Genomic DNA, 57671 nt, shown 5'->3' with positions numbered 1-57671 from the left:
TTCGGCGCGGAATTTGCATTCTCTCGCTGGAGCGCTATCATCCTCAGGTAGAGGATTATCGTTCTTTTTTCAGACGCTTACGAATTTTTCGAGCGTGCCGCCGGCGATGCCCGCGCCGCCCGCCGTCCCAGGAATAAGGCCAGAGTGCTGCCATGAGTGCTGAAGGTCCGACCTCGTCGACCGAGCTCCCGCCGCCCCGGCGTCCCAAGGTGATCAAGACCAATCAGCAGCAGGTCGTGCTGTATGTCGTGCTGACCCTGCTGCTGTCGCTTGCCACCGTCTGGGCCGGACGCGCCTGGTTGCACAATTCGGAGACGCTGACCTTTGCCGTCGGCGCTCCCAACAGCGACGAAGCACTGTTCGCGACCAAGCTCGCCACACTGCTGAAGAACAACGCCTCCCGTTTCCGGATCAAGATCGTCAACAACGCCGACAGCGCCAAGGCACTCGCGCAGTTCGATCGCAGGCAGGCCGACCTTGCCGTGCTGCGCACCGACGCTAAGGTGCCGCTGCGGGCGCGCACGCTCGCGATCCTCGAGCACGATCTCGTGCTGCTGCTCGGCCCCGGCAGCAAGAAGATCAAGTCGCTCGCCGAGCTCAAGAAGAAGAAGGTCGCCATTCTCGCCGAGAATGATTCGTCCCTCGCCTTCGTTCGCAGCATCCTCGACATTCCTGCCGACAGCCCCGACGCCGCGAAGATCCAGATGGCGCCGCAGGGTGCGACACTGGACAAGCTGTTCGCGCCGGCCAACGGCTTTAGCGCGGTGATTGCCGTCGTTCACGCCTCCAAGGCCGTGCGCGACAAGGCCTATGAGCAGGTCGCCAAGCATGGCGGCTTCACGCTCAATGCCATCGACGAAGCCAAGGCCCTGGCACGCAAATTCCCCGGCATATCAGACGAGACGCTGACGGCAGGCACGCTGTCCGCCTCGCCCGAGATTCCCGACGACGATCTCGACACGATCGGCCTCGAATGGCTGCTGGTCGCGCAGTCCAAGATGTCGGCGACCACCGCCGGCGACATCGCGCGCATCGTCTACGAGAACAAGTCCGCGCTCGGACTCGACAACGGCTTTGCAACCCATATCGAACCGGCTTCCGTCGAGAAAGATGCGTACGTGATGGCGCATCAGGGCGCCGCCGACTACATCAACGACGACACCAAGTCGTTCATGGATAAGTACAGCGACATGATGTATCTGGGCGCCGCCGCGCTCAGCGTCATCGGCTCGATCTTCGCGGCGATCTACGCCAAGATCACCCGCATCGCGCCAGAAAAGGCGAGCGAACTCTCCACCGCGATCCTCGATATCGGCGAGCGCATCGAGCACGCCCATTCGCTGGATCAGCTCGAATGCCTGCAGGACGAGCTCGAGGGCATCTTGCGCGGCGCGGTGATCGGCTTGCGCGACGGCACGATCAGTACCGACGGCCTCGATACCTTCAAGCTCGGCTATGAATTCGTCCGCGACGAGATCGGCATGCGCCGCGACTACCTGAAGCGCCACGCCAGCGAGCTCGAGAAGATCGGCGCCCCAGCAGCGCTGCCACCGCCCGAAGACAGCAATGTCGTCGTGGTGAAGACGGCTCAGAGTGCCTGACCTATCGAGGCCGTGCCTCGAGATCAGGCTCGCTCGCTTTTTGGGCGAATCGCGAGCCAAGACCCCGGAACCGTTTCCCTCGCAGAACCGTTGGCGTTCTCAGCACAACCGGAGAACGCTCCATGCGTCTGCTCCTTCTCATCATCTTGCTGGGAATGCTGGTTGCGGTTGGTTACTTCGGCTATTCGGCCATGGCGGTCGAAGGCGACCCGATCCCGACGGAAGGTTATGTGGCACTGGCGCTCGGAGCGGGGTTCTCCGTTGTCGTCGGCGTCGGCCTGATGATGCTGCTGTTCCTGAGCAGCCGCCGCGGCTATGACGAACCTCCACATTTCAAATAGCAACCAGACCCCGCCCCCCTGGCCATTGGACGAAGCAGCCGCGCCCTGATCCGGGCGGATGGTTCGGCTACCCGCCCCGTCGTTGACGGCCCCGGTTCGGGCGGGCACTTTGGCGCCCAAGTCCCCGGCCTGGGACCGCCAGCACCAAGATCGAGCCGCCATTCCGCATGTTCAAGCCGATGTTTCCCCCTCTGGCCCAGTTCGTGGCCGCGACCGCCGGCCGCAACATGACCAAGGCGGCCTATGTGGCCGTGACCGTCGGCGTGGTCAGCATGGTGCTGCTGACGCTCGATCCCGCCTATGAAGCAGCCCACCGCTGGGTCGATTTCCTGCTCTGGGCCTGTCTCGTCTATTTCGTGTTCGAATGGCTGGTCCGGCTGCGCCACATGGCGCGGCAGGGGCGGCTCGCCCTCTACATGTCCTCCTCGGCCGGGCTGGTCGACGCATTGGGGGCACTGGCGGTGCCGGTCGCCCTGATCCTCGGCGCCGAACCCAAGACCGCCTGGCTCCTGAGCGTGCTCTGGGTCTTGAAGGTGGTGCCGGGCATTCCCGGGCTGCGTCAGCTCCGCCGCGTGCTGGTGCTGGAATCCGGACCGCTGCTCAGTGTGCTCGTGATTTTCCTGATGGTGGTCTTCCTGGCCTCCGTCGCCGAATATTTCCTGGAGCGGGACGTGCAACCGCAGACGTTTGGCAGCGTCCCTGCCGCGCTGTGGTGGGCGGTCGTCACCCTGACCACGACAGGCTATGGCGACGTCGTACCGGTCACGCCGCTCGGCCGCATGGTCGCGGCGCTGGTGATGATCTCCGGCCTCGGCGTGTTCGGCCTCTGGACCGGTATTCTGGCGACCGGGTTCGCGGCGGAAACGCGGCGTGACAACTTCCTCAAGACCTGGGAATCCGTCAGCAAGGTGCCGTTCTTCGCGGCGCTGGGGCCGGCGGCGATCGCCGACGTCACCCACATGCTGCGCACCATGGAGCTGCCGGCGCGCACCATGATCATCCGCAAGGGCGCGCAGGGCGACTGCATGTATTTCATCGCGGCCGGCGCGGTCGAGGTCGACCTCCCCGGCAAGAAAGTCCAACTCGGCGAGGGCGCCTTCTTCGGTGAGATGGCGCTGCTCGGCAACAACATGCGCGGCGCCAATGTCTCGACCACGAAAGTGTCGCGGCTGCTGGTGCTCGACCTCGTCGACTTCCGCGTGCTGATGGCGCGGCACCCGGACCTCGCCGAGACCATCGACGCCGAGGCGAAGCGCCGGGCGCTCGAAAACAAGTAATGGAGACAAGAATGTCGGACACAGCCGACGCGGCCAGCAGCCCCGTGCTCGAAATCAATGGTTCGCGCGCCACCATCCGCTTGAACCGGCCCCAGCATCTCAACCGGCTGCAGGCGGAGGATCTCGGCGAACTGGTCAGGCTGTTCGACCGGGTCGAGGCCGATCCAGCCATCCGCGTGCTGGTGTTGACCGGCACCGGACGCGCGTTCTCCGCGGGATACGATCTCAATTCGGTCGCCGAACGAGCCGTGAGCGCCAACGAGCAACAGAGCGCGGGCTCGGCCTTCGAGGTCGTCGTCAATCGGCTGGAAGACCTCGGCGTGCCAACGATCTGCCGTCTCAATGGCGGCGTCTATGGCGGCTCGACCGACCTTGCGCTGGCCTGCGATTTCCGCATCGGCGTCGATACCGCCGAGATGTTCATGCCTGCGGCGCGGCTCGGGCTGCACTATTACAGGAGCGGCATCAAACGCTATGTGACGCGGCTCGGCGCCGACAACGCCAAGAAGCTGTTCTTGACGGCGCAGAAGATCACCGCGCCGGAGATGCTGCGCATCGGCTATCTCACCGCCATGGTGCCGGTCGAGACACTCGACGAGGAGGTCGACAGGCTCGCCAGCATCCTCGCCGGCAATGCCCCGAACGCGATGCGCGGCATGAAACGCGCAATCAACGAATTCGCCCGCGGCGAGCTGGATGAGCAAGCCGCCGACCAGCGCCACCGCGACAGCATGCGCGGCGACGAGATCAAGGAAGGCATCAAAGCCTTTGCGGAAAAGCGGCCGCCGCGGTTTTGAGGATCATCCCCGCTTCGACCGCATCGCGCGTGTCTGCGTGAGCTCTGAATCGCGCGACAGCGCCTGATAGCGTTTGCTGTCGACAGCGTAGATCGCAATTCGGCCCTCACTGTCGGCGTGCACACCCCAGCCGTAGCGCTTGCCGAGACCCGAGGCGCGCATGCAGGCCTGGCCCCGCGAGAAGAACGTCGCGCGGGCAACGTTCTTCTCGGACCTGGTCGCCTTGGCTCCAAGCTCACGCCCAGGCGCTGAGGTTGCGAAAATCACATCGTCCGACGTGTACTTGTAAGGTGCATTCGCGATCATCTCATATTGCAGGCCGGCCACTGTCGGTCGCCCGGCCCGCGGCGGCGGCTCCTCACCGAAGCGCGCCGGACAGTCCTCGGCAACCCGAATGAACGTGTCGAAACAGTTGGTCGTATGGAGCGGCTTGGCCATATGAGGTCCGGCCTCTTTAGCTTCCCGCGGCCGCAGCATGCTGCGCAGCCATCTCGTCATCCGCCGCACTGATGCGCTGGTACGCCGGCCTTGACGTGATGCGCTCACTGTAGCGGACAAATACGTCCTTCTTCGGCACGATGCCAAACATCATCGTCCAGCTGAACGCGACACCCCAAAGAATATCTGCTGCCGTCATCCGCTCGCCAAGCAGATAAGGCCCTTTCGACAACTGTGTTTCGAGCGCGCCCAGCATGGTGTCGTAGTCAGCGTAGGGCGACTGCGTGATCGGCATAGGATCGCGCTTCATGAACTTGTCGATCAGGGCAGGCTCGAAGGAGGCGCCGTAATAGGCGGTCCAGCGCAGATACGGACCGCGCAGCGGATCGCCAAGCGCAGGCGTGAGGCCGGCCTGCGGAAAGAGATCGGCGAGATAGATCAAGATGGCGACCTGCTCGGTCACGAGCGCGCCGCCATGCCGGATCGCCGGCACCTTGCCGAGCGGATTGATGGCGAGATAGGGAGGCCTCCGTTGCTCGCCGGCCTTCATGTTGAGGACATGGAGATCATAGGGCGCGCCGAGCTCCTCCAGCAGCACCCGTGTGCCCATCGCCCGGCTTTGCGGCGAATAATACAGCGTGATGCGGTTCGGATCGGTCATGGTGCGTCTCCTCGGGCTGGCTTGCGATGGCACACCTTGTAGCGGACCATACCTGACATCCTGTGTCAGGTATGGTTTAAGGGATCATGCGCGCGAGCCGGATGCTGTCGATCCTCACCACCCTCCAGGCCAAGGGACAGGTCACTGCGCCCGAGCTTGCGGAGGCCTGCGAGGTCTCGGTGCGCACGATCTATCGCGACATCGACGCGCTCGCAGCGTCCGGCGTCCCCGTCTATGCCGACCGCGGCGCGGAAGGTGGCTACCGCCTGCTCGACGGCTATCGCGTACGCCTGAACGGCCTGTCGCAGAGCGAGGCAGGCGCGCTGTTTCTCGCGGGACTGCCAGGCCCGGCGGCCGCGCTTGGGCTCGATGCAGCGATGATCGCCGCACAGAACAAGCTGATGGCGGCGCTGCCCGCAAACTTGCGCGAAGACGCCGGGCGGATGCAGGAGCGTTTTCATCTGGACGCGCCGGGCTGGTTCGGCGAGGCAGAAGAGCCAAAGCATCTGCGCGCGATTGCCGGCGCGGCTCTGCGCGGGACATTGATAAAGATCCGCTATCAAAGCTGGCGCGCCGAGAAGCTGCGCCGTGTCGCCCCGCTCGGCCTCGTGCTGAAGGGTGGCAGCTGGTATCTCGCAGGCCAGGTCGACGGCAGCGTGCGCACCTACCGCATCGCGCGCGTGCTCGACTGCACCGCGCTCGACGACCGCTTCGATCGTCCCCCCGATTTCGATCTCGCCGCCTACTGGCAGGATGCCACACTGCGGCTCGAGGCCGAGATGCACCCGAACGTCGCGGTCGTGCGGCTCTCACCATTGGGCGTGAAACTGCTCGATGCGCTGAGCCAGCCCTACGTCAGGGCGCGCACGCAGATCGACGAAGCCACTGATGCCGATGGCTGGCGCATCGCGAAAGTGCCAACCGGGAAAACCTCGTGGCATGCCGCCGCCGAATTGCTGCGGCTCGGCTCCGAGGCCGAGGTGCTGGAGCCCGCCGATCTCCGCGAGAAGATGGCCGAGATGACGCAGGCGATGGCCGCGCGCTATCGCGCGGCGCGGAAAACCTGACAGCGGCGCACCTCGCCGCGACCGACGAAACAATCCTGAAACACGATTCTCCCTCCTCCATGTGAACGCAATCACGCTTCGGCCCGACCGAGAAGCAGGGACACAACAACGGCCTCGCGCCACACTGGAGAATGAAGATGTTTCGTAAGCTTGCTCTTGGTCTGATCGCCGCCGGTTCGCTCGGCGCTGCCGCTCTCGCGCCCACCGCGGCGTCGGCTCACGGCTTCCACCACTGGGGTCCCGGCTGGGGCTTCGGTTATGGCGGCCTCTACGTCAACACCGGCGTCAGCAACTGCTACCAGGAGCGCGTCGTCCCGACCCGCCACGGCATGCGCGTCCGCGTCGTGAATGTCTGCGCCTACGGGATCTACTGATATCGTGCCTTCACGACAAAGCTCCGGTCGCGCTGCGGCCGGAGTTTTGCGTTGAGATCAAGCGCTCTTCCGATGCCGGCGAAACCAGGCCCATGTCTCGCGCGTCGTTCTGATATAGCCACGACCACGATAGACGATCTCGCCATCGACGATGCCGTTCAGCCTTGGCAGGGCATGAAACGGAATCGAAGGATAGGCGTGATGCTCGACATGGTAGGGCATGTTCCAAGCAATCCATTTGACGACCGCACCGGTGTAGGTGGTGCGGGTGTTCTCGAACGCGCTGCGGGTCCGCTCGCAGCCGGTGTGCTCGGCGTAGAGATAGGGCCGCAAGAATAATTGCCCGATGATCAGCGGCACGATCCAGACCCACAGCAGCAGCGCCGACGAGAACCACAGCGATAATGCGAGCAGCAACGCGTAGGACGCGACATAGGCACGCGCCTCGGTCACGATGGTGGCGCGCTTGTTCTCGGGGATCCAGGGCACGACGACCTTGCCGGTGATGGCATGGCCGAGCATCAGCCGGAGGCGGCCGGCGACCTGGAGCAATCCGCTATAGGCGATCGCAAGCTGCGTGTCGGATGCCGGCTTCACGCCGACGATCAGTTCGGGGTCCTTGTCCGGATCCTGGGTATAGCGATGATGGTCCCAATGGAACAGGCAGTAATATTCGTAGGGAAGTCCGATGATGAACGCGGAGAGATAGCCGACCGCGAGATTCAGACCACGACTCCTGAACGCGGTCTTGTGGGCAGTTTCGTGCACGGCCATGAACAGGAAGGCGACGAGATAGCCCTGCGCCACCACCAGCGGCAGCGCCCAGAGCACGCCATAGCGCGAAGACACCATCCAGATCAGCGCCCCGACCAGTACGATCGTTCCGTAGTGACCGAGGCTCTGCGCCGCGCCCCTGAGATTCGAGCGCACCGACAATTCGCGCAGCATGGCCGGGCTTAGCGGCTTCAGGCGATGGCCGGGCTCTGAAACTGTCGCATCGCTCATGATCGAGGACCTGTCTTACTTGCTGAGAAGCGCTGCGACCTCGGCCTTGAGGAAGGCCTGATCGCGCGGATTGCTGACGGGATTGCCGGCGCGATGGCCGTGCAGCGACGGGATCGGATGCAGCACCGCCGATTTCGCGTTGACGAGCTTGCCGAGCTCGTCCTCGTTGTCGCGAACGTCGAAATAACGATCGGTCGCGCCCGGCATCAGCAGCATATGCGCCCTGACCGCCGCCAGCGCGCGATCGAGATCGCCGCCGAAGGCATCGCAGCGGCTGATGTCGCCGCGCTGCCAGATGCCGACCTGCGCCAGCAGATCGTTGGCGTCGCGGCGCGCAAATATCGTGTCCCAGGCGCGGACGAGATAGTCTTCCAGCGAGGTGAAGCCTGCCTCGCGCCACAGCTCGTCGCGATAAAATCCGTGCGACATCGCCCAACCCGCATAGACGCGGCCCATGGCGCGATAGCCGATCGTAGGCCTTTCGACGAAGCGGCCTTCGCGAAAGGCAGGATCGCCGGTCAGTGCGGCCTTCACACTTTCAAGAAACACCTGATTGTAAGGCGCACAGCGCGCGCTACCGCAGACGACCGCGGCACGCGCCACCATATCAGGGTGCAGCGCGGCCCAGTGATAGGCCTGCATGCCGCCCATTGACCAGCCATAGACCAGCGCGAGCTTCGTGATGCCGAAGCGCTCGGTCAGCAGCCGGTGCTGGACCGCGATGGCGTCGTGGTAGGAAATTTGCGGGAATGGCCCGTTGCCAGAGTTCGATGGTGAGGACGACAGGCCGTTGCCGAACAGATTCGGGATGATGATGAAATAGCGGGTGGGATCGAGCACGCCGTCGGGCTGGATCAGCCATTCCGTGTCGAAATGCTGCGCATTGAACGAGGTCGGATAGAGGATGACGTTGTCTTTGGCCGGATTGAGCGTGCCATAGGTCTTGTAGGCAAGCTTCATCGAAGGGAAGACCGCACCGGATTGAAGCGTGACATCGCCAGCCTCGAAGATCTCGTAGTCGCTCTGCCCGGTCATGCGTCCAAATCCCGCTCGCGCGGCCGCGGAATGCGCCCGCCACGACCACGATGCATCGATCGTGCCGGACCGGCAAACGCATCGTTGCGTCGCACCTAATAACTGTACCAATAGTACAGTTATTAGGCCAATGCAATGAAATTCCGGCCGTCAGGCGATCGCCGCGATGTATCGCTCCACCGATGCCGCGAAGGCGTCCTTCGCACCCGAGGCAATGTTGCGCCCCCACCAGGCGCCATAGATGCGGTCGAAGGCGAGCGGCTCGACGGCCGCAGCGATCCGCCGTACCGCGGCCGCGTTGAGCGGCATGTAGTTCGGATAGGAGTACATGAAGCTGAGGAAGCGGCGGTCCATCGTCACCTGCGCGATGTCGCCTGTAAGCAATGCGCCCCTGCCCTCGGCGCCGCGCGAATAGTGCAGCATGGTCGCACCCGCGAAATGACCGCCGGTGCGCAGCAACAGCACGTCATCCGAGATGCGATGGTGATCGCCGGTCCAGTGCACGATCGACAGATGTGGACGCGTCACCCAGTCGCGATCATCGGCATGAAGATAGACCGGCACGCCACCAAATGCCTCGCTCCAGTCGGCGAGCGCGCCATAGAAATGCGGATGCGAGATCGCGATCGCTGTCAGGCCGCCGAGCGATTTAACATGCGCGATCGCCTCCGAAGTCGCGAGCGGGATGCAGTCCCACATCACGCACCCCTTGCCATCCGGGATCAGTAACGCACGCTGGCCGATCGCGAAGCTCGGATCTGAGCCGATGCCGATCAGGCCGAGATCATCGCGCCAGACGAGGCGATGGTATTCCGCCAACGTCTCGCGCGTCAGGAAGGTTTGCCCCTTCCAGTTCACGAACTGCCGTTCGTCCTCGCAGATCTGGCAGGAGGCAGGCGGCTTTTCGTTGTCCGGGAATTGTGCGCCGCAGGTTTCGCAGGTCCAGAGAGGCATGGTGGGAGCTCCATTGCGGGATGCAGCACCCTATTGCCTCAAGCCGATCATTGCGAGCGCAGCGACGCAATCCAGAGATGCGCCCGCGGAAAGACTCGGGATTGCTCGCTACGCTCTCATCGACGATGTCGAGGCCCGATCGTTTCAAACCGACCCCGGACTCGCAGAGAGTCAGACCCTCACGTCCCAAAGCTCTTCTGAACCGCCTTGTCGAGGGTGTCAGCCCCGACGAAACGCTGGCGCAGCTCGCGCTTGAGCAGCTTGCCGCTCGGGTTCTTCGGCAGGGCATCCACGAAGATCACGCGCTTCGGCACCTTGAAATGCGCCATCTGGCCGGCGCAGTGCTGGATGACGGCGTCTTCATCCAGCTTCTCGCCGGTCTTGACGACGACAATGGCCGTGACCGCTTCGATCCAGCGCGGATCGGGCAGGCCGACCACGGCGACTTCGGAGACCGCGGGGATGCGATAGACCATCTCCTCGACCTCGCGGCTGGCGACGTTCTCGCCGCCGGTCTTGATCATGTCCTTGACGCGGTCGACCACGGTGATGTGGCCTTCGTCATCGACCGTGGCAAGATCGCCGGAGTGAAACCAGCCGCCGGTAAACGCCGCCGCTGTCTTCACGGGATCATTGTAATAGCCGGAGAGAAGATGCGGCGAGCGGTGCACGATCTCGCCGACCTCGCCGACCTCGACGTCCTCCATCGACGTATTCACCACACGTGTCTCGACATTGAGCACCGGCTTGCCGGCCGAGCCGGCCTTGCGCAGCTGATCCTCCGGACGCAACACTGTCGCGAGCGGTGCGATCTCCGTCTGGCCGTAGAAGTTCCAGAATTTCACGGCTGGCAGCCGGCGCTGGAGCTCGAGCAGCACCTCCACCGGCATGATTGAGGCACCGTAATAACCCTTCTGAAGCGTCGAGAGATCGGTCTTGTCGAAATTCGGCGAACGCAGCATCGCGATCCAGATCGTCGGCGGCGCGAAGAACGAGGTGATCTTGTGCGCCTGGATCAGCGCCAGGATGTTGTCGGCGGTCGGCTTGCCCGTGATCACGCCGGAGGCGCCGAGATAGACCTGCGGCCCGAGAAAGACGTCGAGCTGTGCGCAATGATAGAGCGGCAGCGCGTGCAGGAACTTGTCATCCACGCTCATGCCGCCATCGATGATACAGCTGACATACTGCCACATCACGGCTTCGTGGGTCAGCATCGCGCCCTTTGGCAGCGACTCCGTGCCGCTGGTGTAGACGATCTGCGCGAGATCGCGGCTGTCGACGGACGCCTCGAGGAACGAGCCGTCGGGATCAAGCAGATCGTCGAAGGTGGTGAGGCCCGCGGGCGCCGTGGCGGGATCCTCGCCCGGCAGCCAGATCATCTTTTCAACAGCGCAATCCTTCGCGCTCGCGGCGCGCGCCGGCTCAACGAAATCCGGACCGGTCGCGAGCAACTTTGCGCCGGAGCTCTTGAGGATGAAATTGATCTCGTCCGGATTGAGCATGAAGTTGATCGGCACCAGCACCACGCCGATCCGCGCAACCGCGAAGCGTAGCGCGGCGAAAGCATGGGAATTGCGCGAGAGAACGGCAAGACGATCGCCCTTCTTCACGCCGAGACCGAGCAGGCCGCGGCCGAGCCGGTTGCAGATCGTATCCATCTCGGCAAAGGTCCAGCTCACGCTGCCGCAGCTCACGGCCAGCTTGGCCGGCTCGCGACCCGCGGAACGGCGCAGGAGATCGCCGATGGAATGCTCGCGCGCCTTCGAGATGGTGGCTGCGATGTCGCCGATCATGTGTCCCTCCATGTGATGGCTTTGTTTGTTCGATTTCTTGCTTGAAATCTTGCGTCTTGTGCTTCTTGCGGATGATCTTGCCGGAAACCGCTTCACACTTTTCCGGATCATGCGACGCTATCTGCGCCGGACCGCCTGCGCGTGCTCCATGTACATGTGCTCGACCGACCGATCGAGCGAGGCGATCTTCTCGAACCCGCGGCGCCAGTCCTGCAGGTGCCGGCGCGTCCAGAGTACGCCGGCTTCGCGGTCGCGTCGACGGATCGCATCGATGAGATGGCGGTGCGCGGCGACGAGGCGCGGGCCGCCTTCGGCGACACCTGTCACGATCATCTCGGTGGTCGGATAGAACAATTGCGCCGCCGGCTCGCGCGCGAGCTGGAGCACACGGTTCTGCGAGGCCTTTGCGACCAGCACATGGAATTCTGCGTCGCATTCCGCAAGCGCCGCGGGATCGCCGACCACCGCCTCGCTGCGCGCAAGGTTCTCGCCGAGTTCGGCCAGATTCTCCTCCGTCGCCCGCTCCACCGCACCTTCGATGCTGGCGACCTCCAGCGTCATCGAGGCCTCGAAGAGCTCGCGAAACGTGACCTCATGCAGCACCAGCGCGCGGCTGAGGCGGCTCGCGAGCTTGCTGTAGCGCGGCAGGCAGGCATGCAGGCGGCGTGAGGAATCACGGCGGATCAGGCCGCCCTCTTCCAGCACGCGGATGCCTTCGCGAATGGTCGAGCGGTTGACGCCGAACTGCCGCACGAGGTCGTGCTCGGTGCCGATGGGATCGCCTGGCTTGATACGGCCATTGACGATCTCGCGTTCGATCGCGTCGGCGACCTTCTGATAGGCCGGCGCGACATCGATCGGGCGGAAGAGCGGCGAGATTGGCAAAACAGCTCCTAATGGCGATTGTCCGACAAAGTATAGGAGCGACCGAAAAGCGCGTCAAACCCGGTCATCAATGCCGTATCTGCAGCAAATTGACTCCTGCGAAACCCCGCTCTAGCTTTGTCGGACAAAGGGACGGTACAGTCCCACAAGAGGAAACGTGTCCATGAGACCTATCGCAGCACTCATGTCTGCGGCCGGCTTGCTGTCGGCTGCCCTGATCGCTCCCGCTTCCGCCCAGCAGACCCCGCTCAAGATCGGCGTGCTCTCCGACTTCTCCTCGGTCTATTCCGACATCGGCGGCCAGGGGAATGTCGAGGCCACCAAGATGGCCATTGAGGACTTTGGCGGACAGATGTTCGGCAAGCCGATCGACATGGTCGCGGCCGACGTGCTCAACAAGCCGGACGTCGCCTCCACCATCGCGCGCAAATGGTGGGAGACCGAAGGCGTCGACATGATCATCGACTTGCCGACCTCGGCCACTGCGCTTGCGGTGATGGAGCTGTCGAAGCAGTACGAGAAGATCATGATCGTCACCGATGCGGCGAGCTCCGACATCACCGGCAAGTCCTGCTCGCCCTACACCGCGCACTGGACCTACGACACCTATTCCAATGCCCACACCGTCGGCAGCGCCATCGTCAAGAATGGCGGCGACAGCTGGTTCTTCCTCACCGCCGATTACGTGTTCGGCCATTCCATCGAGCGCGACACCGGCGATGTCGTGCGGGCGGCCGGCGGCAAAGTGCTCGGCAGCGTCAAGCACCCGCTCAACACCGCTGATTTCTCGTCCTTCCTGCTCCAGGCCCAGGCTTCCAAGGCAAAAATCATCGGGCTCGCGAACGGTGGCGGCGACACCATCAACGCGATCAAGCAGGCCGGCGAGTTCGGCATTGTCGCCGGCGGGCAGAACCTGGCGGCGATCGTGATGTTCATCTCCGACGTGCACAGCCTGGGGCTGAAGCTCGCGCAGGGGCTGATCATCACCGAGGCCTATTACTGGGATCTCAACGACAAGACCCGCGCCTTCGGCAAGCGCTTCATGGAGCGCGTCAAGCGCATGCCGACGATGAACCAGGCTGCGACCTACAGCGCGACGCTGCATTACCTCAAAGCCGTGCAGGCCGCCGCCACCAAGGACACCAAGACCGTGATGGCGAAGATGCGCGAGTTGCCGGTGAAGGACGCCTTCACCGACAACGGCATCCTTCGCGAAGACGGCCGCATGGTGCACAGCATGTTCCTGTTCCAGGTGAAGAAGCCCGAGGAATCCAAAGCCCCCTGGGACTATTACAAGCTGCTCGCCGAGGTGCCGGCCGACCAGGCCTTCCGTCCACTCAAGGACGGCGGCTGTCCGCTGGTGAAGTAACGCTCACGACGACGGACCTGCACCGCCTTGCGCGGCGCAGGTCCTCTAGCGGCGACGCAAGTCCGACGGGCTGTGTCCGAACTTCCTGCGAAACACCGTGCTGAAATATGACGAGGAGCTGAATCCCAGCTGATAGGCAACCTCGGTAATCGACAGGGACCGCAACTCCGACCGTGTCAAGACGTCGTAGCAACGCTGCAACCGCCGATCCAGGATCCATTCGGACACCGAGACATCCGTGAGCCGGAAGAGATAGTGCAGATGCCTGAGCGAGACGCCATTGCTCTTCGCGATCCTCTCCAGCGACAGATCCGCGTCGGTGAGGTGCGCTTCGATCCAGGCCTTGACCGAGCGCAGCCGGGCCTGCTGCGCGGCCGCGTCCTCGGAGAATTCCTCCCGGTCGCCCATGTCGAGCGCAAGTGCCAGCACGTCCATCAGTTCGCCGCCAAGCCGCGCCCTTGCGATCTCGTCCAGCTGCCCGCCTTCCTGAGCAAGTGTCGTGCAGAACTCGGCAGCGATCCGACCCAGACCGCGACTCGTCGTCATCGTGGTGATGACAGGCAGGCGTCCATCGCTGAAGCGCTCCGCGAACTCCGTGCGGGGTATCTCGAGGTAGAGCGATCGTACCTTGCCGATGCATTCGAGGTCATAGGCCTCGGAAGCCGAGAAGACCGTGCTCATTCCAGCGTTCGAACGCATGGTCTGGCCGGCCTGAAGGACGTTGATCCTGCCTTGTTGAACGAATTCAAGGTAGTAGCAATCCTTGTCGAGCTTTGCGATGTGCCGCTCGCGCCGGGAGATGCGCTGCTCCGACAGCAACACGTCGGTCATCGTGATCGCGCCGAATTTCGCCTCGCGTATGAAGCCCTGATAATCGGATCGCGCCTCCGCATTGACGTCGACATGAACGTAGACGTCGCAAATGGCACCTTGCCACGCGGCGAAACGTTTGGACGGCTCGAGGTCGTCCGTCGAGAATATCAGGTCCATCGTGCGCCCATCCGTTGCAAGGCCATGATGAACGTCGTTTGTGCGTCGCACAAGCCGGCCCGACTGCGAAATTCTAGATGGCCGCCGCCTACGCGCAAGACCGGTTTGCGCGGACAAGCAAAAGCTTTGCGCTCCGGAGCAAGCCGAGTCCGGGCATGTGGCCTATGAAGAACAAAAATCGCCCAACGGGATAGGCAGGAAACGTTCGCTTGCATCAGGACAGATCAGCTGCCGCACATTCCTCCGTGCCGCTTGATTGGCGGTGTCCGTGAGCGCGCCCTCGCTGATCACGACGCGGTTCACGCAGCCGATTCAAACCATCGCCGACATCGAGGCGCTGGAAGGTCGGCCTTACGATTCCCTCATCCCCTCCCGCAATCTGCATGATCTCTTCGAAGCCACGGCGCGCCTGCATCCCGACCGGCCCGCGCTGACGGTGCTGACCAAAGGCTCGCGCGAGCCCGGCGATGTCACGCTGACGCATCGGCAATTGCTCGCGGAGATCACGCGCGCGGCCAATCTCTTTCGATTGCACGGTATCAATGAAAGCGGCGGCACCGTCGCATTCCTCTGCCCAATCCTGCCACAGCTCTTCCCGGCACTGCTCGGCGCCCAGATCGCGGGCGTCGCCAGTTCGATCAACTATCTCCTGACCGAAGATGCGATTGCCGATCTGCTCGAAGCACAGGACGCAACTGTCCTGGTGGTCGCGTCCGAGGCCGCCGATCGCACGATCTGGACCAAGGCGGTCAATGTCGCGAGCCGCGTCCCATCGCTCAAGACGATCTTCGTGGTCGGTGCGAACGGCCGCCTCTCCGGCGGCGCCACGAGCTTCGATGAGGCGGTCGCGACCATGCGCGACAGCCTGGACTTCGTGCCATCGCAGGATCGCGACACCGTCTGCGCGCTGTTCCACACCGGCGGCACCACCGGGCGACCGAAACTTGTCCGCCTGACGCATGGAAACCAGATTCATGCCGCCTGGAGCTTTGCGCAGGTCCACGGCCTGGATGAGCTCGATGCCGCCATCAACGGCTTCCCGCTGTTTCATGTCGGCGGCACCATGACGCTCGGCCTGTCCATCCTGGCGGCCGGTGGCCACGTGATCATTCCCTCGCCCTACAGCCTCAGAAGTCCGGATGCGATCCGCGACTATTGGCACACCGTCGAGCGGTTTCGTGCGACCATCGTGAGCGGCGTGCCGACCTCGATTGCCGCGCTGGCCGAGGTGCCGATCGGGTCTTCCGATGTCAGTTCGGTTCGCATGGCCCTCACCGGCGGGGCGGTGGCGCCGAAAGCCGTCAGCGAGAGGTTTCAGGCGCGGACCGGGATCACGCTGTTCGAGACCTACGGCATGACGGAGACCGCGGCGGCGATCGCGTTCAATCCCGGCCGCGGCACGCCCGTGCAGGGCAGCGTCGGCTTCAGGGCGCCGTTTGCGCAGACGAAAATCGTCGCGCTCGATGATACCGACCTCGATACGGAATGCCCGCCGCTCACCAGCGGCCTCGTGCTTGCGAGGGGACCGCAAGTGTTTCCCGGATATCTCGATCCCCAGCACAACAGGGGCGTGCTCACCGCCGACCACTGGATCGTCACCGGCGATGTCGGCTACCTCACCCCGGACCAGCGACTGGTGTTGACCGGACGCGAGAAGGACCTGATCGTCCGCAGTGGTCACAACATCGACCCCGCCGCGATCGAGGACGTCGCCAATGCCTTCCCCGGCGTTCAGATGAGCTCAGCCGTCGGCATGCCCGACGCCTATGCCGGAGAGGTTCCCATTCTCTTCGTGGTGCCGTCGCCCGGACAAACCATCGACCTGCCGCGGCTGAGCGAGCATCTCGAACGCAACGTGAATGAGCCTCCCGCCCGGCCGAAGCGCGTCGTGCTGCTCGAGACTCTCCCCGTCACCGCGGTCGGCAAGATCTTCAAGCCCACGCTTCGTGACCTCGCAGTCCGGGAAAAAGTCCGGACCGAGATTGACCGAATCTTCGGGCCCGACACAGCGGCAGACATTCTCGTCGACAAAGACGCCAGACTGAATACGCTGGTCCACATCTCGATCGGCTCCAACGACCAGGACCTGGTGAAGGCCCTCACGGAAAGCCTGACACCGCTTCCGCAGACCTATCGCATACGGACCCGATCGTCATAACGGACCCACAGAGGCCGACGTCGAAGAAAGGCAATAAGAGGATGAAGCGTTTCCGGTTCAATCAGCAGGAGATCGTTTTCGCCGTCTTCGCGCTGCTGTTCCTCGTGTTCTCGATCTTCCTCAACGGTTTTCTGACGGCAGAGAACATGCTGACGCTGCTCCAGAACGTGGCGGTGCTCGGCATTCTCGGCCTCGCCATGGCGATCGTCGTGATCGGCCGCGGCATCGACATTTCGCTGATCGCGGCGCTCGCCGTGCCCCCGGGCCTCGTGCTCCAGATGGTGCAGAACGGCCATTCGCTACCCTTCTCGCTGCTGACCGCGGTGCTGCTCACGATCGCCTTCGGCCTCGTCAATGGCTGGCTGATCGCCTATGCCGAGGTGCCCTCGCTGTTTGCGACGCTGGCGACGGGGCTATTGCTCGCCGGACTCGGACAAGCCGCGCTGTTCCAGCTCGACGTCGTGCAATGGAGCCCGGGCATGAACGGCTTCGAGCGGCTCGGACAGGGCACCGTTCTCGGCATTCCGACGTCGATCTGGATGTTCGCGATCGCCTGCATCGTGGTCGCGTTCCTGCTGCGTCAGACCCGCTGGGGCGCCTATATTTATGCGATCGGCGACAATCCTTACGCCGCGCGCGTGACCGGCATTCCCTCCCGCCCGATCATCGTCCTGCAATATGTGATCACCGCCCTGATCGGCTGCTTTGCCGGCCTCGTGCTGGCGGCCTCGGTCAATTCGATGCCGACCCGCATCTTCAACTCGACGCTGATCTACGACGTGATCCTGGTTGTCGTGCTGGGCGGCATCGGACTGTCAGGCGGCCGTGGCGGCGTGCTGAACGTCATCATCGGCACGCTGCTGATCGGCACCATGCTCAATGGCATGACCATCATGGACATCTCCTACGCCGGGCAGAATTTGATCAAGGGCGTGGTTCTGCTGCTCGCCGTCATCACGGACTCTTTCCTGAATCCGCGCAACGAAGAAACGGCACAGCAGGGCGATATCTGAACGACCGACAAGAACGACAATGACAAATACAACCAAGGAGGAAGCAATGAAGACCTTTGGCAACCCGACAAGGGTGACCCTCGCCGCACTGGCTCTCGCGGCACTGACCGGACCGGCACTCGCTCAGCAAGGCCTGGACGAACCATTCCAGAAGCCGTTCAAGGAAGCGCTCGCCGGCAAGACCGTGGCCTATGTGCCGGTCGCCATGAACTTCGACCTCACCGAGGGCTGGTACGCCGGCCTGAAGAAGGAGCTCGAGCCGTTCGGCGTCAAGTTCGTGATCCGCGATGCCAACTGGAACACCAATGCCGGCGCGCAGGCCGTCACCTCGTTGATCTCCGAGAAGCCGGCGGTGATGGTCGTGCATAATCCGGACGTGCAGACCTATGCCAAATTGCTCCAGCGCGCCGAGAGCGAAGGCATCTACGTCATCCAGATCAACATGGGCTCGGCCTACCGCAGCTCCGCCTTCGTCGGCGCCAACTGGGTCGAGATCGGCGAACGCCAGACCGAAGGCGTGGTCAAGGCCTGCGAGGGCAAGTCGAACAAGATCGCGATCATCCAGGGCGCGCTGTCGGCGGCCGCGAGCGCCTACACGCTGAAGGGCGTCGAGAACGTGCTCGCCAAGCATCCGGAGATCAAGGTCGTGTCGAGCCAGGCCGCTGACTGGGATGCCGCCAAGGCCAAGGCAATCACGCAGACGGTGCTGAAGCAGAATCCCGATCTCTGCGGCATCGTCGGCTTCTGGGACGGCATGGATATCGGCACCGCAGCGGCCGTGAAGGAAGCAGGTCTCACCGGCAAGGTGTTTCTCGCGACATCGGGCGGCGGCGAGCGCAAGGGCGCCTGCGAGTTGGTGAAGTCCGGCGCGTTCGACCTCAACATGAGCTACGACGTGCCGACCCAGGCTGCGCAGATGGCCGGCACTATCAAGTGGCTGCTGTCGTCGGGCGCCAAGCCTGGCTCGATCAAGGGCTCGGAATACACCACGCTGATTCCGATCACCAAGGAGAACGCCGACAGCCAGACGGCCTGCTGGAATCTCAGCGACCTCAAGAAATAGTTCGACGCTGATGCACGCGATCCCCGGGCGCATCAACGCCCGGGGCCCCTCCGCCCGATAATTTCCATGCCCTGCTGGAATGCCGATGCGCGACACAATCACAAGCCTGCGTTACCGCTACTGGCCTGACCATCTCCTCGGTGAAATCCTGTCCAAGCGATGGACCGAGACTGCCATCCCGGTCATCCTGCTCCTGATCGTGGGCTTCGCGTTCAGCCGATCCATCGACAACTTCCTGTCACCGGCGAGCCTCGCCGACACCGCGCGCCAGGCCGGGGAGATCGGATTCATCGCACTTGGGCTCGCGCTCGTCGTCATCGTCGGCGGCATCGATCTGTCCGTCGGTTCGATCTTCGCGCTGACGGATTTCTGCGCGCTCTATCTGCTCGACGTTGCCGGCTGGCCGGTTCCGGCCGTGGTGATCGCCACGCTGCTCTGCGGCGCGATGCTCGGCGCCGTCAACGGCATCCTGGTCGGATATCTGCGGCTACGCGCTTTCATCACCACGCTGATCACGCTGATCATCTATCGTTCGGCCTACGATCTCCTGATCCAGCGATACTCCAACGCCATTGCATCAGCCTTCCCCGACATCCCGTCCTGGGATTTCATCGGCGCAGGCAGCGTCTTCGGCATTCCGACCGTGGCGCTGGCCTACATCGCGATCGCCATCTTCGGCCACGTCTTCATGACCCGGCTGCGGCCGGGCTGGCACATCACCGCGATCGGCGGCTCGCGTCGTTCGGCCTACAATTCGGGCATTCCCGTTCGCCGCACCATCGCGCTCTGTTATGTCGCGAGCGGCGCGCTGACCAGCGTCGGCGCGCTGTTCTTCGCCTCCCGGCTCGGCACTGTCGGCGGCGACATCGGCGTCGGCCTGGAAGTGATCGTGCTGACCGCGACCGTGCTCGGCGGCATCACGCTCGGCGGCGGCAAGGGCTCGGTCGCGAAATCCGCAGTTGGTGTGCTGATCGTGCTCCTGATCACCAACGGCCTCACAACCATGAACGCGCGCGGCGGCGTCAACCGCATGGCGCTCGCCGGCATCCTGCTCGTCGCAGCCATGGTCGACATCCGCTGGCAGAAGAACCGAACCCGCATCATCAGCAAGGTCTATGTCGCGCCGACCTACCACGAACTGCCCCCGCCGCCACCAACCGAAATCGGACAAGGCGGCCCGTTCGAGCAGAACGACAAGCTGCGTATCGTCGAGGCGATCGGCCTTGGCCGCATCGAGGCGCCGGAAGACGTCATCCTCGATCGCCACGACAACCTCTATGCCGGCTCACGCCATGGCGACATCATGCGCTTCCTCGCGCCCGACTACGAGAAAATGGAGGTATTCGCCCATATCGGCGGCCAGCCGCTCGGCATGGCCTTCGACCGCGAAGACAATCTCTATGTCTGCATCGGCGGCATGGGGCTCTATCGTATCAAGCCTGACGGCACGGTGGAAAAGGCAACGGACGAGACCAACCGCAGCATGCGCTCGGTCAACGACGACAGCCGACTGCGGCTCGCCGACGACCTCGACATCACCGACGACGGCCTGATCTTCTTCTCGGAAGCGACAGTGCGTTACGAGATGGACGAGTGGCCGATCGACGGACTGGAGGCCCGCGGCAACGGCCGCATCATCTCCTACGACACCAAGACCGGTACGACACGCACCGAGCTGCGCGGCCTGAAATTCCCGAACGGCATCTGCGTCGCCAGCGATGGCCAGTCGATCCTGTTCGCCGAGACCTTTGGCTGCTCGATCAAGCGCTACTGGTTTGCAGGCCCCAAAAAGGGCGCGGTCGAGGTGGTCATGGACAATCTGCCGGGCTACCCCGACAACATCAACCTCGCCTCCGACGGCAATTACTGGCTGGCACTGGTCGGCATGCGCAGCCCTTCGCTCGATCTCGCCTGGAAGATGCCGGGCTTCCGCCGCCGCATGGCCAAGCGCGTGCCGGTCGACGAATGGCTGTTCCCCAACATCAACACCGGCTGCGTAGTCAAGTTCAACGAGCAGGGCAAGATCGTCGAATCGTTCTGGGATCTGCATGGCGAGAACCATCCGATGATCACCTCGATGCGCGAGCATCGCGGCTATCTCTATCTGGGCGGCATCCTCAACAACCGGATCGGCCGCTACAAGCTCGACAACGCCGATCCGAACTTCGTCCAGTATGACAAGCGATGGGGGAAGCTCTCGTGATCGCTGCCGTCAGAGACTTCGCCAACCGCTTTCTAGGGCGCGGCGACGCCACCATCACCGTGCCGTCCTTCGACGGTGCATTGAAGCCCAACCAGAAGCTCGAATCGGCCGAGACCCTGCTGACATGCGAGGCGCCGGAGGATCTCGCCACCGATGGAAGCAACCTCTTCATCGCTGACGGCCCGCGGCTGATGTGCCTGAGCGGCGGCACGGCATCGGAGGTACGCAGCTTCGAGCGGCCGATCTCGGCGCTATGCGCCCTTCCCGGCGGCGGCCTGGCCGTCGCACTCGGCGGGCGCGAAGTGCGCGTTTACGCAAGTCCCTCGGCCGAGCAGCCGCGCGTCGCGTTCACCGATGCCGCGTTCAACGCCGTCAATGCGCTGGCACTCGCGGAAGACGGCACGCTGATTGCAACCGACGGCTCGACGACATGCGGCGTCGACGATTGGGCGCGCGACCTGCTGGAGCTCAATCGGACCGGCCGTGTGTTCAAGCTCGATCCCGGCAGCAAAGCCGTGACCCGATTGGCACAGGGGTTCGGCTATGCCTTCGGCACCTGCGCCCACGGCAACGCCATGCTGGTCAGCGAGAGCTGGCGTCATCGTCTCGTTCTCGTCTCGCCCGGCGCATCGCCAAAGGTCGTGCTCGCTCACCTCCCCGTCTATCCGTCGCGACTGACAAAGGCCTCCGGCGGCGGCTACTGGCTCACCGCCTTCACTGCGCGGACCCAGCTCGTCGAGTTCGTGTTGCGTGAACCGGGCTACCGGCGCCGCATGATGGCCGAGATCGATCCGGCCTATTGGGTCGCGCCGCGGTTGCGCTCCGGGCGCTCGTTCAAGGAGCCGATGCAGGGCGCGCACATCAAGACCATGGGCGTGATCAAGCCGTGGGCGCCGCCGCGCTCCTACGGCCTCGTCATCCGTCTCGATGCGGATGGCCAGCCGCTCTATTCGCTGCACAGCCGGGTCGACGGCATCAATCACGGCGTCGTTGCAGCCATCGAGATGGGCGGCGACCTCGTCCTGATCGCCAAGGGACCGGGCCGCGTCCTGCGATTGCCACTTGCTGGCCTTGCCGAGGAGTTTCGCCCATGAGCGACATCGCACTCTCGCTGCGCAAGGCCACAAAACTCTACGCCGGCGTGCCCGCCATCGACGGGGTCGACTTCGACCTCCGCCGCGGCGAGATCCACGCGCTGGTCGGCGAGAACGGCGCCGGCAAGTCGACCCTCACCAAGGTGATGGCCGGCGTGGTGACATTGACCTCGGGGACGATGACGGTCGACGGCGCCGATGTCGCGCCGAAGACGCCATTGGAGGCACGCAATCTCGGCATCGCCATGGTGTTCCAGGAGAACAGCCTGGTGCCGACGATGACGGTCGCGCAGAATTTGTTTCTCGGGCAGGAGAAGTTCTACAACCGCCTGCGCGGCATCTACATCGCCGCGCAGCAATTCCTGCAATCGCTCAATTTCGACGTCACGCCGACCGCCACCGTCAGCGGCCTTGGCGCAGCCAAGAAGCAGATGGTCGAGATCGCACGCGCGGTCCTGCACCGCGCCAAGGTCATCATCTTCGACGAGCCGACGGCATCACTGACGCCGGAGGAGAAGAAATATTTCTTCGACCTCGTCCGCGATCTCAAGAAGCGCGGTGTCTCGATCGTCTTCATCTCGCATGCACTCGAAGAGGCGCTGTTGCTGGCCGACCGCATCACGGTGCTGCGCGACGGCAAGCATGTCGTGACCGACGATGTCGCCAAGTTCGACCGCGCCGCGATCGTGCAGGCCATGGTCGGGCGCGATCTCTCCAACACGCTCTATGGCGCGCGGAAGAGCACCGTGAGGCCAGCGGGCGCGCGCGTGCTCACGGTGCAAAATCTGAAGATGGCACCGATGGTGAAGAACAATTCGCTGTCGGTGTTCGCGGGCCAGATCACCGGCGTGTTCGGCCTCGTCGGTGCGGGCCGCACCGAGACGTTCAAGATCGTTGCGGGCGTGCTCAAGCGCGATTTCTTCCATGGCGGCGAGATTCTGCTGCACGACCAGCCGGTGCGCTACCGGGTACCGGCGCCGGCGGTCAAGGCCGGCATCGCCTATGTCACGGAGGATCGCAAGGTCGAGGGCTTCTTCGAGACGTCCTCCATCGCGCGCAACATCTATCTCGGCCTGCTGTCGAAGTTTCCGAAGGGCCGCATGATGCTGTCGCGGCGGGAAACCGACACGGTCGGCAAGACCTGGATCGAGCGGCTCAAGGTTCGTGCCATCGGCGACGACGGCAAGGTGGTCGAGCTGTCCGGCGGCAATCAGCAGAAGGTCGTGATCGCGAAATCGCTGGTGCAGGAGCCCGATTTGATCATCTTCGACGAACCGACCCGCGGCGTCGACGTCGGCGCCATCGTCGAGATCCACGAGCTGATCAACCGGCTCGCCGACGAGGGCAAGGCGGTTGTCGTGATCTCATCCTATCTGCCCGAGATCATGGCGCTGTCCGACCGCATCCTGGTCTCACGCCAGGGCAAGGTCGTGGAGGAGTTCTCCGCGCTGGAGGCGACGGAGGAGAAGATCATGTACGCGGCGATCCACTGAGGAGAGCCGCTACAGCTTGTGCCCCTTCTGCCGCAGCGCCTCGATCAGGCGCTGCTTCAATTGGTCGGCGGCCTTCTGGCTGACATCCTGGGCGATCTGCGTGGTCGCCTGCGCCAGCGCATCGGATTGCGCCAGCAGCTTCTGTCCGACCGGCTGGGCGTGGAACGCCTCGATCTGGCGCAGCTCATCCAGGGTGAAGGTCGCGGCATAGACGGCGGCGATCTGGTCGACCATCGCGGCGAAGAACGGCGCATAGATCTCGGCGCCGGGCGCGGTCATCGCGTCATAGTCGCGCTCGATCTCGGGCCTGTCCTGCGCCACCACCGGCCGCAGCTTGAGCAGCAGCTGCGGCAGCAGCGCGCGATACTGATCGGCGATCTTGAGCGTGACGACGAGCTTGCGCGCCGCAGCCATCGCCTCCGGCGACGGCGTCTCGGCGGACGCACCGCAGGCGAAGAGCAGGAGAATGCCGGTGATCGCTAGCAAACGTCTGGACATGGACCTCTCCACTCAGCGGCTCGCATTGGCGGCTGGCGCGCTCTCGACGGCGGTCTCGGGTTCGTCGACGTCGGTCACCTTCACAAACAGGTTCGGCACCCGCTCGGCGCGATCGAGCACCCAGGCGGCGGCGATCATGATGACGATACCGGTGAGCGAGACGGCGAGCTGCTCCCACGTGCCCTTGGTGTATTGGGTGAGGATCCAGTGGGCGGAGAACGACAGGAAGACGCCGAGGCAGAAGATCGGCAGCGAATGCTGGCCGCAGAGGATGACCGGCCGCAGCCACACCGTGTGCAGCGCCTTCCATTTGCGCGAGACGAAATGTGTCACCCAGATCGCCAGCGCCAGGAAATGCGTGAAGCGCAGCATGTCGAGGTCGGTCTTGTCGATCGGGTAGATCGCCTTGATCATCCATTTCGGGATCATGGCCTCGAGCGCGGGGACGTGCCAGGTCATCACGATCAGGAGCGCGAAGACGAGCCAGGCGGCGGCCAGCGCCATCGCCGTCCTCGACCAGACCAGGGTCGAGAACTTCTCGATCTGGCCGATGCCGCACCAGGCGGCGAACACGAACATCAGCTGCCAGCAGAACGGATTGAAATACCAGGTCGTGCCGGGCGGATAGGAGGCGATGTTCCAGTCGAACCAGCGCGACAGCACGTAGAGCACGACGGACGCCGCGAGCGTCAGGTTCGGCCGGCGCACCAGGCACCACATGATGAAAGGCGAGGCGAACACCAGCGTGATGTAGAGCGGCAGCACGTCGAGATTGACCGGCTTGTATTTCAGCAGGATCGCCTGCCCGATCAACTCGTCCGGATGCGCCAGGAAATTGAACACGTTGAACTCGTGCTCGTACATCGGGTTGTCGAAGCGGCGGGCGGTGCGGGCGATCTGCGCCGTGAACAGCAGGAACAGCATGATGTGGGCGACATACATTTCCGTCGCCCGCCGCCACAGCCGCTTCAGCGCGGCGAGGAACCAGCCGCCGGCGACGATCGGCCCGTAGATCCAGCCGACCAGATAGCCGGAGATGAAGACGAAGAACTCGGCGGCATCGCTGAAGCCGTAATTGCGCAGCGTCAGCCAGGCCACGACGTCGTGCGGGATGTGATCGAGGAAGATCATCCACAGCCCGATGCCGCGGAAGAGGTCGAGCCGCAAGTCGCGCTCGATCGGCGCCAACAGTGCTGACTGGTCCCGTATGATCATGGCCCCCGCCTCGTCCGGTGGGCGTCGCGCCGTCGCGGCGCCGATGACGTCGGATGCTAAAAAATCGTCACCTAACCCGGCGACTAGAAACCGGACGGTAGCCCACCTTGAGGCCCGCGCAAGGGACTTTGTCATGACAGCGCGCGGGCCTCCCACAAAAGGCGACCAGAACAACCCCATGCACAGTAGCTAAGTGCTTGCGTTGCTTGCGAAACCTGGTTGACCCGTCGGGCAAGACCGCAGCTGGTCGCGCGCCGCGGCTCAGGTCGGCAGATCGCCCGCGGCGCGCATGCCGTTCAACATCGCCTCGGCCTTCTGCAGCAGCGGCTTCGCGCCGCTCTCGGAGGCGATCGCGATTGCGGCCCGCAGCGCGGAAAGGATGATGGTCCGGTTCTCCTCGTTCGACGGCGGCGTCACCACGGCCTCGCCGAACAGGGCCTCGGCCTCGAGGCCGGAGAAACCCTGCTGGCGCGCGGTATTGCGCGCTTCGCGCAGCATGTTCTGCGCCGCCTGGGCATCGCCGAGCCGGTTGGTCGCCAACGCCAGGTAGATCGACGAGCGCAGCACCGCCGAGGTGTAGCCGACGCTGCGCGCCTCTTCGCGCGCCTCGGCCAGCATGCCGCGCGCCCGGTCGAACAGACCCTGCTCGAGATAAGCGATGCCGAGATGGCAGCCGAGCACCGGCACGAACAGCCGGATGCCGTGTTTTTGCGCCAGTACGAAGCCGGCTTCGAGGATGGAAGCGGCAGCCGCCGGATCGCCCCGGCCAAGTTTCAGCCAGCCGCCGCTGTAAGCCGCCGCGACGCGGTCGTAGGGACGGCTGGTCTCGTCCGCAATCGCAGCGGCTTCTCGCTGGAGCTGCTCGGCGGCGTCCAGCTCACCCATGACGGTGTGGGTGAAGCTTTTCATCATGCAGCAAAGGAGGAGTGTATATTTCGGCGGCGTGCCGAACGGCGCACTCGCTTCCGGCCCCATGAGATGCGCACGGACCTGTGCAAACGTCCGCTCAGCCTCGCGATAGCGCCCCGCAAGAAAATACGCCTGTCCGAGATTGTATTGCGCAAGGTTGCGCCACCCCGGATTGCCCGACCCCTCGGCAAGACCAACGACTTCCTCGCCAAGAATGACGGCCTCGGCCGGCGTCCCATAGAAGTTCTGCCCACCCGCCATGACCGTCATGGCAGCGACCCTTCTGCCGACATCATCGATCTGGCTGGCCCGTTGGTCGGCCTCCTTTCCGAGATCAATCCACTCGGCGACACGACCGGACCAGATGAATGCCATGCGCGCCTCCATCCGGAGATCGATGGCGTTGGTCTCCCGCGGGCGCGTCAACGGCGTCTTGTCGAGCGAATTCATCGCGGTCCGAAAGTAGTCGACCGCCTCGGCAAAGGCCGAGCGCACGAGGCATTTCTGTGCGGCACTTCTCCCGTAATTGAATGCCTTCGCCCAGTCCTTGGCGCGCATGGCGTGGTAACAGAGCGCGTCGGGATCATCCCGCCATGTCTCGTCGCTCTCGAAAGCCGCGAGCACACGCGCGTGGATGTCCTCGCGCACCTTCTCGACCATCGAATCGTAGGTGACCTGGCGAACCATCTCATGGCGGAACTCCAGCGAATCCTCCAATTCGCTGTCGATCCGGACCAGCAGCTCGGCACGATCAAGCGAGACGAGGCAGCCGCGCAGGGCATCTTCGGGCAGGACCGCAATCTTGCGCAGTATGGCCTCGCTCGACCGCGCCCCCAGCGCGGCCGCGATCTGCAAGATGGACCGTTCCTGCTTCGACACACGGTCGAGCCGCGCCGCGATCACGCCCTGAATGCTGGTGGGAATACCGAGCTCGTCGATCGGACGCACCAAGGCGAGGTCGCCCCACTCGCCGCGCAGGGTGCCGCTGTCCTTCAGCCCGCGGCAGACCTCCTCGATGAACAGCGGAACGCTGGCGGTGTGGGAGATGATCCGGTTCTTCAGATCGGCGTTGGTCTCGGACGATCCGAGCATGTCGGACAGCATCTCCAGCCCCGAATCGTCGTCGAGCGGCCGCATCGCGACGATTTCAGCGTGGCAGCGTGCGATCCACACCGGCATGCCGTTCGGACGGGAGGTGAGCAGCACGAGGAGATCGGGCACTGCGAGCGAAGCGATGGCGGCCACGACGACGTCGCTGGCCCGGTCGATCCAGTGCAGATCCTCCAACAGCAGGATGGTCGGCTGGCGGCTGGCGAGGGCCTGGATCACGGCGCAGCTCGCGTCGGAGATCACGCGTCCGCGGGCATGAGGCTCGAGCTCGTCCCATTGCGGGTTCGCGATCGGCACATCGAGCACCGCGTCGAGGGCGCTCTGTTGGATCGCGGACAGGTCCTTCAGGGGATCGCCGGGATTGCCGGGCTCCCTTGCGGCTGCGTCCATGGCCGACAGCAGGATCCGCTTGAGCGTGCTGAAGGGAGCGCTCTGCAGATTCGGGCTGCACTCGGCGTCGATCAGCCGCCAGCCCTCGGGCCTGAGCTTCTGGGCGAACTCGTGCGCCAGCCGCGATTTGCCGATACCGGCATCGCCGAGCAGCAGGACGGTCTGCCGGCTGGCCCTGGCCTGCCCGGCCGCGCGATCCAGCAGGGCTCGCTCGGTGGTCCGATCGACGAATCGGGAGACGCTGCGGGCGCGCCGGACCCGCCAGCTCGACAGATCGCTGGCGCCGACAATCCGGTAGACCGGCACGGGCTGGCTGAAGCCGCGCAGGGATTTGCCGCCCAGAGATTCGAACCGGACATGCCCGTCGGCAAGACTTTGACAGGCTTCCGAAACGTAGATCTGGTTCGCCTCGGCCTCCTGCTCCAGCCGCGCGGCCAGATGCTGGGCGGCGCCGCCGATCTCGTAGACCTTGGAGAATTCGCTGGCGACCATGTAGGCAACGACGTGGCCCGAGTGGAGGCCGACCCGGACCTGAAGGGCGGGATCGCCGAGGCTGGCGACGCGCCGGACCAGCTCGATCGCGGCATGACACGCCAGCGGCGCGTGGTTGTCGTCCGCGATCGGGGCGCCGAACACCGCGGCAAGCCCGTCGCCGAGCTCCTTGCTGACGATGCCGCCGAATTGTCGGACCGCGCCGCGCATGGCGGCCAGCGCCGGCTCGAGACGCGAGACGGCCGCCTCCGGATCGAGTTCGGCGACGAGGCCGGTGGAATCGACGACGTCGGCACGAAGAATCGTCACAAATCGCCGTTCGCTGTCGGGATCGACCCGTTGACGCACTGCGGCCCCGCATTTGGAGCACCAGCTATCGTCCGGATTGATCGCCGACTGACACGCGAAGCAATGCATTCCTGCGCCTCAAAGGTCGCGGCCCGTCTGTCGATCAGAATCCGCGAACGACTCTTGATGAGAATACCGATCGAGAACCACTTAGCAATCGTGCACGCTCCTCGCCATTAGCTGGGCACAGTGTGGGTGGCGATCTGGACGAAACACAGTCCTGAGTGGTAGCGTCAAGATATCCCGGCAAAGGGGGCCATTTCGGCTGCGCAAGGTTGGTCAAACCGACTGGCGTTGCGGGGCTGTATGTAATTTCGCGAAGCGGACATATTGAAGGAAAAGGCGATGGGCTCGAGACCTTACAGAGGCAAGCCGTTTAGAGATTTGATGAACAGCAACTACTATCCTCTGGCCAACATGAAGAAGAGCGTGGCCAAGCTGAAGGCATCGAAGGACATCGATCTGCCGACCTTGGAATACGGCCAGTACCATCTCATTTTGACGCCTGCCTCAAGGTGGCCGCAGGGAAGCGCCGAGCACTGGCACAAGGAGAAGGGCCGCGCTCGTGTCGACCTCAGCGCCCAGTTGAACACGGTCCCCCTGTCAAAAGACGAGCCCGGCGTAATCCCGCTGACGCGGTGCGATCTGCTCGATGCCTGCGTCCGGAAGTGCTTCAACTCCGAGCCGCCGATCCCGATGAAAACCAACATCATTGCCCACGCGCCGAGCGATGCCTATTCAGACCGGCACGAGATCCGGCTGGAGTGGGAGTACAAGAAGGGCTCGGACAGGCCGACGCTGCTCCATCTGACCATGGTCTGTCCGCATCGGCCGGAGAAGGGCTGAGTTTGGGCTGATCCCGGGTTAGCGGGTCAACGAAGAGGAAGGTCCATTGCCGCAGCCGCCTCGCCAAACCGCGAAAGAGCTGCTCGACGGACCGATCCTGCCGACGCTGCTCTCACTTGCCTGGCCGAACGCGCTCGCGTTCTCGGCCGGCACCCTGGTTGCGATCGCCGAGACCTCGTACATTGGCAGATTGGGGATCGAAGCGCTGGCCGCAATGGCGCTAGTGTTTCCTTTCGTGATGTTGACCATGAGCATGGCTGGCGCGGCCATGGGCGGCGGCGTAGCGTCGGCCATCGCCCGGGCACTCGGTGCCGGCGACCGCGACCGGGCCGAGAGCCTCGCCACGCACGCGCTCCTGATTGCGATCTTCTTCGGGCTGATCTTCATGCTGGGCATGCTGATCGGGGGCCGGAAATTGCTGGAGCTGCTCGGCGGCCGCGGCGAGGTGCTGGAGCAGGCAACCGCCTACAGCCGAGTTTATTTCGGCGGGGCCGCACTCATCTGGCTGGTCAATATTCTGGCCGGCGTCCTGCGCGGCACGGGCAACATGAAACTGCCGTCGCTGTTGGTCGTCAATTCCGCGATCTGCCAAATCATCCTTGGCCGCACGCTGGGTCTTGGTCTCGGGCCGATCCGTAGAAGCCGGCGAAGGGCTGAGCCTGGGCTAGATCGCAACTGCATTGCCTGATCTGAACGGCGCGGGTCGGCTATTCGCCGGCTCGCGCTTGTTGTTGCGTGGGTTGAAAACGGCCAAGCCAGTACTGCGGCTGTGTGTCTCCGCCCCTCCTCCCGTCATGGGCCTGTCGTAGGAACATGGTCCGCTTCCTCCAATTGCGCGAGTCGCCTTGCGGCCGCGAACTCACGAGGAGGAGCGGTCGATGCCGGTTGGATTGCTGGAGGTCGAAGGCACGATCGAGGTCAGCCAGTTCTGGCCGGAGGGACGATCGGACGCCGACACCACGAAGGTCGTGGTGAACGTCGCCCCTGACGCGATCCGCTTCCGCAAGAACGATCAATCGCCGTTCCAGCCGACCCACGTTTTCGACAACGCCAAGGTCAAGGGGCGAACCAACACGGCGCCGATCAAGAACGGCAAGCTCACCATCCGCCTCCAGGGCATCGACGCGCCCGAGCTGCACTATATGCCGTCGCCGCTCTCGCCCACCGAGAAGAAGGGGCTGACGGACGCCAAGAAGCAGGCCTATCACGAGGTCACGCATTCCTACCGGCAATTCCTCGGCGCGACCTCGACCAAGGCGCTGCATGACTTCCTTGCCAGCACCGGCGAGGCGAAGCTCGCCTGCCGGGTGTTCACCCATGTCGATGCGCCGAACGAGGTGTTCGACACCTACGGGCGGCTGGTCGGCGACATCGAGGTGACGATCGCGAACCAGACGATCGACATCAACCACTGGCTGGTCGAGCAGGGCTTTGCCTATCCGACCTTCTACTCCTCGATGAACGACGACGAGATCAAGGCCTTCCTGGCGCTGACCAAGACCGCGCGCACCAAGAAGCTGCCGGTCTGGAAGAACCTCGCCAAAACCATTCCCGCCTTCGACTTCGATTTGCGCGAGCCCAAGAAGAACGAGACCGAATTGCTCGCGACCGACAAGGGCCCGGTGATCCTGCCAAAGCTCTTCCGCCGCCAGACCAACTGGTCGGCGCGCAAGAAGGCCAAGGTGACGAGCCAGAATTTCCAGACATTTTTGAGCGAAGGCTCCGGCGGCAAGCCCGACACCTGCTACGAGATCGACGACTTCCTGGCCAACGGCGTGCACTCGGCCAGCCCGCGGAATTTCGCGGAATTCGTCGAGGGCGGCAAGACGATCAAGTTTCAGCCGGACGGGCTGGTGTTCGGCGAGGCGCCGTCGACGCTGGTGGGAGCCGACGGCAAGCCGATTACGGGGTTTTGAGCGCCCGAGCCACCAGACAAAAATGGCCCGCGCGAGGCGGGCCATTTTCTCATCGGAAGCCGTGAAGTCCAAACTTGGCCTTCAGCGACGTCGGGCCGCCAGAGCACCACCGCGTCAGCGAAGGCCGCCGGTGACGTGGAGCGTCTCGCCGGTCACGTAGGACGCGTCGTCCGAAGCGAAGAAGGCCACCGCGGCCGCGATCTCCTCGACCTTGCCGATGCGGCCAAGCGGGGTGGTGGATTCGATCCAGTTGCGCATGTCGCCCTCGTGCAAGCCGGCCGACACGACGCCTTCGGTGGCGATCATGCCTGGATTGACGGCGTTGACGCGAATCTTGCGCGGTGCGAGCTCCTTCGACAGCACGGAGGTGATCGCATCCACCGAGGCTTTGGTCGCGGTGTAAACCGCCGTGTTCGCCGGTGCGATGGTCGATACGCCGGAGCTGATGTTGATGATGCTTCCGCCATTGGCGTTGAAGTGCTTCACCGCTTCACCCGAGGCCAGCAGCAGGCCAAGCACGTTGAGGTCGAAATGCTTGTGGAAATGCTCGGGCGTGATGGCCTCGATCGGGGCGAACTCATAGATGCCCGCATTGTTCACGAGGATGTCGATCGCACCGAACGCCTTCACGGTCTCCGCGACGACGCTCTTCACGTCCTTGGCGTCGGCCAGGTTACCATGAACCGCGACGGCTTTGCCCCCCTTGGCGATGATGGCGGCGACCACACGGTCGGCGGCCTGCTTGCTGGAGCTGTAATTGACGGCGACCGCCGCGCCCTCAGCCGCGAGCTGGGCGGAGATTTCGGCACCAATGCCTTTGGATGCGCCGGTCACGAGCGCAACTTTGCCTTCGAGTCTCTTGGTCATCGCATGTCTTCCGTTGTTCGGCGGGATGCCGATATTCAATAGTTCAATACTAGTGAACTATTGAACGAATTCAAGGGGCATGCTATATTTTGGGCATGGTGCAGTTCGTTCACCCATCGCGGGATGAGATTACGCTGGCCGGAGTGCTCGGAGCGCTCGCGGATCCCATGCGGCTGCGTATCGTCAAAAGCCTGGTCGCGCAGAAGGATTGCATGTCGTGCACCGAGGCGGCGCCTTGCCCCGACATGGCGAAATCGACCCTGTCGAACCATTTTCGCATCCTGCGCGAGGCCGGCCTGATCCGGACGTCGAAGCAGGGTGTCCAGCACCGCAACGTCCTTCGTGAGGAGGACATCAATGCCCGGTTTCCGAAGCTGCTCAAAACGATCCTGAGCTGCCCGGAGTGAGGGATCAGCTCGCTCTCTCACTTCGCGACGGCTTGGCGCCCGGCAACAGCTTCCCGAGAACCAAAACGAAAATGGCCCGCTTCGCGCGGGCCCTTTTCGTATCGGAACCGGTCATTCCGAATTTGGTTGCGGGGATAGGATTTGAACCTTTGACCTTCAGCTTATGAGCCTGATGAGCCACCGGGCTGCTCCACCCCGCGTTAAACCGTTGCTTTCAAGATCGCCGAACCTCGCGACATGCAGCAGCCGGATCGCTAGCTCTCGAAGAAGCCGGGATGCTTCTCCACGAAGGCGTGGAGCTCGCGCGCGACGCGATCGAGATGGTTGGCCATCTCGGCCTTGGCCCTCTCGGGATCGCGATCTGCGATCCCGCGGTAGATCGCCTCGTGCTCCGTGTAGGTCCCTTTGGGGCGGCCCGGCTCGGGCAGCAGCGTACGGCGCACGCGTTCAAGATGAGTTCGGATCGTATCGAGAGCCTCGCCGACGCGCGCGAGGCCCAGGCCCTCGGTCATCTGATGGTGAAACCTTGTATCGAGTTCGTGGAAGCCTTCGAGGTCTCCGCTCACGATCGCGGCCTTTTGATAAGCGAGATTCTGGCCGAGCGCGCCGATCGCATCGTCCGACATGCTGGCGGCGCAGACACCGACGATTTCGACCTCCAGCGCGCGACGCATCAGCATCCACTGCCTGACGTCCTCAAGATGAATCCTGGCAACATAGGAGCCGCGCTGTGGCTCGACCACGACGAGTCCTTCAAAGGCGAGCCTGTTGATGGCCGTCGTGATCGACAGCTTCGACACGTCAAAGCGTGCACACCACTCGTTCTTGTCGATCGGCGTTTCGGGCGCGAGCGCGCCGGAGACGACGGCACGCTTCAGCGCGAGATAGGCCTGATCGACTTTCGACCCGCCTGCGCTGCGTCCGCGCGCTGGCCTCGCGCCGCCACTGAATCCGCCGACTGAATGCATGCTGTGTTCCCCCGGCCGATCTACACATATCGATGCCGCAACGCCAATCGTGCGGCCAAAAGGCTTGACGAGCATCAACTGATATAACTAGCATATCAGATAACAAACAAAGCATCACCTGCGGCTCTGATGTCTTCCCAAGGACTGACGGCACGCCGGGAGGAAATTGCAATGGAGACACGCGTCGGCGCGCTCGGGGCTGACGATGAGCGCGGCGTGTCGCGCTCCTCTCGCGTGGTCGAGCTTGGCAGTCGCGCGAGCGTGCCGGGCGGACATGCCGTGCTCTGCGCGGAGCGGGTCTCCAAATCCTTTGCCGGCGTGAGGGCGCTCCAGGACGTCGACTTCGACCTGCGCCACGGCGAAGTGCATGCGCTGATGGGCGAGAACGGTGCCGGCAAGAGCACCCTGATGAAGATCCTCGCCGGCGTGCATACGAGCTACGACGGCACCATCCTGGTCGAGGGCATCGCTGCGTCCTTCGCCGGCGTGCGCGACGCCGAAGAGGCCGGCGTCGCCATCATCCACCAGGAGCTCAACCTCGTTCCCGAGCTGAGCGTCGCCGACAACATCTTCCTTGGCCGAGAGCCGCTGATCGGCGGCGTCCTGATCGACCGGCGCCGGATGGTCAGGGCGGCCGAGCGCCTGCTCGCGCGCCTCGGCGTCACCATCGCGCCCGACACCAGGATCGCGGGCCTGCGCGTCGGCGAGCAGCAGCTCGTCGAGATCGCCAAGGCACTGTCGCTCAATGCGCGCATCCTCATCATGGACGAGCCGACATCGGCGCTGTCCTCGTCGGAATGCGACACGCTGTTCAAGATCGTGCGCCAGCTCGCGAGCGAAGGCGTCGCGATCATCTACACATCGCACCGCATCGAGGAAGTGCTGGAGCTTGCCGACCGCGTCACGGTGCTGCGCGACGGAAGGCGCGTGGTGACGGCACGAATCGATGAACTCTCGCGCGGCGCCATCATCTCGGCGATGGTCGGCCGCGAGATGGCCGCGAACGAACGCGGCGCGACTGCGCAGGACGGCGCGGTCGTCCTCTCGGTGCAAGACCTCACCCTCGATACGCCGGGTCCGCATGGATGGCGGCGGACACTGCACGGTGTGAGTTTCGAGCTGAAGCGCGGCGAGATTCTCGGTGTCGGCGGCCTGCTCGGATCCGGCCGGACGGAGATCCTGGAGTCGATCTTCGGCGTGGCGCGCGGCTGGCGCGAGGGGCGCATCGCGATCGATGGTGCGGCGGTCGACATCAACTCTCCGTCCGACGCCTACCGTCTCGGCGTCGCGCTCGTCAGCGAGGACCGCAAGGAGCGCGGCCTGCATCTGGCCGCCTCGATCTGCGACAATGTCGCTCTGCCCTCGATCGGCGCGCTCTCGCGATTTGGCCTGCGCACGTTCGCCCGCGAGCGCGCACTCGCCGCCGACATGGTGAAGCGGCTCTCGGTTCGCTGCACCGGCATCGGCCAGGAGGCCGCCGCGCTGTCCGGCGGCAACCAGCAGAAGGTCGTGATCGGCAAATGGCTGGCGACCGAACCGCGTATCCTGCTGCTCGACGAGCCAACCCGCGGCATCGACATCGGCGCCAAACAGGAGATCTATCGATTGATCTTCGATCTCGCCGCGCAGGGGCTCGGCATCATCGTGGTGACCTCGGAGATGCCCGAGCTCTTGCTGCTGTCCGATCGTATCCTCGTCATGTGCGAAGGACGGCAGACCGGCATCCTCGCACGCGAGAATGCGACGCAGGAGACGGTGATGCGCCTTGCCGCACCGGGGATGATGAACTGGTCGCAGGAAGCCGCATCATGAAAGCCATGCTGCGCCTGCTCTCCCGGACCAAGCTCTATTGGGGGCTTGTGCTGATCTGTCTGATCGGCGCCGTCATCTCGCCGCACACCTCATCCGGCCACAATATCTTCCTGTCCTACGGCAATCTGACCGACGTGCTGCGCCAGGTCTCGATCACCGGCCTCGTCGCAACCGGAATGACCATGGTCATCCTGCTCGGCGGCATCGATCTGTCGGTCGGCTCGGTGATGGGCTTCTCGACGGTGATCTGCGCGATGCTGCTGACCAAGCCCGGCTGGACCACGGCGTCCGTCATGGGCGTTCCGGCCGCGATCCTCGTCGGCGGCGCTGCCGTGGCGCTGGCCGCACGCTTCGTGTTCGCCGGCCTCGCGCGTGGCCGCGATGTCAGTGCGGGACGGCGGCGTGAGATTGCGCTGCCGCGCTGGCAGAGCACCGGCATTCCCGGATTGCTGGGCCTTGTTGCCGCCATCGCGATCGGCTGGTGGACGATGAACCAGGTGCCGACCAAATTCGGTGTTCTCGGTGTCCTGCTGATCGCGCCCTGCCTCGCGATGGTGCTTGGCGGCATCAACGGTCTCCTGATCGTCACCGGCCGGCTGCAGCCCTTCATCGCGACGCTCGCGATGATGGTCAGCGCACTCGGCATCGCGCGATTGACGGCAGGCTCCGACAACGCCGTGGTCCCGGTCTACACCGGCACCAATGCGACCGAGGACTTCGAGCTGCTGCGCTCGATGCTGTGGGGCGTGTTGCCCGTCCCGAGCGTCTTCTTCCTCGCAGCCATCTGTCTGTTCGGCGCGATCCTGCGCTTCACCACCTTCGGGCGCTATGCCTATGCGATCGGCGGCAATGTCGAGGCCGCTAAGCTTTCCGGCATCAAGGTCGCGCAGGTGCAGCTCACGGCCTATCTGTTGTCGGGCCTGCTCGCGGGGATCGCCGGCGTGCTGTTCGTCGCGCAATACCGCCAGGGCAAGCCCGATGCGGGCACGGGCCTCGAACTCGATGCGATCGCCGCCGTGGTGATCGGCGGCACCAGCCTGATGGGCGGCCGCGGCGGCCTCGCCGGCACCTTCGTCGGCGTCCTGATCTTCGGCCTGCTCTCCGACATCCTGCAGCTTCAGAACATCGACTCCAACGTCCAGCTCGTGATGAAGGGGCTGATCATCGTCTGCACCGTGCTGGTGCAGGAACAGAATCTCGGCCAGCTGGTCGCGCGATGGCGGTTCCGCCGATCGGGCGCGGCCCAGGCCGATCCGAAAACAGCCGAGCCCCGTCGGCTGCCAAGTGCCGCAAAGGCCCAACTCGCAAGGGAGGATCTCGATGAAGCGTCGTGAATTCCTGAAACTGTCGACCACCGCGGCGGGTGCCGCGATGACCATCTATCTACCGGCCGGCTGGACGCCCGCAAGGGCCGCCGGCAAGTCGAAAGTCGGCTTCAGCCAGTGCACCACGCTGGAGCCGTGGCGCGTGCAGTTCAACAAGGACATCCAGGCCGAGGCGAAGAACCATCCCGACATCGACCTCATCATCACCGACGGCCAGGACAAGACCCAGAAGCAGGTCGCCGATTGCGACAATCTGATCGTGCAGCAGGTCAATGTGCTCCTGATCTCGCCCAAGGAGTCGGCCGGCCTGACCGGCGTGGTTGAAAAGGCGATCGACGCCAAGATTCCCGTCATCGTGCTCGACCGCAACGTCGACACCAAGCGCATCACCCAGTTCATCGGCGGCGACAACGTCGCGATCGGCAAGGCAGCCGGCGAGCATGCGGTGAAGCTGCTCGGTGGTCCCGGCAAGGCGGCCGGCAACGTCGTGGAAATCTGGGGCGGCATGGGCACCCAACCCGCGCATGACCGGCACGACGGCTTCCATGCCTTCACCGACAAGGAGCCTGGCATCAAGTACCTGCTCAACAACCAGTCGGGCGACTGGAAGCAGGACAAGGCCTACGACATCATGACGACGGCGCTGCGCAACAACGAGAAGATCGACATGGTCTACGGCCATAACGATCCGATGGCTTACGGCGCTTATCTCGCCGCCAAGGACGCCGGCCGCGACAAGGACATCAAGTTCATCATCGGCATCGACGGATTGCCGGACGAAGGCGTCACCTGGGTCTCCAAGGGCCAGCTCTCTGCGACATTCCTCTACGCAACACCAGGCGCGGAAGGAATGCGGCAGGCGGCAAAGCTGCTCAAGGGCGAGAAGCTCGAGCCGGTCATCACCCTGCCGACGATGCTGATCACCAAGGAGAATGCGGCGGAGATCCTGAAGAAGAACGGGTAGCTCTGAACCGTCAGCACTGAAATGTGCCTCGGAGAGCCGGTGATCTCGCACCAGGCTCTCCGTTCTTTTCACGGACCTATCGCGCGAGATCGACGTTCTCTGGTATCGGCAATTTTTCTTCGAGGTTCGACATGAGCGCTGCCATCTTCTCCAGACGGGATGGTGTCTGGCTGAATGAACCACAGCGATGGACCGCACACGGCGACAGCCTCGAGATCGTCACCGACAAGGCCACCGACTTCTGGCAAAAAACCCACTACGGGTTCTGCCGTGACAGTGGGCACTTTCTGGGGTTTCGGACCGCAGAGGCGTTTACCGCCGAGTTGCGCATCCAGGGCAATTTCCAGGAGCTCTACGATCAAGCCGGCATCATGGTGCGCATCGACGCCGAGCACTGGATCAAGGCCGGAATCGAGTTTTCGGATGGACGCGCCATGCTATCGAGCGTGCTGACCGTTGGTCAGTCCGATTGGGCAACAGCCCCGTACGCGCATGATGCCAGTGATTTCCGGATGCGCGTCACGGTCGCGGACGGCGTTGTTCGGTTGCAGACGTCGACTGATGGCAAGACCTGGCCGCTCGTCCGATTGGCGCCTTTTCCCAAAGCGCAATCCTATCTCGTTGGGCCCATGGCCTGCACACCCGAACGAGCGGGATTGCAGGTGAAGTTCACCGGATTTTCCCTGAAGCCGCCGCTCGGCAAGGAGCTGCACGATCTCAGCTAGAGACGGGGCAAGCCATCTCGGGAGCCAGCAGCAAGCCTCACCACGCGTAACGCACTAAACCCTTGCCGGCATAGCTCTGCGTCACGTTCGAGAACTCACCTTCGAACGTCGCCGCCGCGGACCAGTTGTTGGTCCATTTCATCTCGACGGAGGCGGTCGTCAGTGCGGACTCACTTGCCTGCGCCGCGCCATTGACGACGAAGCTTGCGCCCGGCAGCGCCTGAAAGGTGGCGGCGACCGCGCGGCTTGGATCGAAGTCGTGGGCCCAGGCGAGGCGGCTGCGCAGCGTGAGGACGCCGTTGGACATCGCAAACGACCTGTCGGTGCGGAAGCCCAATTCGCTGCGGGCGTCGGTGACGCTCTTGGACGCGTAGTTGAGCGCAAAATTCGTCGTGCCGGAGACGACGCTTTCGGCATAAGCCGGCAGATCGAAGGTGGTGAACTGGGCCGCGGCATAGGGCGTGATGCCGATGCCGCCGATGACCGGCGCAACGAAGCGGTAGCCGCCCTCGGCGCGGCCCGAATAGGCGTTGGCGTTGAACTCCGCTCGGAGCTGATCGAGCCCCGCGATGCTCACCGTGCGGTTGGTGGTGACATCCTGCCAGCCATAGGCGAGCGCCGCGGTGATGTAGGCCGGGCCGTTGGTGTGGCGGACATAGGCGCCGGCCTGGAACAGGTCTGATCGGCCCGAGCCGAGCGTGTTGACGCCAAAGCTGGTGCCGCCGCCGGCGAGCGCAAAGCCCAGGAGCGTATTCGGCGAGAGCAGATAATCCGCGCCGACCGCGGTGCCGGCGATGCGGCTCGTGGTGTCGTTCGCGCCTGTGACAGCATTGCCGCTGGTCGATTGCGAGCCGCCAAAGCCAGCGACCCATACACTCCAGCGCGGCTCGTAGACCTTCGCCAGCGGCGCCTTGGTGAACATCGCGAAGGCGTCGCTCTTGCGCGCGGCGTAGGCGCTCGCCTGATCGCCTTCCTCAGCATAGCCGGTCGGCGACGTCGCGCCGCCAAAGCCGCTGCCTCTTCCCATGAACGGATCGGTGAGCAGGCCCATGAACTGGCTCATCGCCTGGAATGTGGTCTGCTGCGCGCCGGTGGCGCTCTCGCCGGAGGCCTGCGTAAAGCCGCCCGCGGAGAGCGCGCCGTAGACCAGCGGAATGCCGCCATTTGAGTTGAAGTAGTTGGTCAGCGCATTGCCGACAGCCTGCTGGTTGCGATTGAGTCCGCCGGGAATGACCAAATCCAGGATCTGGAGATAGACGTTGTTGGCGTCGTAGCTCAGCGCGGTGTGGAAGGCCGCCGGCAGGTTGGTGTTGACGACGGTTGATGCGAACGTGCCGGATACGCCACCGGACGCGGTAAGAATCTTGTATTTCTTGGAGACATAGCTGCCGTTCGCAAACACCGCATTCACGGTGGCGCCGCCGAGTGTCGCCGTACCGGTGATATTTGCGAACGAAGCGGTCGACGGATTGACCTGCACCAGATAGATCACGCCGGACTGGAAGGCGAGATTGCCTGCAATCGCCATCGACGAGATCGGCGTACCATTGCCGGGCGCAAAAGTGCCGCCCGCGAGCGTCAGCGTCGGAATGGTGCCGCCGCTGTTGATGACCGATCCGTCGCCCGTCAGGCCGCGGATGGTCTGATTGAAGCCGTTGAGATCGAGCGCCGCCCCGGTTGCGATCGTGTAATCGCTGTGCGGCGCAAACGCGTTCGCGATGCCGGCTTGCAGCGTGCCGGAACTGACTGTGGTCGCGCCGGTATAGATATTGTTGCCCGAGAGCGTCAGCACGCCGGTGCCCTCCTTGGTCAGCGAGCCACCGCTGCCGCCGAAGATGCCACCGTCCTGCACGACGCCGGAGATCGTGGTCGACCGGTTGTTGCCACCCACTGCCAGGTTCTCGTAACCGAGGTAGATCGCGCCGGCGCCCTCGATCGAGCCCACCGTCGTGCTGACAAGTGTGGTCCCGGAAATATCGATGAACGCGCCCGCGTTATTGATGACGCGTGCCGTTCCGCCTGAAGTGCCGGAAGAGAAAAACAGGTGGTAGTTGTTGGTGATGGTGGAGCTGCCGGCCGTGGCGGCGTCGAAGAAAGCCATGACGAAGTTGTTGGTGATGGTGGCGCTGCCGGCCGTGCTTAAACCAAAGAAGTACAGGCCGCCGCCGTTGGTGATGCTAGCACTGCCGGCCGTAGCGCTGTTGTTGAAGCCGATTTGGCCGGCGCTGGTGTTGTTGATAATGCTGGCGCTGCCGCCGTTGATCACGATGCCGGCGCCGTCGAAAAGCAGATTTTGCCCGCTGGTGAAGGTGTAATTCGATGCCCCCGCATTGAACGTCAAGCCGCCGACCGTTGTGTTGGCCTGAGAAAACGTCAGGCTGGTCGTGCTCGATGTCCCGAAGGTGGCGATGCCGGTCGGCACGGTGGCCGGCGTCCAGTTGGCGCCGGTGTTGAAATCACCCGAGCCGGGGTTGGCGAGCCAGGTGGCGTCCTGTGCATGAGACGGCGTAGCCGGTAGCATCCAGGCCAACGCCAGCGCCGATGACGTCAACAGCGCCGCCCGCAGACGGCGGGTCGCCGCGAAACAATATTTCCCCGTCCTCACCACTTTCCCCATCTCAATCACGATTTGCCGACCGAAGAAACATCGAGTCGCCTCCAGACACGCTCTAGCAACCAATTGTTTGCTCAATATTTGAGGCGTGCGCCGATGCCCGCTTCGAGCGCCGTTTGTCCGTGAGTGTGTTCAGCCGGAGAGACCTTGCCGATGCTCCGGAGAATGAAGGCCGGGACCACCCGCTCGCCACGGAATCTCGTCACATGCGCGATCAGGTCATCACCAGGCGTAGCGCACCACGCCCTTGCCGGCGTAACTCTCGGTCACGTTCGAGAACTCTCCCTCAAACGTCACTGCCGCGGACCAACCGTTGAGCCATTTCTTTTCGACAGCGGCGGTCACCAGCGCAGAATCTGACGCCATCGACGCCCCGTTCACGACGAAGCTTGCGCCGGGCAGCGTCTGGAAGGTGGCGCCGATGCTGCGGTCGGGGTTGTAGTCGTGCGCCCAGGCGGCGCGGCCGCGCAGAGTGAACACACCATCTTCCATCGCAAACGACTTATCCGCGCGCAGGCCGAGTTCACTGCGCGGCGACGTCACGCTCTTCGTGGCGTAGTTCAGCGCAAAGGTGCCGGCGCCCGAGATCGCCTGCTCGGCATAGGCCGGCAGCAGGAAGGTCGTGAACTGCCCCGCGGCGTAAGGCGTCCAGCCAAAGCCCTGCGTCACGAAGCGGTAGCCGCCTTCGACGCGGCCCGACCAGGCATTGGCGTTGAACTCCGCGCGCAACTGGTCGATGCCAGCAACCGCCAGCGTGCGGTTCGTCGTCACGTCCTGCCAGCCATAGGCCAGTGCTGCGGTGATGTAGGCCGGGCCGGCATTGTGGCGGATGAAGGCGCCGGCCTGGAACAGGTCGGAGCGGCCCGAGCCGAGCGCATTCGCGACGCTGAAATTGGTGCCGCCGCCGCCAAGCGCAAAGCCGGCCAGCGTATCCGGCGACAGCCGGTAGTCGGCGCCGACGACGGTGCCGTAGGTGCTGCTGCTGGTGTTGTTGGAGCCCAGCACCGCGTTGCCGCTGGTGGTCTGCGAGCCGCCATAGCCCGCCACCCACACGCTCCAGCGCTGTGCCAGGACATCCACCGCCGGCGCCTTGCGATAGATCGCTGCCAGCGCATCGTTCGGATTGCGCTTGCCGGCATAGGCCAGCGCCTGCTCGTCGGCATATCCACTGACACCGCCGCCCCCGGCGGTAGAAACCGGATCGCCACGACCGGCGATGAACGGATCGGTCAACACGCCCATGAACAGGTTCATGGCGTCGAAGGTCACCTGCTGCGCAGCCGTCGCACTCTCGCCGGACAACTGCGTCAGTCCAGCCGGCGTCAATGCACCGAACACGAGCGGAATGCCGCCGGTCGCGTTGAAGAAGTTGGTAAGCGCGTTGCCGACGTTCCGCTGGTTGACGTTGAGCCCGGTCGGCGACGTGAAGGCAAGCGCGAGATTGAGATACGCGTTGTTGTTGTCGTAGCTCAGGCTTGTCGCGAAGCCGGACGGCAGATTGCTGTTGACGACCGAGCCGAAGGTGCTGCCGCTGAGGCCGCCGGTCGCGGTCAGGATGGTGTAGCGCTTGGCGACATAGCTGCCATTGGCGAAGATCGCATTCACCGTGGCGCCGCCGAGCGTCGCGGTGCCGCTGACGTTCGTGCTCGATGACGTCGCCGGCGTCAGCTGGACGAGATAGATCGCGCCGGACTGGAATGCGAGGTTGCCCGTGACGGTCAGCGTGCCGGTCGGGGTTGCCGCGTTGCCCGGCGCCAGCGTGCCGCCGCTCATGATCGTGGTGGTGGCGGGATCGACGATGCCGATGCCGGACAGCGTGGCGCCCGAATTCACCGTCACGTTCGACGACGACGCGATCGAGCCGTCCACCTCTAAGTTGCCGCCGCTGACGACGGTCGCGCCGGTATAGGTGCTCACCCCCGTCAACGTCATCGTGCCGCTGCCGACCTTGACCAGCGACAGGCTCGAACCGGAGTCGGACAGCCCGCCGCTGAACGTGGTGCTGGTGTTGTCGGACCCGGTCGTGAGCGTCGCCGCGGTCGCGCTGTTGTTGGTCACGGTGCCGGCGCCGGCGAGCGAGCCAATGCTCTGGTCGGTGCCCTTGAGCTCGATGCTGGCGCCCGCGGCGACCGTGAAGGCGCTGGCCGCCGAAAAAGCGTTTGCCGCACCGCCGTCGAGCTGCCCTCCCATGACGTTGGTTGCCCCGGTATAGGAGCTGCTGCCACTGAGCGTCAGATGATAGGCGCCCGTCTTGGTCAGACTGCCGGCGCCACTGAGGTTGCCCGTCAGGATGGTGTCGATGGACGTTTCGATGGTGCCGCCGCCCGCTTGCAGCGCCATGTCGCGCGCCAGCGTGACGGTGGGGCCGCCGCCAAACTGGACGCTCAGCGTGCCGCCATTGAAGGTGAGGCGACCGGCGACGTTGCCGAGATTGGCGTCGCTGCTCACCTCCAGCGTGCCTGCACTGATCAACCAGGCCGCCGTCGCCGCGGTGCTGCCGGTCAAGGACCAGATGCTGGTGCCGGTCTTCTCGTAGATGCCGAAGCCGCTATATTGCGCGGCGGCGCCGATATTGCTGACATCGAAGCTGGCGTTGGTCGAGCCGCCGAGACGGAACGTGTCGGCGGTGCTGAAGGCCGTGACGTTGCCGGTGATCGTGGCCCCGCCCTGCAGTTCGAGCACGTTGGTGCCGCCGGTGAAGCTGATGGCGTTGGCACGGGCGCCCGCGCCGCCATTGGCCAGCCCCCCACTGACAGCGCCGCCAAAGTCGACGACGATCGAGAGATCCGATCCGGTGATGCCGACACCACCGGCGCCTGCAGCGCCGTTGGCTAAACCGCCTATTCCCAGTGCGCCGCCATTGCCGCCGCTGACGGTGGCATTGACGGTCACCGAGCCGCCGCCGGTAAATACCATGCCGGCGCCGCCGCCACCGCCGCTGCCGCCGTTAGTGGCGGTGCCCGCCCCGCCGGCACCGCCGGCGCCACCGGTGACGTTGGAATTGACGACGATGTTCTGCGCCGTGCCTGCAAAATAGACACCTTCGCCACCACCGCCGCCGCCACCACCCTCTGAAGTGGATGCACTAATGCCGTTGCCACCGCGACCGCCGGCTCCGCCAGTCACCGTCTGATTGATCGTCAGCCCGGTGACCCCCTGCTGCACCAGCAGGCCCAATCCGCCGCCGCCGCCACCACCGCCCTCCGCGGTCCCTGGTACCGTTGCGTCACCACCAGCACCACCGGCGCCGCCGGCAATCGCGCCACCGAGTGACGCGGGGCCGGTGATCGCACTCGTGACGACGGCGCCGAAACCACCGGCTCCGCCGCCGCCACCGCCGCCATAAAAGCCGGACGCGCTGCCACCATCGCCGCCGGTGCCGCCAGTCGCAGCGCCGACCGGTAAAGTCGTGCCGACCCAACCATGCGTGTTGCCCGCGCCGCCACCACCACCGCCATTTGCTGCGGTCGAGACACCATTCTGGCCGGCAGAAATGCCACCGGCCGCACCGCCCGTGCCCTGGCCGCCCGGCGAGCCGAGAGCTCCGTCAGCACCGCCACCACCGCCGGCGCCGTAGTAAAGTGCGGCGTCAGCGTCATTTCCCGCATGGCCACCGCCGGTCGGCACGGATGCTCCGCCGGTGCTGCCGCCGGCGCCGGCACCACCACCGCCCCCGAAGCCGCCGGTGCCGCCCGTGCCCTCTGATATCGCCGCACCGCCTGCGCCGCCGGCATAGACCGGCGTCGTCACGCCCGCAGCCATGAGGCCGGCTGCCAGCACGACGGCAAGCGCCGTGCTCGTCAGCGCACTGGTCCTCAATCGCGTCGGCGCGGGACTCTCAGATCGGTTTTCGAGGTGCCCGACCAATCCAGCTGGGCTCATGAAGCGATCCCAACCACCTCGACTGGCGGGATTAGGTCTGCCCCGACACTTCATGCTTCAGCCAACCACGATATCTGCATTGCGACCGAAGAAACGTCGAGTCGCCTCCAGACACGCTCTAGCAACCAATTGTTTGTTCAATATTTGAGGCGTGCGCCGATGCCCGCTTCGAGCGCCGTTTGTCCGTGAGTGTGTTCAGCCGGAGAGACCTTGCCGATGCTCCGGAGAATGAAGGCCGGGACCACCCGCTCGCCATGGAATCTCGTCACATGCGCGATCAGGTTATGCATGAGGTTGGCGCGCGCCTGCTCCGAAACGAGATGACGCGCCGACGTGAAATAGAGATATTCGACCGCACCGATCGCGCCCTCGGGGCCGATCGCGGCAAGCGCATCCGCCGACACCTGCGGCAATTCCTGATCGGCCGGCGCGAACGTCCAGGCAATCATCCATGCGATTTCAGGAGGGCAAGGGATGTCCGGATCGATCGTGGGGACGGCGCCTTCAAGCGCCGCATGGTTGCCGGCAGCAAGGAGGGCGAGGCATTTCAGGACCCGGATATGTATGTGGTACAGGGGGTTCAGTTCGACCATCGCGATGCCGCGGTCGAAGTATTGGACAGCTTCGTCGAATTGGCCGCGCGCATAGCGCAATTGTCCCATGACCGGCAAGGCCCCGGCAAAGTCCGTTGTTTGGGCGAAGGCGCGTTCGAGGATATCTTCCGCCAGTTCGAGATGACCTCGATTGATGAAGTACAGCAGCTTGGCGGCTGCCAGCATCAGCAGCGGGTTCGCCTCGATGGCTGGCAGGCAGTCCAGCACCGTGGCGTCGATCTCGCTTTCCATGCGGTAGCGTTCTTCAAGGCTCATCTCGCCGAACGGATTGGTCGTCGTGAGGCGCGTGAACAGATGCAGGCACCATTGCAGGGCTATATCCGCATTGTCAGGATCCTGTTTGCGGTCCCTCCCCAGTTGCTCGCCACCTTCCACCCACCTCGGATTGGTCGACAGCAACACGCTCGAAGCCTTTTGAAGGCGCGTTTCAGCTGGTTCCTCGGCGCGGATACCGAGCCCTGTCGAGGCGTGGCCGAGCGCCTTGCGCAGCACCTCGATGACGCCATTCGAAACCCGGCTGGCCTCATTCGTGATCGATGCGGCGTCGGCCATGTCGAGTTGGAGCCGCAATGCTTTTGCGATCCGCCTCGACGGCATTTCCCTCAAGGTGGCCGCGCAATCGAGGTGCCCGTTGCGGGCAAAAAAGCTCACTTGCAGGAAATAACGCAGCCTGTCGGTGGGGGTCCAGTCCTCGGCAACGATGACGTTGTGGCCATCGCCAATACCCTCAGCGATCATCTCGCGTAGCTGATCGACTAGCGAAGACGCCTGCTGGCTGAAGGGAGATCCGGGCGGCCCGAAAGCCGGTGCGATGACCAGGAGAGCGTCAATTGGCGCGACCGAAGATGGAACGGCGATCCAGACGTAACCCTCGCCATACTGTGTGGCGATAAAATTCGGCGATTTGGCGCTATCGCCGAGCTTGGCCCGCAACCTGTTGACCAGAAAATCGATGTTGCGGTCGGATACGTTGGATTCCGACGCGATCTCGTCGAGCAGACGGTCGCGGGGCATCAGGCGACGAGGGTTGCGCGTCAGAGCCAGCAGCAGCGCGCGCTCGTTTCTGGTGAATTGAATCTTCCGCCCGTTGCGGTGCGCGAAAAGGCATGTTTCGTCAAGGATCATGTCCCCGAAACGAAGATCCTGTGACTTCTCCACTTCCCGGCCCCAAACAACCAATCAACCAATCGTCGGCCGAAGGTTAGTATTCTCGTCAATGGCTCTGTCGCAAGCACAAAGAAGCACTGCCATGAGCAGGCGACTACCACCACGGTTTTCCAACCGCCTCGATTATCACAATTGCGCAGACCGAAGGATGGGCTCGCTACCAACAGCGACACCATTCCTGATTTTTCACGATTAAGACCGTATATTTAGGGAAATTTTGGTAGCGGGAGAGGGACTCGAACCCCCGACCCCAGGATTACAGCGCGTAGCAACTATTAAAGCACGCCCCGTCTACCGGACTGCTCCAGCGACAAGCCGTTACGTCTCCACCCCACCGTCTTGCTCGGCGATCCACAGCGTAAAGGACGTCTGCGCGTCGCCAACTTCGACAACGCGCGTTCCGTGCATGAGGACGCCGAGACCGTGCTCTTCATCCCACGTGCAGCCAAATTCATAGCCGACGTATGGAATGCCGTCCTTTAGCAACTGGAGGACGTGCACATTCTGAAGCCCGATCAATTGGCGAAAGTCCTCGCTCGACGATACGTCGGGCATCAACGCTTCGCGCTCCGCCTGCTCATAATCATAAAGTTCTTGAAGCCTGGGATACTCAGCCAGAAGACCTTCCAGAACGGCCGATGCCACCGCGGCGTCATGATCGAGCAACCACTGTACGCTGGCACGGTCTTGCTCGGTCGGTGGGGATTTGTCGCGGTCCGGCGCGTAAAGTTTCACCAGGCCGTCGGACGGACTGTCCGAACTGATCGAGCCATAGGGGCCATTGCGCGTTTGATAGCCCGCCCAACTGGGGAGTTGCGCTTCGGTCGTCCAGAAAGCTCCGTCCCGCTGAAAATCGAGCATACTTTATTCCTACCCCGACCGCTGGCATTTCAGGCTCATACAGCATCGCTACGACTTTAGGTAGCTGATTTGGCCGACCGCGACCCGGTCGCTATGCCACAAAAATCAAGGGCCGCCCAGGGAGCGGCCCTTGATTTGCTGGATCGCAGCACCATGCTTGGTTGCCGCTACCCCTCCAAAATCGCAACCGCTCGCGTCCACCCGGCCGAGGCGCGCTCGATCTTCACGGGGAAGCACGACACCTTGAAGCCGGTCGACGGGAGCTGTTCGAGATTGTGCAGCTTTTCGAGATGGCAATAGCCGATGTGGCGGCCGGCCTTGTGGCCTTCCCAGATCAGGCTGGCGTCTTTCGTCTCGGCGTATTTCTTCGCGGTGTGAACGAACGGCGCGTCCCAGCTCCAGCCGTCGATGCCGGTCAGGCGCACGCCGCGCTCGAGCAGGTACATGGTCGCTTCATAGCCCATGCCGCAGCCTGACGTGACGTAGTCCTGTCGGCCATATTTGGCGCCGGCGCTGGTGTTGACGACGACGATCTCGAGCGGTTTCAGCTCATGGCCGATGCGCTTGAGCTCGGCCTCGACATCTTTCGCCGTTGCGACATAGCCGTCCGGCAGGTGCCGGAAGTCGAGCTTCACGCCGGGCTGGAAGCACCATTCCAGCGGCACCTCGTCGATGGTCCAGGACCGCTCGCCGCGATTCATGGTCGGATGAAAATGCCAGGGGGCGTCGAGATGCGTGCCGTTGTGGGTCGAGAGGCTGACCTGCTCCACCGCCCAACCCTGCCCGTCAGGCAGATCCTCGGCCTTCAGTCCGTCGAAGAACTGGAGCATGCGCGGCAGGCCCTGCTGGTGATTGATGTACTGGATGGTCGGATGATTGCCGGGCGGGTCTGCCGGCACGTCGTTCTGCAGGGGGACGGAGATGTCGATCAGCTTGGTCGTCATGGCGCTTCCTCATTGATTGTTTTCGTTGGCGGCCGTCAGGCGTCACACGTCGCTTCAGCTTTCTTGCCGCTCGACGCGGTTCTTCAAGATACCGATCTTCTCGACCTCGAGCTCGATCGTATCGCCATGCTCGAGATACCATCCGAGCTCGAGGCCGCAACCATTGCCGACCGTGCCGGAGCCGATGAACTCACCGGGCATCAGCGTCTCGTCCTGGGTGACATGGGCGATGATCTCCTCGAAGGAAAACAGCATGCCATCGCTCACGCCTTTCGAACGGACCTCACCGTTGACGCGCGCTTCCATCTTCAGACGATAGGGATCGCCGATCTCGTCCGGCGTCACGATCCAGGGACCCATCACGTTGCCGCCGTCGAAACTCTTGCCCTTGGCCGGGCCGAGCCGTCCCTCCATCTCGATGCGTTGCGCGTCGCGCGCGGAGAAATCGTTGAAGATGGTGTAGCCGAAGATGTGATCCCCCGCCTTCGCAGCCGCAATGTTGGCGCCCTTGTTCTTGGTGATGATCCCGAACTCGAGCTCGTAATCCATCACCTTGCTGTAGCGCGGCCATTTCACTGTGGTGTTGGTGCCGCGGACGCTGAAACGGTTGGTGATGTAGAAGATCGGCTGCTTGCGATAGACCTCGGGCAGTTCGCCGAGCGGCTCGGCGTCGATGCGCGCCAATTCCGCCATATCGCCCTTGGCGCGCGCCGCGAGCTTTTGCTGCCCGCGCGGCGCTTGCAGGATGTGCAGCGGAAACGACATGCCGTCTCGCATCTGCCTCGGCTCCGGCACCGGCGCGAGGATGTCGACGGCACTGACCGCCGCCGACAGCGTTGCGTCCTGGCCGTGCTTGTCGAGCAGAGCCCGGGCCCGATCGAGCGCGCGGGGTCCGGCATCAATCAGCGCCAGCATCGAGCCGAAAGCCGGATCGGCCTGGCCGTCCCGCGCAGCGGCGGCGGCGAGATCGAACACCTGACTGTCATTGGCATGGACGGCGCCGATCTTCTCCTGACCGGCCGATCTGAATGTTGCGAGCTTCACCTTGGGCACCCCTTGCTATCGTTTCAAATATATGATCAGATAAAATATCGATAAACAAGATAGAAAAATACAAATTGGGGAGAGCGCGGTGAGACGAACGCAGATAAGGGCGATGTTGGCGGGTCTCTCACTCGGAGTCGGTGTGTGCGTTGCCTTGACGGCACCCGCTCTGGCGCAGGCCAAGATCCAGATCGGCTGCACCGCGACCACTGACTGCGCCTCGGCAATGGTCGCGGTCGACGAGGGCATCTTCAAAAAGCACGGACTGGACGTCGAGATGACGCCGATCGCGATCAACTCCAATATCCCGGCGGCGATCCTGTCGAACTCGATTCAGGTGGGTGGCCCGACCTCCACCGTCTTCCTCCAGGCCGTCGACGGCGGCCTCGACCTCGTCGCAATTGCCGGCGCCTCGGTCATGAACACGACCTCGAACACTGCGATTGCCGCGTTCGTCCGCAACGGCCTCACCATCAAGGAGCCGAAGGATTTCGTCGGCAAGAAGATCGGCGCGCCCGGCCTGAACGCCTTTCTCCATGTTTTGTTCGTGAAATGGCTGGTGGAGAAAGGCGTCGATCCCAAGAGCGTCAATTTCGTCGAAGTGACCTTCCCAACCATGGCCGATATCATCAAATCAGGTGGAGTCGATGCCGTGCTCACCGCCGAGCCGTTCGTCACGCGCATGACCAATGCGGGGCTCGGCTCGGTCGGCGCGCGGTACGGCGCCGAACTGGGCCGCACCGATCCGATCATCTTCTATGCGGCGTCGCGCGACTGGGCGGAGAAGAACGCGGCGACCGTGAAGAAATTCCGCGAAGCCATCGCGGAGGCTGCAGTCATCGTCAACAGCGATCGCGAGAAAGCCTCCGCCTCGATCGCCAAATTCACCAAGCAGCCGCTCGATCTCGTCAAGGCGACGCCGCCGAACCAATCCGAGCCGAACCTCAAGCCGGAAAACCTGTCCTGGTGGATCGACGTGATGTCGTCGCAGAAGATGCTGCAATCGAAACTCGACACCGCGAAACTGGTGCTGAACTGAGGATATCGACGATGCCCGCTCCCGAGCGCACTCTCGAACGCCCGCCGGCGGAAGCCGGCACCTTGAGCGAGCGCGCCGCAAATCTGATCGAGCGGGACATCCTGGCCGGAGATCTCGCGCCGGGATCGCGGCTCGGCATCGTCGACCTCGTGCAGCGCTACGAGATCGGCGCCACACCCTTGCGCGAAGGCTTGTCGCGGTTGATGTCGCGCGGCCTGATCGTCGGCATCGGCCAGCGCGGTTTCCGTGTCGCCGAGGTCAGCCGCGACGATCTCGCCGACATCACCTGCATGCGGACGGCGGTCGAGATCGAGGCCGTCAGGCTCGCTATCCTCCAGGGCGACGCCGCCTGGGAGGCCGGCATCATCAGCGCGTTGCATCAGATGCGCCGGCATATCGAGCGCACCGGCAATGAATTCCGCGAGGGCGCGGCTGACTTCGACCGGCTGCACAAGGGCTTTCACACCGCGCTGCTCGCGGCCTGCGGCTCACGGCGCATGCTGGCCGCCCATTCCGACCTCTACGACCAGGCCTATCGCTACCGCCGCGTGATGATGGGTGCCATCGACAGCGCCGAGGGGTTCATCCGGAGTCACCAGATGCTCGCCGACCACGTGCTCGCCCGCGACCTTGCCGCCGCGCAAAAAATGCTGGCCGCGCATCTGCACGCGACCATCGATTTCGTCTATCCGCCTGCCAGCGAGGAACAATCATGAGCGCCGTTGCCAGGCTCGACGAGGCGCGCGCCGCGCGGCGACAAAAGACGCTGATCGCCTTCAGCGCCGCGACGCTGCATCTCGGCGGCAAGACCATCATCGAGAATCTCGATCTGAAGGTGCGGCCGGGCGAATTCCTCTGCATCGTCGGCGCCTCCGGCTGCGGCAAGACCACGGCGCTGCGGCTCGCCGCGGGCCTCTATCGCCCCACCAGCGGCGCCGTGACCTTCGACGGCGAGCCGATCAATGAGCCGCGCCGCGAGGTGGCGATCGTGTTCCAGGATTACGGCAAGGCGCTGTTGCCGTGGCGGACCGCGGCCGGAAACATCTCGCTGGCGCTGGAAGCCTCCCGCGTGCCGGTGCGTGAGCGCGGTGCGCGCATCGAGGCACTGCTGCGCAAGGTCGGCTTGCCCGGCCATGCCGACAAATATCCGACCGAAATGTCGGGCGGCATGCAGCAGCGCCTGCAGATCGCGCGCTGCCTCGCGCAGGAGCCGACGACGCTGCTGATGGACGAGCCGTTCGGCGCACTGGACGCGATGACGCGCCAGGGCTTGCAGGACGAGGTGCTGTCGCTGACGCAATCGAGCCAGACGACCGTGATCTTCGTGACCCACGATCTCGACGAGGCGATCTATCTCGGCGACCGCGTCGTCGGCCTGCTGCCGCATCCGGGCCGGATCGGGATCGAGCTCGATGTCGAGCTGCCGCGTCCGCGCGACCAGCTCGCCACCCGCGAACATCCGGAATTCCTGCGGCTGCGCCGGCAATTGTTCGACTTCATCAAGGCGAGCGAACATTGAGCCTCGATCGCACGAGGCCCTTGCTGCCGCCGCTGGCGCTGATGCTGGTGTTCGAGATCTGGGCGCGCCTCACCCATTTGCAGAGCGACAGCCTGGCTCCGCCAAGTGCGATCCTCGCGGCGCTGGCCGCGGCACTTGCTGATCTCTCGATTCCGATCGCGACCCGCGACACGCTGTTCGCCGCCTTTGCAGGATTGGCGATCGGTAGCGCAATAGGTCTTTCGCTCGGCATCGCCTTCGGCATCTCGCGTCCGCTCGACCGGCTGATGGAAGTGACGGTCGAGGCGATCCGCCCGATTCCCTCGATCGCGTTGCTGCCGATTGCGCTGATCGCGCTCGGCTTCGGCTACCGGATGGAGATCGTGATCGTGGCGTTCGCCTGCGTCTGGCCGATGCTGATCATGACGCGCAGCGCGGTGCGCAGCATCGAGCCGCGATTGATGGAGGTGTCGCGCGCCCTGCGGCTCAGCGCGGCGCAACGGATCGCGAAGATCGTGATCCCGGCCGCACTGCCGCGGATCTTCGTCGCCTTCCGCCTGTCGGCCGGCATCGCCTTGATCGTCGCCGTCACCGTCGAGATCGCGATCAATCCGATCGGGCTCGGCGCCGGCATCATGCTGGCGCAGCAGGCCCTGCGCGCCGATTTGATGCTCGCTTATCTCCTTTGGATCGGCGTGATCGGCTACGCGCTGAACGTCCTGTTGATTGCGGCCCAGCGCCGCCTGTTCGGCCGCGCCGCGCTCGCCGGAGACAATCCATGACCCGCGCGGCGATCCTCTGGCGTGTCGCCAGCATTCTCGTCGCGGCCGGCTTCATCGCGGCGTGGCAGCTCGTCGCCAACTTGAAGTTGGTCTCGCCGGTGTTCCTGCCCGGCCCGGACAAGGCGTGGGCCGCGCTGGTGCGCGGCTTTTCGAGCGGCGATCTCGCGGCCAAGCTGATCGGCACGCTCGAGCACATGGCCTATGGCTGGCTCGCCGCCTCGATCGCCGGCATTGCGCTCGGCGCGCTGATCGGATCGTCGAAGCTGATGCGCGCCTATGTCGCGCCGTCGCTGGAATTCCTGCGGCCACTGCCGGTCTCGGCGATCATCCCGGTCGCGATCGCGATGCTCGGGCTGACGCGTGGCATGGCGCTGTTCGTGATCGCCTTCGGCGCGATCTGGCCGATCATGCTGGCAACCATTCACGGCTTTGCGGCGGTCGAGCCGCGGCTCTACGAGGTCGCCCGCTCGCTGCAGATGTCGCGCGCATCAGTCATCGCCAAGATCGCCCTGCCCTCGGCATTGCCGGACATCCTCGCGGGCATGCGCCTCAGCCTGACAGTCGCGCTGATCCTCTCGGTGGTCTGCGAGATCCTGGCCGGGCTCGACGGCCTCGGTCAGTGGGTCCTGCTCTCGGCTCGCGCGTTCCGATCAGCCGACCTCTTCGCCGGTGTCATCCTGTTAGGTGCGACCGGATATCTGACGTCGATTGCGGTATCGCTCGTCGAACAGCGACTGCTCGCCTGGCAGGCTGCGGCGAGGTAGCGCGGCAATCACATTGGCAGACGCCCATCGTCGGCGGGTAGAAGCACGCACCAATCTGCCGACTATTCCTGATGAATCCGTCGAAATGCCCCCTCAAGAGAATTGCGGGCGATTACGGTTGGCGTAGGGTGGACAAGCCGGACCCCTCGTAGGTGCTGCCCCCTCAAATTATTTTTTGTGCCGCGACCCCGGCGCCGGATTTGCGCCCTCTTGTCTGGGTGAACGCGCCATAGCGGCGCGTCACGAACCGGAGCACAGAAACATGTGGTATAGGAAGAACGTTGGCGGGTGGAAGCGCGCGGCCAGGCTGATCGGCGGGGGCTCGATGCTCATCTGCGGCGTGGTTGCGCTGCATGCTTCGCCGCTCGGGCTACTGCTTAGCGCCGCGGGTGTCGTGACGCTGGTCACCGGCATGTTCGGTTATTGCCCCGCCTGCGCCATCGCCGGGCGCGAGCCAGTCAAGGGGTGACCGCCTTGGCGCGCGTATCAGACGATCTCTTGCTCGCGGCACAGTCGGGTGACCGGCACGCGCTGACACAGCTATTGGTGGCGCTGCAGCCGGACATTCGACGTTACGCCCGGCGCCTTTGCTACCGCGCCTCGGTCCTCGAAGATGTGGTGCAAGAAGCACTCATCGTCGTGTACCGGCGCGTGGGCACAATCCGCAGTCCAGCCGCACTCGCCGGCTGGCTGGTGACTGTCATCGCGCGCCTTTGCATGCTGCCCGCGCTGATGCTGATGCGCGGAGTCGAGGAGCTCGCCAGCCTGGAAGCGTCGCGCGAGTTCGCAAAGGTCCCGCCGGACGAGTTGCGCATAGACCTGGTCGATGCGATCGAGTCGCTTTCGCCGTCGCATCGCGAAGTGCTGCTGCTGCGAGATCTCGAAGATCTGACGATCTGGGAAATCGCCGGGCGGCTCGGCGTGACGCGCGAAGCGGCCAAAAGCCGCCTTCGCCGCGCCCGTGCTCTTGTGCGCGAATACCTGCTCGGCACAAAGAACAGCGGACGAGAGAGCACATGAATTACTTTCGTGGAGTCGGCATGTTCGGGAGTTCCTTCCTGGGCGCACACCTGATGCGCGGCGCGGCTGCGGCCGCGCTGCTCGCTTGGGCCATCGTCCACCAGACCGCGCACCCCTGGCTATCCTTTGGCGCGGGCGTTGCCGCCCTCGTCGCGCTACGCGGATGCCCAATGTGCTGGACAGTCGGCCTGGTCGAGACGCTTTCGCAAGGCCGGCGCGATTCAACCGCTGAACGCGCTGACCGGACATGACTGCATTAACATTGCGACAAGGACGGGACGCATGTCGAAGCTCACGGCAATCCTGGGTTCCGCGCTGTTTTTCCTCGTTGCACCGGCGATGTTGGCGGGTGTCATCCCGTGGTTGATCACGCATTGGGAATTTCGGCCACCCTTCCTGGCCGTCGAAGCGACCCGCTTGGCTGGGCTAGCGTTCATTATTGCCGGCGTGCCTGGATTGTTGGATTCGTTTGCGCGCTTTGCGTTGCAGGGTCTGGGCACGCCCGCGCCGATCGCGCCACCACGCAATCTCGTTGTGAGCGGATTATATCGCTATGTGCGCAATCCGATCTATGTTGCAGTCGTTGCCGTCATTCTTGGTCAGGCGTTGCTATTCGCTGACTGGCATCTCCTCGGCTACGGTGCGTTGATGTGGCTCTTTTTTCACGCTTGGGTCGTTGCCATTGAGGAGCCGGGACTCCGCGAAAGCTTCGGAGCCGAATATGAAAGCTATTGCGCCGATGTGCCGCGCTGGCTTCCCCGACTCACTCCGCGAGCCGTCTAGCCGATTTGATTCTCGGTGGGGTCGAAACGTCTGAATCTGGCCGATCGCGACACACGAGGGTTCAAGGCGAGATAACGTCGCCCCCAAACAAAAATGGCCCGCATCAAGCGGGCCATTTTCGTATCGGAACCGGTCATTCCGAATTTGGTTGCGGGGATAGGATTTGAACCTATGACCTTCAGGTTATGAGCCTGACGAGCTACCGGGCTGCTCCACCCCGCGTTAAACCGTTGCTTTGCCTCTGCGAAAAGGCCGGGGACGGTGGATTGAGGGCCGACGCTGTTCGCGTGGCTGCTTCTCCCGTCCCGAAGGCTTCCCTGGAAGGCAATCCCGGGGCAAAGCCCGTCGGGTGCGAGGGGTATGTACCAACCCGAACCGCCTTTGGAAAGGGCCGCCGGGACGTTTTTTTCGACTTTATGACAGGTTGCGGGCGCGGATTCCCGCCGATTTGCCACGGACTTGCCAGAAGTTCCACAAACCGCCAGCTTGCGGCATCAAAACAGAGGGCGAAACGCCGATTTGGGGAGGACCGCCTTGAACAACACGTTCGATCACCCCCTGGCGAGCGCCCCGCTGGCCGCGCTCAACGACAGCTTCCAGGCCATGGCGGCGCGATCCCGCGCCGAGCCGGCGCCTGATTGCGCCGCGCGGCTCGACCGGCTGGCGCGGTTGCGCGCCGTGGTCGCGGACAATGAAGAGCGGTTCCGGAAGGCGATCTCGGCCGATTTCGGCCACCGCTCGGCGGTCGAGACCAATATCGCCGAGACGATGCTGGTGTTCTCCGAGATCCGGCATGCGACAAAACATTTGAAGACCTGGATGGCGCCGCAGCGCGTCGCAACCGCACTGCAATTCCTGCCCGCGCGCAACCGGCTGATGCCGCAGCCGCTCGGCGTGATCGGCATCATCGCGCCGTGGAATTATCCGCTGCAGCTGACGCTCGCGCCGGCGATCGGCGCGATTGCCGCCGGCAACCGCGTCATCATCAAGCCGAGCGAGCTCGTGCCGCACTTTTCCGCGCTATTGAGGGAGACGGTGGCCGAGAGGTTCGATGCGACAGAGTTACTCGTCACCGGGGTCGAGGACGAGATCGCAAAAGCCTTCGCACACCTGCCGTTCGATCACCTCGTCTTCACCGGCTCGACCCGGGTCGGGCGGCTGGTGGCGGAAGCCGCGGGGCGCAATCTCACGCCTGTCACGCTCGAGCTCGGCGGCAAGTCGCCGGCGATCATCGATGCGTCGGCCGATCTCGACGAAGCGGCCGAACGCATCGCCTACGGCAAGCTGCTCAATGCCGGACAGACCTGCATCGCGCCCGACTATGTGCTGGTGCCGGAGGGCGCGCTGCAGGCCTTCGCTGAAAAGGTCCGCGCGCAGATGCGGCGCATGTTCGGCACCGATCCCGCCAACAAGGACTACACCTCCATCATCTCCGATCGGCATTATGCGCGGCTCGAAGCGCTGGTCGCGGATGCGGCGCAACGCGGCGCAAAGATCCTGCAACCGGCGAAGGCGGACGATCCGAACTGGAAGGCGCACCGCAAATTCCCGCCGACGCTGATCGTCGGGGCCACCGAAGGGATGGCGGCGATGCAGGAGGAGATCTTCGGCCCCGTGCTGCCGGTGCTTGGCATTCGCGCGTCCGCAGACGCTATCACCTTCATCAACCGCCGCGACCGGCCGCTGGCGCTGTACTGGTTCGGCAGGGATCGCGACGCGCGCGACGAGGTGCTGGCGCGCACCGTCTCCGGCGGCGTCACCATCAACGACTGCCTGTTTCACTTCGCGCAAGCCAACCAGCCGATGGGCGGCGTCGGCCCATCCGGCACCGGCGCCTATCACGGCGAATGGGGTTTTCGCACGTTCAGCAAGCTGAAGCCGGTGTTCTATCGCTCGAAATTCAACCGCCTCGCCGATCTTTATCCGCCCTATGGCGGCAAGATCGCGCGGCTGGAGAAGATGATGCGGTTCATGTCGTAGGCATCCATCATTGCGAGCGAAACAAAAGCAGGACCCTCACCCTGAGGAGCGCGCCAGCGGCGCGCGTCTCGAAGGGCGAGGCCACAGACCGGGCCTTCATCCTTCGAGACGCGCGTTCCGCGCTCCTCAGGATGAGGAACTCATAAATAACGAAGAATGCAGGGGGAAACATCAGTGACTGACACATTCGACTTCATCGTCGTGGGCGCGGGCTCCGGCGGTTGCGCGGTGGCGGGGCGGCTGTCGGAGGATGCGGCGACGTCCGTGGCACTGCTC

50 protein-coding genes, 2 tRNA genes and 1 pseudogene (1 of these 53 cut by a window edge) are annotated in these 57671 nt (G+C 64.0%); 32 read left to right on the top strand and 21 right to left on the bottom strand.

All coding sequences use genetic code 11. From position 1 onward, the window contains the following. The first annotated feature begins 152 nt into the window (after nt 1–152). The 4 genes from QA645_RS04385 to QA645_RS04370 all read left to right on the top strand — a co-directional run bounded on the left by QA645_RS04385 (nt 153) and on the right by QA645_RS04370 (nt 4016). Nucleotides 153–1601 carry a TAXI family TRAP transporter solute-binding subunit gene (locus QA645_RS04385; protein WP_283048435.1) on the top strand — a complete coding sequence of 483 codons (1449 nt, stop codon included), beginning with the start codon at nt 153–155 and terminating at the stop codon, nt 1599–1601. 122 nt (nt 1602–1723) lie between these two features. Next, a complete protein-coding gene (locus QA645_RS04380; RefSeq protein ID WP_283048434.1) occupies nt 1724–1942 on the top strand; it encodes a hypothetical protein in 219 nt (72 codons plus the stop codon). Between the two features lie 167 nt (nt 1943–2109). Next, nucleotides 2110–3219 carry a cyclic nucleotide-gated ion channel gene (locus tag QA645_RS04375; protein ID WP_283048432.1) on the top strand — a complete coding sequence of 370 codons (1110 nt, stop codon included), beginning with the start codon at nt 2110–2112 and terminating at the stop codon, nt 3217–3219. 11 nt (nt 3220–3230) lie between these two features. Next, nucleotides 3231–4016, top strand: coding sequence for an enoyl-CoA hydratase/isomerase family protein (locus QA645_RS04370; protein ID WP_283048430.1), 786 nt, complete (start codon nt 3231–3233; stop codon nt 4014–4016). Between the two features lie 3 nt (nt 4017–4019). Here QA645_RS04370 and QA645_RS04365 read toward each other — a convergent pair whose 3' ends face one another. Continuing rightward, on the bottom strand, nt 4020–4454 hold the full coding sequence (locus QA645_RS04365; protein WP_283048428.1) for a DUF6157 family protein: 435 nt from the start codon (nt 4452–4454) through the stop codon (nt 4020–4022). Between the two features lie 16 nt (nt 4455–4470). Then, complete coding sequence (locus QA645_RS04360; RefSeq protein WP_283048426.1) at nt 4471–5115, bottom strand: glutathione S-transferase family protein; 645 nt, start codon at nt 5113–5115, stop codon at nt 4471–4473. Between the two features lie 86 nt (nt 5116–5201). Between QA645_RS04360 and QA645_RS04355 the strand changes: the two genes are divergently transcribed. Beyond that, nucleotides 5202–6182, top strand: a complete 981-nt coding sequence (locus QA645_RS04355) for a YafY family protein (RefSeq protein WP_283048424.1) — start codon at nt 5202–5204, stop codon at nt 6180–6182. A 137-nt stretch (nt 6183–6319) separates the two neighbouring features. After that, complete coding sequence (locus tag QA645_RS04350; RefSeq protein WP_148771245.1) at nt 6320–6556, top strand: hypothetical protein; 237 nt, start codon at nt 6320–6322, stop codon at nt 6554–6556. Between the two features lie 57 nt (nt 6557–6613). Here QA645_RS04350 and QA645_RS04345 read toward each other — a convergent pair whose 3' ends face one another. From QA645_RS04345 to QA645_RS04325, 5 genes are all read right to left on the bottom strand, one after another. Then, entirely contained in the window at nt 6614–7561 is a 948-nt protein-coding gene (locus tag QA645_RS04345) for a fatty acid desaturase (protein WP_283048422.1), read from the bottom strand. A 15-nt stretch (nt 7562–7576) separates the two neighbouring features. Continuing rightward, complete coding sequence (locus tag QA645_RS04340; RefSeq protein WP_283048420.1) at nt 7577–8596, bottom strand: alpha/beta fold hydrolase; 1020 nt, start codon at nt 8594–8596, stop codon at nt 7577–7579. Between the two features lie 150 nt (nt 8597–8746). Further along, nucleotides 8747–9550: an MBL fold metallo-hydrolase gene (locus QA645_RS04335; protein WP_283048418.1), complete on the bottom strand. Its 804-nt coding sequence runs from the start codon at nt 9548–9550 to the stop codon at nt 8747–8749. A 179-nt stretch (nt 9551–9729) separates the two neighbouring features. Further along, on the bottom strand, nt 9730–11343 hold the full coding sequence (locus tag QA645_RS04330; RefSeq protein ID WP_283048416.1) for an acyl-CoA synthetase: 1614 nt from the start codon (nt 11341–11343) through the stop codon (nt 9730–9732). A 117-nt stretch (nt 11344–11460) separates the two neighbouring features. Continuing rightward, on the bottom strand, nt 11461–12228 hold the full coding sequence (locus QA645_RS04325; RefSeq protein WP_283048414.1) for an FCD domain-containing protein: 768 nt from the start codon (nt 12226–12228) through the stop codon (nt 11461–11463). 163 nt (nt 12229–12391) lie between these two features. Between QA645_RS04325 and QA645_RS04320 the strand changes: the two genes are divergently transcribed. Further along, a complete protein-coding gene (locus QA645_RS04320) occupies nt 12392–13597 on the top strand; it encodes an ABC transporter substrate-binding protein (protein ID WP_283048412.1) in 1206 nt (401 codons plus the stop codon). Between the two features lie 45 nt (nt 13598–13642). On the opposite strand, the gene QA645_RS04315 is transcribed toward QA645_RS04320, so the two are convergent. After that, nucleotides 13643–14587 (bottom strand): helix-turn-helix domain-containing protein, encoded by a 945-nt coding sequence (locus tag QA645_RS04315; protein WP_283048410.1) that lies wholly within the window; start codon nt 14585–14587, stop codon nt 13643–13645. A gap of 268 nt (nt 14588–14855) precedes the next feature. On the opposite strand from QA645_RS04315, the gene QA645_RS04310 reads away from it, so the two are divergent. The 6 genes from QA645_RS04310 (at nt 14856) to QA645_RS04285 (ending at nt 23611) form a co-directional block, all read left to right on the top strand. After that, on the top strand, nt 14856–16745 hold the full coding sequence (locus tag QA645_RS04310) for an AMP-binding protein (RefSeq protein ID WP_283048408.1): 1890 nt from the start codon (nt 14856–14858) through the stop codon (nt 16743–16745). 41 nt (nt 16746–16786) lie between these two features. Beyond that, nucleotides 16787–17758 (top strand): ABC transporter permease, encoded by a 972-nt coding sequence (locus QA645_RS04305; protein ID WP_254195837.1) that lies wholly within the window; start codon nt 16787–16789, stop codon nt 17756–17758. A gap of 46 nt (nt 17759–17804) precedes the next feature. Then, nucleotides 17805–18821 carry a sugar ABC transporter substrate-binding protein gene (locus QA645_RS04300; RefSeq protein ID WP_254134739.1) on the top strand — a complete coding sequence of 339 codons (1017 nt, stop codon included), beginning with the start codon at nt 17805–17807 and terminating at the stop codon, nt 18819–18821. A 79-nt stretch (nt 18822–18900) separates the two neighbouring features. Next, entirely contained in the window at nt 18901–21024 is a 2124-nt protein-coding gene (locus QA645_RS04295; protein WP_283048405.1) for an SMP-30/gluconolactonase/LRE family protein, read from the top strand. Then, on the top strand, nt 21021–22118 hold the full coding sequence (locus tag QA645_RS04290; protein WP_283048403.1) for a hypothetical protein: 1098 nt from the start codon (nt 21021–21023) through the stop codon (nt 22116–22118). Before QA645_RS04295 ends, QA645_RS04290 begins: the two co-directional genes overlap by 4 nt. Then, the gene (locus tag QA645_RS04285; protein ID WP_254195839.1) at nt 22115–23611 is read left to right on the top strand and encodes a sugar ABC transporter ATP-binding protein; all 1497 of its coding nucleotides are present in this window, start codon (nt 22115–22117) and stop codon (nt 23609–23611) included. Before QA645_RS04290 ends, QA645_RS04285 begins: the two co-directional genes overlap by 4 nt. 9 nt (nt 23612–23620) lie before the next feature. On the opposite strand, the gene QA645_RS04280 is transcribed toward QA645_RS04285, so the two are convergent. From QA645_RS04280 to QA645_RS04270, 3 genes are all read right to left on the bottom strand, one after another. Beyond that, the gene (locus QA645_RS04280) at nt 23621–24109 is read right to left on the bottom strand and encodes a DUF2059 domain-containing protein (RefSeq protein WP_283048400.1); all 489 of its coding nucleotides are present in this window, start codon (nt 24107–24109) and stop codon (nt 23621–23623) included. Between the two features lie 12 nt (nt 24110–24121). After that, nucleotides 24122–25324 (bottom strand): OpgC domain-containing protein, encoded by a 1203-nt coding sequence (locus tag QA645_RS04275; protein WP_283048398.1) that lies wholly within the window; start codon nt 25322–25324, stop codon nt 24122–24124. A 261-nt stretch (nt 25325–25585) separates the two neighbouring features. Continuing rightward, a complete protein-coding gene (locus QA645_RS04270) occupies nt 25586–28642 on the bottom strand; it encodes an adenylate/guanylate cyclase domain-containing protein (RefSeq protein WP_283048396.1) in 3057 nt (1018 codons plus the stop codon). 318 nt (nt 28643–28960) lie between these two features. Here QA645_RS04270 and QA645_RS04265 point away from each other — a divergent pair, with 318 nt between their 5' ends. From QA645_RS04265 to QA645_RS04255, 3 genes and pseudogenes are all read left to right on the top strand, one after another. Next, on the top strand, nt 28961–29419 hold the full coding sequence (locus QA645_RS04265) for a hypothetical protein (protein ID WP_283048393.1): 459 nt from the start codon (nt 28961–28963) through the stop codon (nt 29417–29419). Between the two features lie 46 nt (nt 29420–29465). Then, a pseudogene (locus QA645_RS04260) lies at nt 29466–30053 on the top strand (MATE family efflux transporter); the annotation flags it as partial. Between the two features lie 244 nt (nt 30054–30297). Next, entirely contained in the window at nt 30298–31335 is a 1038-nt protein-coding gene (locus QA645_RS04255; protein WP_283048391.1) for a thermonuclease family protein, read from the top strand. Nucleotides 31336–31449: 114 nt separating this feature from the next. Here the strand turns inward: QA645_RS04255 and QA645_RS04250 are convergent, their stop codons facing one another. Beyond that, on the bottom strand, nt 31450–32202 hold the full coding sequence (locus tag QA645_RS04250) for a glucose 1-dehydrogenase (RefSeq protein ID WP_283048389.1): 753 nt from the start codon (nt 32200–32202) through the stop codon (nt 31450–31452). A gap of 95 nt (nt 32203–32297) precedes the next feature. Between QA645_RS04250 and QA645_RS04245 the strand changes: the two genes are divergently transcribed. Next, nucleotides 32298–32609, top strand: a complete 312-nt coding sequence (locus tag QA645_RS04245) for a helix-turn-helix domain-containing protein (protein WP_254135552.1) — start codon at nt 32298–32300, stop codon at nt 32607–32609. A gap of 123 nt (nt 32610–32732) precedes the next feature. On the opposite strand, the gene QA645_RS04240 is transcribed toward QA645_RS04245, so the two are convergent. Then, nucleotides 32733–32809, bottom strand: a tRNA-Met gene (locus QA645_RS04240). Between the two features lie 54 nt (nt 32810–32863). Beyond that, nucleotides 32864–33577 (bottom strand): GntR family transcriptional regulator, encoded by a 714-nt coding sequence (locus tag QA645_RS04235; RefSeq protein WP_283048387.1) that lies wholly within the window; start codon nt 33575–33577, stop codon nt 32864–32866. A gap of 171 nt (nt 33578–33748) precedes the next feature. On the opposite strand from QA645_RS04235, the gene QA645_RS04230 reads away from it, so the two are divergent. The 4 genes from QA645_RS04230 (at nt 33749) to QA645_RS04215 (ending at nt 38403) form a co-directional block, all read left to right on the top strand. Next, nucleotides 33749–35389, top strand: a complete 1641-nt coding sequence (locus QA645_RS04230; RefSeq protein WP_283048385.1) for a sugar ABC transporter ATP-binding protein — start codon at nt 33749–33751, stop codon at nt 35387–35389. Further along, nucleotides 35386–36723, top strand: a complete 1338-nt coding sequence (locus QA645_RS04225; protein WP_283048384.1) for an ABC transporter permease — start codon at nt 35386–35388, stop codon at nt 36721–36723. Before QA645_RS04230 ends, QA645_RS04225 begins: the two co-directional genes overlap by 4 nt. After that, entirely contained in the window at nt 36710–37678 is a 969-nt protein-coding gene (locus QA645_RS04220; RefSeq protein ID WP_283048382.1) for a substrate-binding domain-containing protein, read from the top strand. Before QA645_RS04225 ends, QA645_RS04220 begins: the two co-directional genes overlap by 14 nt. A 131-nt stretch (nt 37679–37809) precedes the next feature. After that, on the top strand, nt 37810–38403 hold the full coding sequence (locus QA645_RS04215; protein WP_283048380.1) for a DUF1349 domain-containing protein: 594 nt from the start codon (nt 37810–37812) through the stop codon (nt 38401–38403). A gap of 37 nt (nt 38404–38440) precedes the next feature. On the opposite strand, the gene QA645_RS04210 is transcribed toward QA645_RS04215, so the two are convergent. The 6 genes from QA645_RS04210 to QA645_RS04185 all read right to left on the bottom strand — a co-directional run bounded on the left by QA645_RS04210 (nt 38441) and on the right by QA645_RS04185 (nt 49529). Continuing rightward, nucleotides 38441–41008: an autotransporter domain-containing protein gene (locus tag QA645_RS04210; RefSeq protein WP_349253166.1), complete on the bottom strand. Its 2568-nt coding sequence runs from the start codon at nt 41006–41008 to the stop codon at nt 38441–38443. A gap of 231 nt (nt 41009–41239) precedes the next feature. Next, nucleotides 41240–44899 carry an autotransporter domain-containing protein gene (locus QA645_RS04205; protein ID WP_283048379.1) on the bottom strand — a complete coding sequence of 1220 codons (3660 nt, stop codon included), beginning with the start codon at nt 44897–44899 and terminating at the stop codon, nt 41240–41242. Nucleotides 44900–45036: 137 nt separating this feature from the next. Continuing rightward, on the bottom strand, nt 45037–46638 hold the full coding sequence (locus QA645_RS04200; protein ID WP_283048377.1) for a winged helix-turn-helix domain-containing protein: 1602 nt from the start codon (nt 46636–46638) through the stop codon (nt 45037–45039). 360 nt (nt 46639–46998) lie between these two features. Further along, the gene (locus QA645_RS04195) at nt 46999–47541 is read right to left on the bottom strand and encodes a hypothetical protein (protein ID WP_283048375.1); all 543 of its coding nucleotides are present in this window, start codon (nt 47539–47541) and stop codon (nt 46999–47001) included. 167 nt (nt 47542–47708) lie between these two features. Continuing rightward, the gene (locus QA645_RS04190) at nt 47709–48485 is read right to left on the bottom strand and encodes a cyclase family protein (RefSeq protein ID WP_283048373.1); all 777 of its coding nucleotides are present in this window, start codon (nt 48483–48485) and stop codon (nt 47709–47711) included. A 54-nt stretch (nt 48486–48539) separates the two neighbouring features. Next, entirely contained in the window at nt 48540–49529 is a 990-nt protein-coding gene (locus QA645_RS04185) for a fumarylacetoacetate hydrolase family protein (protein ID WP_283048371.1), read from the bottom strand. Nucleotides 49530–49641: 112 nt separating this feature from the next. Here QA645_RS04185 and QA645_RS04180 point away from each other — a divergent pair, with 112 nt between their 5' ends. From QA645_RS04180 to QA645_RS04140, 9 genes are all read left to right on the top strand, one after another. Next, complete coding sequence (locus QA645_RS04180; RefSeq protein ID WP_349253165.1) at nt 49642–50568, top strand: ABC transporter substrate-binding protein; 927 nt, start codon at nt 49642–49644, stop codon at nt 50566–50568. An 11-nt stretch (nt 50569–50579) separates the two neighbouring features. Beyond that, nucleotides 50580–51284, top strand: coding sequence for an FCD domain-containing protein (locus QA645_RS04175; RefSeq protein ID WP_254134759.1), 705 nt, complete (start codon nt 50580–50582; stop codon nt 51282–51284). Beyond that, nucleotides 51281–52087, top strand: coding sequence for an ABC transporter ATP-binding protein (locus QA645_RS04170; RefSeq protein WP_283048368.1), 807 nt, complete (start codon nt 51281–51283; stop codon nt 52085–52087). Before QA645_RS04175 ends, QA645_RS04170 begins: the two co-directional genes overlap by 4 nt. After that, entirely contained in the window at nt 52084–52848 is a 765-nt protein-coding gene (locus tag QA645_RS04165; protein WP_283048367.1) for an ABC transporter permease subunit, read from the top strand. The genes QA645_RS04170 and QA645_RS04165 overlap by 4 nt, the downstream gene beginning before the upstream one ends. Next, the gene (locus QA645_RS04160; RefSeq protein ID WP_283048365.1) at nt 52845–53612 is read left to right on the top strand and encodes an ABC transporter permease; all 768 of its coding nucleotides are present in this window, start codon (nt 52845–52847) and stop codon (nt 53610–53612) included. Before QA645_RS04165 ends, QA645_RS04160 begins: the two co-directional genes overlap by 4 nt. A 262-nt stretch (nt 53613–53874) precedes the next feature. Next, nucleotides 53875–54081, top strand: a complete 207-nt coding sequence (locus QA645_RS04155; protein WP_283048364.1) for a DUF2892 domain-containing protein — start codon at nt 53875–53877, stop codon at nt 54079–54081. 5 nt (nt 54082–54086) lie between these two features. Further along, nucleotides 54087–54632 carry an RNA polymerase sigma factor gene (locus tag QA645_RS04150; RefSeq protein ID WP_283048362.1) on the top strand — a complete coding sequence of 182 codons (546 nt, stop codon included), beginning with the start codon at nt 54087–54089 and terminating at the stop codon, nt 54630–54632. Beyond that, the gene (locus QA645_RS04145) at nt 54629–54883 is read left to right on the top strand and encodes a hypothetical protein (protein WP_283048360.1); all 255 of its coding nucleotides are present in this window, start codon (nt 54629–54631) and stop codon (nt 54881–54883) included. Before QA645_RS04150 ends, QA645_RS04145 begins: the two co-directional genes overlap by 4 nt. 31 nt (nt 54884–54914) lie before the next feature. Continuing rightward, nucleotides 54915–55415 (top strand): isoprenylcysteine carboxylmethyltransferase family protein, encoded by a 501-nt coding sequence (locus QA645_RS04140; RefSeq protein ID WP_283048359.1) that lies wholly within the window; start codon nt 54915–54917, stop codon nt 55413–55415. A gap of 145 nt (nt 55416–55560) precedes the next feature. Here the strand turns inward: QA645_RS04140 and QA645_RS04135 are convergent. Further along, nucleotides 55561–55637: transfer RNA gene (locus QA645_RS04135), tRNA-Met, on the bottom strand. A gap of 381 nt (nt 55638–56018) precedes the next feature. Between QA645_RS04135 and QA645_RS04130 the strand changes: the two genes are divergently transcribed. Together QA645_RS04130 and QA645_RS04125 are read left to right on the top strand one after the other, a co-directional pair. Continuing rightward, entirely contained in the window at nt 56019–57395 is a 1377-nt protein-coding gene (locus QA645_RS04130) for a coniferyl aldehyde dehydrogenase (RefSeq protein ID WP_283053654.1), read from the top strand. 174 nt (nt 57396–57569) lie between these two features. Continuing rightward, nucleotides 57570–57671, top strand: the start of a protein-coding gene (locus tag QA645_RS04125; protein WP_283048358.1) for a choline dehydrogenase. The gene runs 1497 nt beyond the window's last position; 102 of the gene's 1599 nt are visible here — the first part of the coding sequence; its start codon is at nt 57570–57572; its stop codon lies off the right edge, out of view.

The sequence above is a fragment of the Bradyrhizobium sp. CIAT3101 genome (genome assembly GCF_029714945.1).
In the GTDB taxonomy this organism is placed as follows: domain Bacteria; phylum Pseudomonadota; class Alphaproteobacteria; order Rhizobiales; family Xanthobacteraceae; genus Bradyrhizobium.
This window is presented reverse-complemented; position numbering and strand designations above follow the sequence as displayed.

What these genes read in the sequence shown, in the direction of transcription:
- QA645_RS04385 (WP_283048435.1), top strand. Translation starts at nt 153, where the DNA reads ATGAGTGCTGAAGGTCCGACCTCGTCGACCGAGCTCCCGCCGCCCCGG.
- QA645_RS04380 (WP_283048434.1), top strand. Translation starts at nt 1,724, where the DNA reads ATGCGTCTGCTCCTTCTCATCATCTTGCTGGGAATGCTGGTTGCGGTT.
- QA645_RS04375 (WP_283048432.1), top strand. Translation starts at nt 2,110, where the DNA reads ATGTTCAAGCCGATGTTTCCCCCTCTGGCCCAGTTCGTGGCCGCGACC.
- QA645_RS04370 (WP_283048430.1), top strand. Translation starts at nt 3,231, where the DNA reads ATGTCGGACACAGCCGACGCGGCCAGCAGCCCCGTGCTCGAAATCAAT.
- QA645_RS04365 (WP_283048428.1), bottom strand. Translation starts at nt 4,454, where the DNA reads ATGGCCAAGCCGCTCCATACGACCAACTGTTTCGACACGTTCATTCGG.
- QA645_RS04360 (WP_283048426.1), bottom strand. Translation starts at nt 5,115, where the DNA reads ATGACCGATCCGAACCGCATCACGCTGTATTATTCGCCGCAAAGCCGG.
- QA645_RS04355 (WP_283048424.1), top strand. Translation starts at nt 5,202, where the DNA reads ATGCGCGCGAGCCGGATGCTGTCGATCCTCACCACCCTCCAGGCCAAG.
- QA645_RS04350 (WP_148771245.1), top strand. Translation starts at nt 6,320, where the DNA reads ATGTTTCGTAAGCTTGCTCTTGGTCTGATCGCCGCCGGTTCGCTCGGC.
- QA645_RS04345 (WP_283048422.1), bottom strand. Translation starts at nt 7,561, where the DNA reads ATGAGCGATGCGACAGTTTCAGAGCCCGGCCATCGCCTGAAGCCGCTA.
- QA645_RS04340 (WP_283048420.1), bottom strand. Translation starts at nt 8,596, where the DNA reads ATGACCGGGCAGAGCGACTACGAGATCTTCGAGGCTGGCGATGTCACG.
- QA645_RS04335 (WP_283048418.1), bottom strand. Translation starts at nt 9,550, where the DNA reads ATGCCTCTCTGGACCTGCGAAACCTGCGGCGCACAATTCCCGGACAAC.
- QA645_RS04330 (WP_283048416.1), bottom strand. Translation starts at nt 11,343, where the DNA reads ATGATCGGCGACATCGCAGCCACCATCTCGAAGGCGCGCGAGCATTCC.
- QA645_RS04320 (WP_283048412.1), top strand. Translation starts at nt 12,392, where the DNA reads ATGAGACCTATCGCAGCACTCATGTCTGCGGCCGGCTTGCTGTCGGCT.
- QA645_RS04315 (WP_283048410.1), bottom strand. Translation starts at nt 14,587, where the DNA reads ATGGACCTGATATTCTCGACGGACGACCTCGAGCCGTCCAAACGTTTC.
- QA645_RS04305 (WP_254195837.1), top strand. Translation starts at nt 16,787, where the DNA reads ATGAAGCGTTTCCGGTTCAATCAGCAGGAGATCGTTTTCGCCGTCTTC.
- QA645_RS04300 (WP_254134739.1), top strand. Translation starts at nt 17,805, where the DNA reads ATGAAGACCTTTGGCAACCCGACAAGGGTGACCCTCGCCGCACTGGCT.
- QA645_RS04295 (WP_283048405.1), top strand. Translation starts at nt 18,901, where the DNA reads ATGCCGATGCGCGACACAATCACAAGCCTGCGTTACCGCTACTGGCCT.
- QA645_RS04285 (WP_254195839.1), top strand. Translation starts at nt 22,115, where the DNA reads ATGAGCGACATCGCACTCTCGCTGCGCAAGGCCACAAAACTCTACGCC.
- QA645_RS04280 (WP_283048400.1), bottom strand. Translation starts at nt 24,109, where the DNA reads ATGTCCAGACGTTTGCTAGCGATCACCGGCATTCTCCTGCTCTTCGCC.
- QA645_RS04275 (WP_283048398.1), bottom strand. Translation starts at nt 25,324, where the DNA reads ATGATCATACGGGACCAGTCAGCACTGTTGGCGCCGATCGAGCGCGAC.
- QA645_RS04270 (WP_283048396.1), bottom strand. Translation starts at nt 28,642, where the DNA reads ATGCATTGCTTCGCGTGTCAGTCGGCGATCAATCCGGACGATAGCTGG.
- QA645_RS04265 (WP_283048393.1), top strand. Translation starts at nt 28,961, where the DNA reads ATGAACAGCAACTACTATCCTCTGGCCAACATGAAGAAGAGCGTGGCC.
- QA645_RS04255 (WP_283048391.1), top strand. Translation starts at nt 30,298, where the DNA reads ATGCCGGTTGGATTGCTGGAGGTCGAAGGCACGATCGAGGTCAGCCAG.
- QA645_RS04250 (WP_283048389.1), bottom strand. Translation starts at nt 32,202, where the DNA reads ATGACCAAGAGACTCGAAGGCAAAGTTGCGCTCGTGACCGGCGCATCC.
- QA645_RS04245 (WP_254135552.1), top strand. Translation starts at nt 32,298, where the DNA reads ATGGTGCAGTTCGTTCACCCATCGCGGGATGAGATTACGCTGGCCGGA.
- QA645_RS04235 (WP_283048387.1), bottom strand. Translation starts at nt 33,577, where the DNA reads ATGCATTCAGTCGGCGGATTCAGTGGCGGCGCGAGGCCAGCGCGCGGA.
- QA645_RS04230 (WP_283048385.1), top strand. Translation starts at nt 33,749, where the DNA reads ATGGAGACACGCGTCGGCGCGCTCGGGGCTGACGATGAGCGCGGCGTG.
- QA645_RS04225 (WP_283048384.1), top strand. Translation starts at nt 35,386, where the DNA reads ATGAAAGCCATGCTGCGCCTGCTCTCCCGGACCAAGCTCTATTGGGGG.
- QA645_RS04220 (WP_283048382.1), top strand. Translation starts at nt 36,710, where the DNA reads ATGAAGCGTCGTGAATTCCTGAAACTGTCGACCACCGCGGCGGGTGCC.
- QA645_RS04215 (WP_283048380.1), top strand. Translation starts at nt 37,810, where the DNA reads ATGAGCGCTGCCATCTTCTCCAGACGGGATGGTGTCTGGCTGAATGAA.
- QA645_RS04205 (WP_283048379.1), bottom strand. Translation starts at nt 44,899, where the DNA reads ATGAGCCCAGCTGGATTGGTCGGGCACCTCGAAAACCGATCTGAGAGT.
- QA645_RS04200 (WP_283048377.1), bottom strand. Translation starts at nt 46,638, where the DNA reads ATGATCCTTGACGAAACATGCCTTTTCGCGCACCGCAACGGGCGGAAG.
- QA645_RS04195 (WP_283048375.1), bottom strand. Translation starts at nt 47,541, where the DNA reads ATGCTCGATTTTCAGCGGGACGGAGCTTTCTGGACGACCGAAGCGCAA.
- QA645_RS04190 (WP_283048373.1), bottom strand. Translation starts at nt 48,485, where the DNA reads ATGACGACCAAGCTGATCGACATCTCCGTCCCCCTGCAGAACGACGTG.
- QA645_RS04180 (WP_349253165.1), top strand. Translation starts at nt 49,642, where the DNA reads ATGTTGGCGGGTCTCTCACTCGGAGTCGGTGTGTGCGTTGCCTTGACG.
- QA645_RS04175 (WP_254134759.1), top strand. Translation starts at nt 50,580, where the DNA reads ATGCCCGCTCCCGAGCGCACTCTCGAACGCCCGCCGGCGGAAGCCGGC.
- QA645_RS04170 (WP_283048368.1), top strand. Translation starts at nt 51,281, where the DNA reads ATGAGCGCCGTTGCCAGGCTCGACGAGGCGCGCGCCGCGCGGCGACAA.
- QA645_RS04160 (WP_283048365.1), top strand. Translation starts at nt 52,845, where the DNA reads ATGACCCGCGCGGCGATCCTCTGGCGTGTCGCCAGCATTCTCGTCGCG.
- QA645_RS04155 (WP_283048364.1), top strand. Translation starts at nt 53,875, where the DNA reads ATGTGGTATAGGAAGAACGTTGGCGGGTGGAAGCGCGCGGCCAGGCTG.
- QA645_RS04145 (WP_283048360.1), top strand. Translation starts at nt 54,629, where the DNA reads ATGAATTACTTTCGTGGAGTCGGCATGTTCGGGAGTTCCTTCCTGGGC.
- QA645_RS04140 (WP_283048359.1), top strand. Translation starts at nt 54,915, where the DNA reads ATGTCGAAGCTCACGGCAATCCTGGGTTCCGCGCTGTTTTTCCTCGTT.
- QA645_RS04130 (WP_283053654.1), top strand. Translation starts at nt 56,019, where the DNA reads ATGGCGGCGCGATCCCGCGCCGAGCCGGCGCCTGATTGCGCCGCGCGG.